The 56,980-nt window shown below is 62.5% G+C and carries 53 protein-coding genes (1 of these 53 cut by a window edge); 15 read left to right on the forward strand and 38 right to left on the reverse strand.

Annotated features, from left to right (window positions below; genetic code table 11):
* The 6 genes from H0241_RS22270 to H0241_RS22295 all read left to right on the forward strand — a co-directional run.
* Positions 1-2,797: beta strand repeat-containing protein (locus tag H0241_RS22270; RefSeq protein ID WP_181060001.1), on the forward strand; the 2,797-nt coding region annotated here is incomplete at its 5' end.
* A gap of 72 nt (positions 2,798-2,869) precedes the next feature.
* Complete coding sequence (locus H0241_RS22275) at positions 2,870-3,238, forward strand: hypothetical protein (protein ID WP_142868946.1); 369 nt, start codon at positions 2,870-2,872, stop codon at positions 3,236-3,238.
* Positions 3,239-3,275: 37 nt separating this feature from the next.
* A complete protein-coding gene (locus tag H0241_RS22280) occupies positions 3,276-4,031 on the forward strand; it encodes a lytic transglycosylase domain-containing protein (protein WP_181060002.1) in 756 nt (251 codons plus the stop codon).
* Between the two features lie 98 nt (positions 4,032-4,129).
* Positions 4,130-5,329 (forward strand): type 1 periplasmic-binding domain-containing protein, encoded by a 1,200-nt coding sequence (locus tag H0241_RS22285; RefSeq protein ID WP_181060003.1) that lies wholly within the window; start codon positions 4,130-4,132, stop codon positions 5,327-5,329.
* Positions 5,330-5,361: 32 nt separating this feature from the next.
* The gene (locus tag H0241_RS22290) at positions 5,362-6,066 is read left to right on the forward strand and encodes a thermonuclease family protein (RefSeq protein WP_181060004.1); all 705 of its coding nucleotides are present in this window, start codon (positions 5,362-5,364) and stop codon (positions 6,064-6,066) included.
* Positions 6,067-6,232: 166 nt separating this feature from the next.
* A complete protein-coding gene (locus H0241_RS22295; RefSeq protein ID WP_235984413.1) occupies positions 6,233-6,985 on the forward strand; it encodes a GGDEF domain-containing protein in 753 nt (250 codons plus the stop codon).
* Here the strand turns inward: H0241_RS22295 and H0241_RS22300 are convergent.
* Positions 6,982-7,164, reverse strand: a complete 183-nt coding sequence (locus H0241_RS22300; RefSeq protein ID WP_181060005.1) for a hypothetical protein — start codon at positions 7,162-7,164, stop codon at positions 6,982-6,984. The two genes, H0241_RS22295 and H0241_RS22300, sit on opposite strands and share 4 nt — an antisense overlap.
* Positions 7,165-7,340: 176 nt before the next feature.
* Between H0241_RS22300 and H0241_RS22305 the strand changes: the two genes are divergently transcribed.
* Positions 7,341-7,814, forward strand: coding sequence for a hypothetical protein (locus H0241_RS22305; RefSeq protein WP_181060006.1), 474 nt, complete (start codon positions 7,341-7,343; stop codon positions 7,812-7,814).
* A gap of 86 nt (positions 7,815-7,900) precedes the next feature.
* Entirely contained in the window at positions 7,901-9,979 is a 2,079-nt protein-coding gene (locus tag H0241_RS22310; RefSeq protein WP_181060007.1) for a sigma-54-dependent Fis family transcriptional regulator, read from the forward strand.
* 97 nt (positions 9,980-10,076) lie between these two features.
* Here the strand turns inward: H0241_RS22310 and H0241_RS22315 are convergent, their stop codons facing one another.
* The 9 genes from H0241_RS22315 to H0241_RS22355 form a co-directional block, all read right to left on the reverse strand.
* Positions 10,077-10,574 (reverse strand): DUF1097 domain-containing protein, encoded by a 498-nt coding sequence (locus H0241_RS22315; RefSeq protein WP_181060008.1) that lies wholly within the window; start codon positions 10,572-10,574, stop codon positions 10,077-10,079.
* Between the two features lie 142 nt (positions 10,575-10,716).
* Positions 10,717-11,760 carry an NAD(P)-dependent alcohol dehydrogenase gene (locus H0241_RS22320; protein WP_181060009.1) on the reverse strand — a complete coding sequence of 348 codons (1,044 nt, stop codon included), beginning with the start codon at positions 11,758-11,760 and terminating at the stop codon, positions 10,717-10,719.
* Positions 11,761-11,813: 53 nt separating this feature from the next.
* Positions 11,814-13,445 carry a molecular chaperone GroEL gene (gene groEL / locus H0241_RS22325; RefSeq protein ID WP_181060010.1) on the reverse strand — a complete coding sequence of 544 codons (1,632 nt, stop codon included), beginning with the start codon at positions 13,443-13,445 and terminating at the stop codon, positions 11,814-11,816.
* A gap of 77 nt (positions 13,446-13,522) precedes the next feature.
* Positions 13,523-14,320, reverse strand: coding sequence for an iron-sulfur cluster assembly protein (locus tag H0241_RS22330; RefSeq protein WP_181060011.1), 798 nt, complete (start codon positions 14,318-14,320; stop codon positions 13,523-13,525).
* A 5-nt stretch (positions 14,321-14,325) separates the two neighbouring features.
* Positions 14,326-15,348 (reverse strand): amidohydrolase family protein, encoded by a 1,023-nt coding sequence (locus tag H0241_RS22335; RefSeq protein WP_181060012.1) that lies wholly within the window; start codon positions 15,346-15,348, stop codon positions 14,326-14,328.
* A 71-nt stretch (positions 15,349-15,419) separates the two neighbouring features.
* Positions 15,420-15,791, reverse strand: coding sequence for an MmoB/DmpM family protein (locus tag H0241_RS22340; protein ID WP_096455128.1), 372 nt, complete (start codon positions 15,789-15,791; stop codon positions 15,420-15,422).
* Between the two features lie 17 nt (positions 15,792-15,808).
* Entirely contained in the window at positions 15,809-16,867 is a 1,059-nt protein-coding gene (locus H0241_RS22345) for an aromatic/alkene monooxygenase hydroxylase subunit beta (RefSeq protein ID WP_181060013.1), read from the reverse strand.
* A gap of 48 nt (positions 16,868-16,915) precedes the next feature.
* Positions 16,916-17,977, reverse strand: coding sequence for an NADH:ubiquinone reductase (Na(+)-transporting) subunit F (locus tag H0241_RS22350; RefSeq protein WP_181060014.1), 1,062 nt, complete (start codon positions 17,975-17,977; stop codon positions 16,916-16,918).
* Positions 17,978-18,033: 56 nt separating this feature from the next.
* The gene (locus H0241_RS22355) at positions 18,034-19,707 is read right to left on the reverse strand and encodes an aromatic/alkene/methane monooxygenase hydroxylase/oxygenase subunit alpha (protein WP_210285037.1); all 1,674 of its coding nucleotides are present in this window, start codon (positions 19,705-19,707) and stop codon (positions 18,034-18,036) included.
* Positions 19,708-20,262: 555 nt separating this feature from the next.
* Here H0241_RS22355 and H0241_RS22360 point away from each other — a divergent pair.
* From H0241_RS22360 to H0241_RS22375, 4 genes are read left to right on the forward strand one after another with little or no spacing between them, the layout of a single operon-like run.
* Positions 20,263-20,736 carry a hypothetical protein gene (locus tag H0241_RS22360; protein WP_181060016.1) on the forward strand — a complete coding sequence of 158 codons (474 nt, stop codon included), beginning with the start codon at positions 20,263-20,265 and terminating at the stop codon, positions 20,734-20,736.
* The gene (locus tag H0241_RS22365) at positions 20,733-21,056 is read left to right on the forward strand and encodes a hypothetical protein (RefSeq protein WP_181060017.1); all 324 of its coding nucleotides are present in this window, start codon (positions 20,733-20,735) and stop codon (positions 21,054-21,056) included. The genes H0241_RS22360 and H0241_RS22365 overlap by 4 nt, the downstream gene beginning before the upstream one ends.
* Positions 21,057-21,069: 13 nt before the next feature.
* Entirely contained in the window at positions 21,070-22,197 is a 1,128-nt protein-coding gene (locus H0241_RS22370; protein ID WP_181060018.1) for a WD40 repeat domain-containing protein, read from the forward strand.
* A gap of 32 nt (positions 22,198-22,229) precedes the next feature.
* The gene (locus tag H0241_RS22375; RefSeq protein ID WP_167434275.1) at positions 22,230-22,403 is read left to right on the forward strand and encodes a hypothetical protein; all 174 of its coding nucleotides are present in this window, start codon (positions 22,230-22,232) and stop codon (positions 22,401-22,403) included.
* A 36-nt stretch (positions 22,404-22,439) separates the two neighbouring features.
* Here the strand turns inward: H0241_RS22375 and H0241_RS22380 are convergent, their stop codons facing one another.
* The 17 genes from H0241_RS22380 to H0241_RS22460 form a co-directional block, all read right to left on the reverse strand.
* The gene (locus tag H0241_RS22380) at positions 22,440-25,133 is read right to left on the reverse strand and encodes a nitrate reductase (protein ID WP_181060019.1); all 2,694 of its coding nucleotides are present in this window, start codon (positions 25,131-25,133) and stop codon (positions 22,440-22,442) included.
* Positions 25,134-25,136: 3 nt separating this feature from the next.
* Positions 25,137-25,466 carry a nitrite reductase small subunit NirD gene (gene nirD / locus H0241_RS22385; protein WP_181060020.1) on the reverse strand — a complete coding sequence of 110 codons (330 nt, stop codon included), beginning with the start codon at positions 25,464-25,466 and terminating at the stop codon, positions 25,137-25,139.
* A gap of 5 nt (positions 25,467-25,471) precedes the next feature.
* Complete coding sequence (gene nirB, locus H0241_RS22390; protein ID WP_181060021.1) at positions 25,472-27,922, reverse strand: nitrite reductase large subunit NirB; 2,451 nt, start codon at positions 27,920-27,922, stop codon at positions 25,472-25,474.
* Positions 27,923-27,926: 4 nt separating this feature from the next.
* Positions 27,927-28,724 carry an ABC transporter ATP-binding protein gene (locus H0241_RS22395; RefSeq protein ID WP_181060022.1) on the reverse strand — a complete coding sequence of 266 codons (798 nt, stop codon included), beginning with the start codon at positions 28,722-28,724 and terminating at the stop codon, positions 27,927-27,929.
* Positions 28,725-28,734: 10 nt separating this feature from the next.
* The gene (gene ntrB, locus H0241_RS22400; protein WP_181060023.1) at positions 28,735-29,631 is read right to left on the reverse strand and encodes a nitrate ABC transporter permease; all 897 of its coding nucleotides are present in this window, start codon (positions 29,629-29,631) and stop codon (positions 28,735-28,737) included.
* A 138-nt stretch (positions 29,632-29,769) separates the two neighbouring features.
* A complete protein-coding gene (locus H0241_RS22405) occupies positions 29,770-31,098 on the reverse strand; it encodes a CmpA/NrtA family ABC transporter substrate-binding protein (protein ID WP_181060024.1) in 1,329 nt (442 codons plus the stop codon).
* A gap of 343 nt (positions 31,099-31,441) precedes the next feature.
* The gene (locus H0241_RS22410) at positions 31,442-32,680 is read right to left on the reverse strand and encodes a CmpA/NrtA family ABC transporter substrate-binding protein (RefSeq protein WP_181060145.1); all 1,239 of its coding nucleotides are present in this window, start codon (positions 32,678-32,680) and stop codon (positions 31,442-31,444) included.
* Between the two features lie 2 nt (positions 32,681-32,682).
* Entirely contained in the window at positions 32,683-33,285 is a 603-nt protein-coding gene (locus tag H0241_RS22415) for an ANTAR domain-containing response regulator (RefSeq protein WP_181060025.1), read from the reverse strand.
* A gap of 125 nt (positions 33,286-33,410) precedes the next feature.
* Positions 33,411-34,154, reverse strand: a complete 744-nt coding sequence (locus H0241_RS22420; RefSeq protein WP_181060026.1) for an amino acid ABC transporter ATP-binding protein — start codon at positions 34,152-34,154, stop codon at positions 33,411-33,413.
* The gene (locus tag H0241_RS22425; RefSeq protein WP_181060027.1) at positions 34,151-35,125 is read right to left on the reverse strand and encodes an amino acid ABC transporter permease; all 975 of its coding nucleotides are present in this window, start codon (positions 35,123-35,125) and stop codon (positions 34,151-34,153) included. The genes H0241_RS22420 and H0241_RS22425 overlap by 4 nt, the downstream gene beginning before the upstream one ends.
* A 61-nt stretch (positions 35,126-35,186) precedes the next feature.
* A complete protein-coding gene (locus H0241_RS22430; protein WP_181060028.1) occupies positions 35,187-36,020 on the reverse strand; it encodes a transporter substrate-binding domain-containing protein in 834 nt (277 codons plus the stop codon).
* 135 nt (positions 36,021-36,155) lie between these two features.
* On the reverse strand, positions 36,156-36,542 hold the full coding sequence (locus H0241_RS22435) for a carboxymuconolactone decarboxylase family protein (RefSeq protein WP_181060029.1): 387 nt from the start codon (positions 36,540-36,542) through the stop codon (positions 36,156-36,158).
* On the reverse strand, positions 36,535-37,365 hold the full coding sequence (locus H0241_RS22440; RefSeq protein ID WP_181060030.1) for an alpha/beta fold hydrolase: 831 nt from the start codon (positions 37,363-37,365) through the stop codon (positions 36,535-36,537). Before H0241_RS22440 ends, H0241_RS22435 begins: the two co-directional genes overlap by 8 nt.
* The gene (locus H0241_RS22445; RefSeq protein ID WP_181060031.1) at positions 37,365-38,438 is read right to left on the reverse strand and encodes an LLM class flavin-dependent oxidoreductase; all 1,074 of its coding nucleotides are present in this window, start codon (positions 38,436-38,438) and stop codon (positions 37,365-37,367) included. The genes H0241_RS22440 and H0241_RS22445 overlap by 1 nt, the downstream gene beginning before the upstream one ends.
* A 41-nt stretch (positions 38,439-38,479) precedes the next feature.
* Complete coding sequence (locus H0241_RS22450) at positions 38,480-39,991, reverse strand: aldehyde dehydrogenase (protein WP_181060032.1); 1,512 nt, start codon at positions 39,989-39,991, stop codon at positions 38,480-38,482.
* Positions 39,988-40,980 carry a flavin reductase gene (locus H0241_RS22455; RefSeq protein WP_181060033.1) on the reverse strand — a complete coding sequence of 331 codons (993 nt, stop codon included), beginning with the start codon at positions 40,978-40,980 and terminating at the stop codon, positions 39,988-39,990. Before H0241_RS22455 ends, H0241_RS22450 begins: the two co-directional genes overlap by 4 nt.
* Before the next feature lie 192 nt (positions 40,981-41,172).
* Positions 41,173-42,978 (reverse strand): helix-turn-helix domain-containing protein, encoded by a 1,806-nt coding sequence (locus H0241_RS22460; protein ID WP_181060034.1) that lies wholly within the window; start codon positions 42,976-42,978, stop codon positions 41,173-41,175.
* Between the two features lie 199 nt (positions 42,979-43,177).
* Here H0241_RS22460 and H0241_RS22465 point away from each other — a divergent pair, with 199 nt between their 5' ends.
* Both H0241_RS22465 and H0241_RS22470 read left to right on the forward strand, forming a co-directional pair.
* A complete protein-coding gene (locus tag H0241_RS22465; protein ID WP_181060035.1) occupies positions 43,178-43,765 on the forward strand; it encodes an amino acid synthesis family protein in 588 nt (195 codons plus the stop codon).
* Positions 43,766-44,017: 252 nt separating this feature from the next.
* On the forward strand, positions 44,018-45,979 hold the full coding sequence (locus tag H0241_RS22470) for a 3-hydroxyacyl-CoA dehydrogenase NAD-binding domain-containing protein (RefSeq protein WP_181060036.1): 1,962 nt from the start codon (positions 44,018-44,020) through the stop codon (positions 45,977-45,979).
* Positions 45,980-45,987: 8 nt separating this feature from the next.
* Here H0241_RS22470 and H0241_RS22475 read toward each other — a convergent pair whose 3' ends face one another.
* From H0241_RS22475 to H0241_RS22495, 5 genes are all read right to left on the reverse strand, one after another.
* Complete coding sequence (locus H0241_RS22475) at positions 45,988-47,277, reverse strand: cysteine desulfurase-like protein (protein WP_181060037.1); 1,290 nt, start codon at positions 47,275-47,277, stop codon at positions 45,988-45,990.
* Positions 47,278-47,325: 48 nt separating this feature from the next.
* Entirely contained in the window at positions 47,326-48,000 is a 675-nt protein-coding gene (locus H0241_RS22480; protein ID WP_115144620.1) for an amino acid ABC transporter permease, read from the reverse strand.
* A 151-nt stretch (positions 48,001-48,151) separates the two neighbouring features.
* On the reverse strand, positions 48,152-48,949 hold the full coding sequence (locus H0241_RS22485) for an ABC transporter substrate-binding protein (RefSeq protein ID WP_181060038.1): 798 nt from the start codon (positions 48,947-48,949) through the stop codon (positions 48,152-48,154).
* Positions 48,950-49,025: 76 nt separating this feature from the next.
* The gene (locus H0241_RS22490; protein WP_181060039.1) at positions 49,026-50,225 is read right to left on the reverse strand and encodes a pyridoxal phosphate-dependent aminotransferase; all 1,200 of its coding nucleotides are present in this window, start codon (positions 50,223-50,225) and stop codon (positions 49,026-49,028) included.
* A 136-nt stretch (positions 50,226-50,361) separates the two neighbouring features.
* The gene (locus H0241_RS22495) at positions 50,362-51,138 is read right to left on the reverse strand and encodes an HpcH/HpaI aldolase family protein (RefSeq protein WP_181060040.1); all 777 of its coding nucleotides are present in this window, start codon (positions 51,136-51,138) and stop codon (positions 50,362-50,364) included.
* 124 nt (positions 51,139-51,262) lie between these two features.
* On the opposite strand from H0241_RS22495, the gene H0241_RS22500 reads away from it, so the two are divergent.
* Positions 51,263-52,354, forward strand: a complete 1,092-nt coding sequence (locus tag H0241_RS22500) for an LLM class flavin-dependent oxidoreductase (protein ID WP_181060041.1) — start codon at positions 51,263-51,265, stop codon at positions 52,352-52,354.
* 23 nt (positions 52,355-52,377) lie between these two features.
* On the opposite strand, the gene H0241_RS22505 is transcribed toward H0241_RS22500, so the two are convergent.
* The 6 genes from H0241_RS22505 to H0241_RS22530 all read right to left on the reverse strand — a co-directional run.
* On the reverse strand, positions 52,378-52,773 hold the full coding sequence (locus H0241_RS22505; protein WP_181060042.1) for a RidA family protein: 396 nt from the start codon (positions 52,771-52,773) through the stop codon (positions 52,378-52,380).
* Between the two features lie 64 nt (positions 52,774-52,837).
* Positions 52,838-53,986: an acyl-CoA dehydrogenase family protein gene (locus H0241_RS22510; protein WP_181060043.1), complete on the reverse strand. Its 1,149-nt coding sequence runs from the start codon at positions 53,984-53,986 to the stop codon at positions 52,838-52,840.
* On the reverse strand, positions 53,986-54,798 hold the full coding sequence (locus H0241_RS22515) for an enoyl-CoA hydratase family protein (RefSeq protein WP_181060044.1): 813 nt from the start codon (positions 54,796-54,798) through the stop codon (positions 53,986-53,988). The genes H0241_RS22510 and H0241_RS22515 overlap by 1 nt, the downstream gene beginning before the upstream one ends.
* A complete protein-coding gene (locus tag H0241_RS22520; RefSeq protein ID WP_181060045.1) occupies positions 54,795-55,265 on the reverse strand; it encodes a MarR family winged helix-turn-helix transcriptional regulator in 471 nt (156 codons plus the stop codon). The genes H0241_RS22515 and H0241_RS22520 overlap by 4 nt, the downstream gene beginning before the upstream one ends.
* The gene (locus H0241_RS22525) at positions 55,259-56,032 is read right to left on the reverse strand and encodes an SDR family NAD(P)-dependent oxidoreductase (protein WP_181060046.1); all 774 of its coding nucleotides are present in this window, start codon (positions 56,030-56,032) and stop codon (positions 55,259-55,261) included. The genes H0241_RS22520 and H0241_RS22525 overlap by 7 nt, the downstream gene beginning before the upstream one ends.
* Positions 56,029-56,980: the 3' portion of a bifunctional salicylyl-CoA 5-hydroxylase/oxidoreductase gene (locus tag H0241_RS22530; RefSeq protein ID WP_181060047.1), read on the reverse strand. It continues 1,343 nt past the right edge of the window; only the last 952 of its 2,295 coding nucleotides appear in the window; its start codon lies off the right edge, out of view; its stop codon occupies positions 56,029-56,031. Before H0241_RS22530 ends, H0241_RS22525 begins: the two co-directional genes overlap by 4 nt.

The following is a 56,980-nucleotide window of genomic DNA, read 5'->3' on the forward strand; positions in this document are numbered from 1 at the left end:
CAACGTGCTGCATGCGGGTGGCCCCAACAACGAGGCGACCGACGCGACCGTCAATCTGGGCTATGTCATCACCGACGCCGACGGCTCGACGGCACCGGGCACGCTGACCGTCACCTTCGACGACGACAGCCCGTCAGTTCTCGACAATACTGATCTCTATTTTGCCAACAGCGGGACCGTCAGCGGAACCGGCGTCTTCGATTACTCGATCGGGGCTGACGAACATACCACGTATAGCGCCGTCAATTCTGACTTTGCCGCCATCACATTGGCCGGCACCGTGGCTGGAAACGCGATCACGACGCCGACCGTAGCCTGGGCTTCTGAAACTTCGACAGAGGCCGTCTTCAACGTCAGCTTCAGCTATCTCACGGGTGGGGCGACCACTCAGGAAACGGGCACCATCACTTTCGACAAGGTGGCGGGAACCTACACCGTGGATCTGGTCGACCCGATTTCTGCGGTAACGATCAGCACGGTGAGCAATTCGTCTTCTATCGTCGGCTATCAGCCGGGATCCTCGACGATTGACAACAGCCAGCCGGATGTGGCGGTAGCTCAGGTCAATGCAAACCTGTTCATCCAGTTCACCGGCTATGCGGAACCGGGCTCCGGCAACGGAGTCGACAACTTGCAATCGGGTTCGATTGACGGCAATCCGCTTACCTATGTGAACGGAGAATTGATCACCCAGAGTTCGGCATTCGTGTCCATCTCGGGCACGGCAAACGGCGTTGCCGGCGATACAATGGGCAAGGGAGAAGTCATGGACATGGACTTCTTCACCACGAACCCGACGGGATTTACGGCTTTGACGCCTGACGCACAGGTGAGTTCGATGTTCCTGAAGTTCGATGGCATCGGGAACTCCGAAGACTTCATCGTCATCCTGAAACTCTACGATACAGTTGCCGGCACCTATACGACCAAGGCAGTGTTTGTTGAGAACGGCGACATCTTCAAGGGCCCGGGCACTGGTCCGGGTGTCTACTCGGGCGTAACGCTCGACAACAATGACGGCCTGTTGATCATCGAATCGAATGACTACAATGCTGCAGGTCAGCACTACGTGCTAGTGGGCGCCCAAGTCACACCGACCGATGAAGGCATCACCGGCACGGCCATCAATCTCAACGGTGCCATCGGCGCCGGCGGAGCGAGCACCACGACGCAAAATTTGAGTTCCGATGTCAACGATCTGGGCTTCAAGATTTCCGATATCGGGCTCGTCAGTACAACGACGACAGCCCAGAATGCCGATCTGACCTTCAACGTCACCGTAAAAGACGCAGACGGCGATACGTCAACGGCACAGCAACTGGACGTTCACGTTGTCAACGGTGTTACCTATACCGGCACGGCGGATGCCGAAACCATGCAGGGTACGGCCAATGGCGACACGCTGAATGGCAACGGAGGCAACGATATCCTGCAAGGGTTTGCGGGCGCGGACACGATGACAGGCGGCGCAGGCGCCGACACCTTCGTGATCGGGGCCGGCGATTCGACGCCCGTCATCGGTGGATCCGGCAACGCTGGCACGATCTCAGGCTACGACATCATCACCGACTTCGTCGCCGGGACCGACAAGTTGAGCCTGCCTGGCACGCTCGTGGCCGCGACCGGCGGCAACGTCAATGGTGGGGACTCCACCCTGACGATCGGCGGGGACACGATTCAGTCCCATTCGGTCACGAACGGCATCGCCACGTTCTTCGGGACCGACTCCTTCACCCAGCCATTGGCGGTCACATCCACCGCAAGCTTGGCGGCGGCTGTCCAGTATCTGACGCTAACGGATATCGGAAACGCCGGGGCGACGCTCGCCTTCACCGCAACGATAGCGGCGGTAAGCCATACATTTATCTACACCCAGACTGGTGCAGGTGCCGGCGTGGGAACTCTCGTTGATCTCCAGGGGGTCACGATCGCGAACCTGAACACCCTGATCACAGGGTCGATCGATCCCATCATCCTCGACCTGAACCATAACGGCTTTGCCTTCTCCGATGTCGATCACGGCGTCCAGTTCGACCTCAACGGCGACGGGACGAAGGACCAGGTCGCCTGGAACACATCCCATGATGGCATGTTGGCGGTCGACCTCAACCATGACGGCAAGATCGACGATGGCACCGAACTGTTCACGCCGAACTTCGGCGGTGGCAACTTCGCCAGCGGCGCGGCAGCACTTGCATCGCTCGACAGCAACCATGACGGCCTCATCGACCACAACGACGCGGCCTTCGACAGCCTGCTGATCTGGAAGGACGCCAACGCCAACGGCATCAGCGACGCCGGCGAATTGTCTAACCTTGCTCATAACGATATTACTTCGATCAGCACGACAACGGCCTCCGCTATCGGCGAAATCGATGGGCAAGCCGTGACCGGCAATGGAACCTTCCAGATGGCCGACGGGACGACCGGCAACTATGTCGAGGTCGAGCTCGACACTTCGCTCGCCGCCCCTGCGCAGACGGCCATCGCCGGCACTTCGGGAGCCGACACGTTCAAGATCGACAATCTGGACATCAAGGATCTGATCGCCGACTACCATGGCGGTGAAGGGGACAAGATCGACTTGAGCGCTTTGTTCGACAAGGCGCCGGCCGGCAACATAGCCGACTATGTGCACTACGACACCGCGACCAGCACCGTGAGCGTCGATACCAGCGGCTCGGGCAATGCGGCCAACTTCGTGGATGTCGCCGTTCTGCAGAATGCGCCTGCCGCCGGCACGATCAATGTCCTCTACGACGACACAGAACATCAACAGCACACGGCCACGATTTAGCACTTATGCGTGGCCGTGCTCTCATGCTACATATTAGCGAAACATAAAACCGCAGTTTGGAGAGGGACTTAAATGAAGCGTTGTGCAAGATTGCTGGCTTCGGCCGCGGCGCTGCTGTTGGCTGGATCGACGGGCTTCGCCGCCGACATCATCGAGGGGCCAGTGGCCGACTATTGCCGAACGGTCGGCACGTCGAACCTGGTGCTGAACGACAACATCGTCGATCTCAAGTCCGAGGTGGTGAAGCTGATGGACGAGTCGGTGGCCGTCGCCAACAGCTCGGAATGGATCAACTCTTCGCGCCCTGCCTTCGTCTGGGCATCGGAAGCCAAGGTCGCCTGCGGCATGGCCTATGGCTATCTCAAGACGAACTACAAGGACGAAGACACTCTCAACAAGTGCGAGTGCTTCCACGACCGCATGGTCGAGTACATGAACTGACCGGTAGAGATCGAGCCGCGCCGTTTGGCTGACCGCGATGGTCGGCGGACGATTGACCAAGGCGATCGCTGCGGCGATCGCATCGATCGGTTTTGGCCAGTTTGCCACGCAAGCCCACGCCAACTGGCTGGAACGACCTGGCCTGGAGAGACCACCACCGTCCGCCTTGACGCGGCCAGTCCGCTGTGACGCCGCCCCGGAATGGACGCGCGAGACATTCAAGGCATTCGCAACATGCCAGGCATCGCTTTACGGCCTGGAGCCAGTGCTGGCGCACGCGGTGATCGAGATCGAAAGCGGTTTCGATCCCGATGTGCACGGCGCCGATGGCGAAGTCGGCTTGATGCAGGTGATGCCGGGAACGGCGCGAATGCTTGGCTTTCGCGGTTCGCTCGAGGAACTTGGCGCGCCGGCCACCAACATCGCGCTCGGCGTCAGATATCTGGCGCAGGCAAACAGTCTTGCCGCAGGCGATCTTTGCACCACCGTCATGAAGTATCGCGCCGGGCACGGTGAAACCCGGTTCTCCGAACTTTCGGTCCGCTACTGCCGGCGTGCGCGCGCAATATTGGCAAGGGAAGGCGTCACTGTTGCCGGTCCGCTGCCGGTGGCGACGTTCGGGTTCTCCGCATTCCCGACAGCGGGAGATTACGGCGCCCCTGCCCAGGGGAAGCGGATTTGCGTGCGGCGGCTCTTCGTGCCCGGGCCGCGATACATGAAATGCGCCGACTATCGAAGCGCCGGGCAAGCCAAGGTGATCAAGGCGCTCCGGGCAAGACTCTTCAACAGCTAAACCAAGGTCCAGCAATTACAAAGACGGCGAGGCAAGTCTGCCGTAAGATGAATGGGATGAGACCGGAACAAACACCCGGCGGGATATGGGGAGGCATCATGGAATCTGGCCGGCAGCGCCACCGTTCGTGGACGTGGGCGATCGTCTTTGCGCTCGCCGGCATAGTGTCGGGCTGCCAGTCGAAAGGCAGCGTCTCGGACGCGCTCGATCCGGCGGCGATCGCCGCACCTGGAGCGCCGGCCGCCGGCGCCGCTGCCAGCCCGGCCCAAGCCACGCAATCGCTCGGCACCGGGCCGACGAAGGTTACCATGCTGCTGCCTTTGTCGGCTCCCGGCAACGTCGGCGAAAGCGGCAGAAAGATGCTCGACGCGACCAAGCTGGCGATGGCTGATCTTGGCAATGCACTGCTCACGGTCACGGTCGAGGACACCAAGGGTGACAGCGCGCACGCCAGCGAATTGGCGGTGAAGGCGATCACCACTGGAACCAAGATCGTCATCGGTCCGGTCGAGCTCGCGGCCGCTCAGCACATAGCCAAGCTGTCGGGATCGCAGCGCCCGCCGGTGCTGGCGCTGGCTGACAATTTCGCCGGCGGCCCAGGCGTCTATGCGGTGCGTCTCAACGAGGCCGACAGCGCGGCCGCGGGCGCAGCCGGCCTGGCGGCCAAAGGCAGAAAGAAGTTCGTGCTGCTCGTCGCGGCCGGCGCGAATGCCGGCGCGGTTGAAAAGCGGGTCGCCAACAGCCTCAGCATCTATGGCGCGACGCTCGCCGTCACCATTCCGTATGCGGCCGGTGACGGCGGCACAAAAGCGGTCAACGACATGGGCTCACTGGTCGAGGCTCCCGATGCCATCGTCATCGCCAGCGGCGACGATAGTCCGTCGCAGATTCTTGCGGCGCTCAAATCGAAAGGCATCCCCGGAAAAACAGTCGCCGTCGTTGGAACCAACCGCTGGCTGGAACATCCGATGGAACCACTGTTTGAAGGATCCTACATCGCCACGCTCGACCCAAGCGAAACCGGTCCAATCGCCGATCGCTTCAAGACGACCTACAATTATCCGGCCGACGCCAATGTCGCCTACGCCTATGATATGGTCGCCCTGACAGCGGGGATTGCAAGTTCGGTCGGCCCCGACGGCTTCAACAAGCAGGTGCTCGAAAATCGGAGCGGATTTCGCGGATCGACCGGCTTGTTCCGGTTTCGGGCGGATGGCTCCAGTGAACGATCCATGCCCTTTTATCAGGTTCAAAAAGGTGCGCTCAAACTGGTCGCCAAATCGACGTCGGGGTACTGAGGGGCAAGAAGCCTTGGGATCTGCTTGAGCTGATGGGCTGGCTGAGGCGCGATCGCTTGGTGGTGTTGCTCGGAAGCCTGCTGCTCCTGGCCGGGGTCTTGTTGATCATCCGAGCCGCCGATCTGCTTTCCATCGACCGACCGATATCAGCGCCACGTCAATCCATCGACGATAGCCAGCCAACGCGACCGGCTGCGACCGGCGCCAGTACGCCATGGCGAGGACGGGCACGCAAGATTGCTCAGGACCTTATCGCGCCGCCACCGCTTGATCTGGCGCAAATCGAGCGGGTAGAGCCGCGCCCGCCACTCAGCGAGCTTGGCCTGGCTTCGCCTGCAGGGATGCGGATGCCAAAGGATTGGCCAGCGGTCCTGCTGTACCAACCGCTTGCCACCTCGTCGGCGACCTTCGAATCCATGGGACGCACGGTAGCCATCAGCGGGGTCCAGGGCATCGACCTGGACAAGACCTGTTTGTTTCGCGACGTCGCCTGGCCTTGCGGCCAGCGTGCACGGGCAGCTTTCAATTCCTGGCTGCGCGGTCGGGCGCTTAAATGCGTCGTGCCGCCGGAGATCGATCGTTTCGCCATTGCCGCACCGTGCAATTTGGGCAAACAGGATGTCGGTGCCTGGCTTGTTTCCAACGGCTGGGCGACGGCCTTGGCGAGTGACATCTACGGCAAGGCGGAGGCAGTGGCCAAGGATGCTGAGATGGGCATATTCGGCCCGCCGCAATAGCCGACAATTCGGTTTCGCTACCGTTGCCAGTGCGGCCCTTGCTTTGAAGGCCAGGTTTCGGGCCAATGGTAAGCGATTGCGCCATTACTCAAATTGTATGATTCCTCGAAACTGAATGTGCAGCACCCCTGGTCTATGACAGTTCGATCAGGCGGGAGATTGACGAATGATGACACCGATGGCGAATAGCTCGCCCCAGCAATGGAAAAACGTCGCATGGCTGACCGCCTTGGGATCGGCGGGAATTTTGCTACTCTCCGTTGGCCTAAACTATCTGCTTCTGTTCTCGGAAGCATTGACGCCGTTCGGCCGCAGCATGGTCACAGCGACCCTGTTGCCAGTCATCATAGGTGGCCCGCTTCTCCTGTTCATTGGCCTGCAGCGGATCGAGCTCGGCCATTATCGAAAAGAACTCAACAAGTCTGCGACCTTTGACAGCCTGACAGGCTGCCTGAACCGGACAGTCTTCACGTCGATGGTCGACAGGAGAACAACCAGGCAGGGATCGTCCGGTCCAAGATCTGGCGCCTTCCTGGTCATTCATCCCGAACACATCAGGTCCATCAATCTGCGCTTCGGGCTCGGCTGGGGTGACGAGGCCTTGCGGCTCATAGCGTCGACCATCCAGTCATCGGTGCGCAAGGAAGATCTGGTGGGCCGCATCGGAACCTCCATGTTCGGGGTCTTTCTGCCCGGTGCGACAGAAGACGACGCCAAGGAAATCGGCGAGCGTATCCGGACCCGCGTGGCGCAAGCCTATTTCGCGCCGAAAGGAACCGAGGATACCCTGGCCATCAGCGTCGGCGGCGTGGTGTTTGAAAACGAACTGGAATTCGAAGAGATGTTCCGGTCGGCGGAATCGCTGTTATCCGGCGTCGAACACAAGCCTGGATTTCAATTGTCGCACCTGCACCACTAACTCTCAAGCGCCGCCCATATCCGATCGATAATGTGCAGGGCGGTCCAATTGCCCAGAGCCTTGGCCAGCACGTTTGCCTCATCCGTACTGCTGCTCAATTCGCGATAGCGCCGGTCCGAGAAGAACCCGTTCTCGCCGTCTGCACGGCGATCGGCCGTATGGTTGGAAAGTACCGCCACCAGCTCCAACGATGGAGCGCCGGAAATCCCGTGTAGCAGCCACCTGCTACCACCGAGATGAATTTCAGCGCTACCTATTGTGAATGGCGAAGCTGGCGATGGCAGTGTAGGGTTCGCTGCAAATAAGAATGACCCGTATCCCGGGCACTGCCAAGCCAACGAATCTGGGAGGATTCATGGTCGAGATCATCTCCAAGCGGGACGGCCCGCGGCGCGAGGATGTTCAGGTCAAGCGGCTGATCGAACAGAACCGCTCGACCATCGTTCGCCTTGCCGACCAGATCAGCGGCGGTGGCTATTCCGCCTCCAGGAAGCCACGCCAGCAACCGAAGGCTGAAGGGCTGATCATCCATGTTGGCGGCAGCGCGGCGACCGCCGCCGAAGCGAGCCCGTCCATTCGCGTCACCATGAACGGCCGTGTGATCTCCAAGGATCAGAACACCGGCCGCCAGCTTCATCATATCGGCGATGTCCGCAACCGGAATGGCGAGCAGATCTTCGTCCTGGCAACAAAGCAGAACGGCTTTTTCTCGCCGGTTGACGAAATCATCGCCGAGGCGCTGGCCGGGCTGGACGGATCCAGGCTGACCGCGACTTATACCGAAGAGCAGCTTGCAGCCGACATCGGCGCGAAGCTCGGCATCGACTGACGGCAGGCTGTTGGGCGTTGCTCTGCACGTCCAATTCGCGACGGCATACAGAAATGGCATACCTCAAAAGGTACTGTGATGACTGAATGAGAAACGCGAGCGGCCCCAATCCGATGAAAACCGATGCCCTTGCGACGCATGCGTCGATGGCCACCGGACAACTGGTTCTGGACAGGATCGACTATGATGAGCGCGCCACCATGCGCGCCTGGGAGAGTTTTCTTTCCGACGAGCCGACATCCGCCCGCGATCCGGTCCACGTTCGCTCGCTGATCCACGATTCCTGGTATCGCAGCGCCACCGGCGGCATCAATGCGCAAGGCATCGAAGCGCCGCTGAGCAGTGATCGCGACGAGATCGAATATCTGACCCGCGCCAATGCGGAGCTGCTTTCGGCGGCACGCCGGTCGTTCGCCTCCCTTGGTCAGTTGCTGGACGGGACAGGCGCGATGCTGGTGCTGGCCGACGGCGACGGCGTGTTGATCGATGCCATCGGTGACAAGAAGACCCTGCATGACGGCATGGACATTCATCTGGGCATCGGCGGCAAGTGGAACGAGGACGCCGTCGGAACCAACGGCATCGGTACGGCACTATGGACTGGTGAGCCGATCTTCGTCCACGCGGCTGAACATTTCTGCGCCGGCATCAAATCCTGGACCTGCGCCGGCGCGCCGATCCGCGATCCCTTGGATGGCAAGATCATCGGCGTTGTCGACCTGTCCGGCTATTCGCCGATCTTCCGGCCGCACAACACAGCGCTCGTCGCCGCCACCGCCAGACAGATCGAGAAGGCGCTGGCCGAGCAGCAGCAGGAGCAACGCACGCGCCTGCTAGAGGCCTTTATTTCCTCAGCTCCCAACTACCGCCGAAAGGACGGGTTGGTGATCGTCGATCATCGTGGCCGTGCGATCTTCTGCAACAACGTCCCCAATGGCGACACGACAGAGATGATGGACGGCCCGATGGAACCAGGGCGTGGTCGTTGGCTCATGAACCTGCCGGCCTCCGGCTCCGACACCGACCTCGCCAACGCGCTGCCGGTACATCTGCGGTCCTGCCATGTCACGCCACTGAAGCTTGATGGCGATCTTCGTGGCGCGGCTTTGGTGTTCCCGTCGGTGCCGGCCGTCTCGATCACGACGGCGATACGCCGCCAGGAGAACAAACACCTGCGGGCAGCCGCGGCAATGATCGTCGGCGAGAGTGAGAAATTGCTGGCTGCCGTCGATGTCGCCTCCCGGGTGGCCGGTTCGAACGGTGTCACCTCGCTGCTGATAGAGGGCGAAACCGGCGTTGGAAAAGAGCTGTTTGCGCGGCTGGTCCATGCCGGCAGCCGGCGCACCGAAACCGACCCGTTCATCGCCATGAACTGTGGCGCAATCACCAAGGAACTGTTCGGCAGCGAGTTGTTCGGCCATGTGGGCGGCGCCTTTACCGGAGCTTCGCGTGACGGCAAGCCGGGCATCTTCGAACTTGCCAATGGCGGCGTGCTCAGTCTTGACGAGATCGGCGAGTTGCCGCTCGAAATCCAGCCCTTCCTGTTGCGTGTCCTGGAGGAGCGAGTGGTCCACCGCATCGGCGACTCCAGGGGTCGGTCGGTGGATGTGCGACTGGTCGCCTCGACCAATCGCGACCTCAAGCAGGAGGTCGCCGCCGGGCGTTTCCGCAGCGATCTCTACTACCGCATCGGTGCGGTCTCGATCCATGTTCCGCCCCTGCGAGAACGCGGCGACGACGTGCTGTTGCTGATCGAGCATTTCAACCGGCAGATCGCGAAGCTGGGAGGCAACGATCCGCTGGAGTTCTCAAACGAAGCGCTCGACGCGCTGCTGACGTATCGCTGGCCGGGCAACGTGCGCGAACTGAAGAACCTGGTCGAGCGCCTGCACATCATGGCGCGCGGCGGCACGATCGAACTGCAGGACCTTCCCGGAGAAATCAGTGCGGGCAATCGCAACAGCATGGCCATGCACAACGACCATCCCACAGCCATACTCGAAGCGCCGGTGTGTTCGTTCGAGGATGCGGAACGCCAGGCGATCAAGAATGCGCTTGCTGCTGAGGGCGGCAATCTCAGCAAGGTTGCGCTGAGGCTCGGCATTTCGCGGCCGACGCTGTATCGCAAGCTCGGCCAATACGGCATCCGGCGCGGCTTCCTCTAGGCTCAATCATCGGCACAAAAAACCTGCGGCATTCGCGCCGCCGGTTGGGGGAAAATCGTCGACCGAAATTGCCTTCAGGCAACCGTCAGGGGCATGATCAGGTCTTCACGACAGCACCGGTCACTTTCTCCGAGGCGTAGCCGAGGGCGTTGCCGATGATCAGCGAAATCACCACGGCCGTCGCGACCTTGACGATGCCTGCAGCACCTTCGCCATAGGCGGCGGCACCGAGCAGAAATAGCGCTGCGGTCGTTGCGTAGCCGTAGACCGCCGACGGAATGGCGCTCAACAATGGCAGCTTGGCCGCGAGGATCAGGACAATAATTGAAATGCCGACGCAAATGCCGGCCATGATCGCGGTAACGCCGATAGATGTCAGCGCAATCAAGGCACCGGCCGCACAGATCGCACCCCACAGGTTTGCCACCGCCGAGTTCTTGAACCCGGCCTCCTTGCCGCCGCAGTGATAGAAACTTCCCCAGCCGACGAACACTGCCCAGATCAGCAGATAAGGGTTGCCGATCGCGATCGCAGCCCATGTCGCAATGCCACCCATAATGCCGATGACGACGGCCAGTCCCGTAACAAGATCCATGTTGTCCTCCCGTTTTTAAACACCACGAAGCAAGGAAACTCGTATGGGGATCGCGCTTCGCCGACGTTCCCGATCTGCAAACGACATGGCATCGGCCATGACGCGGCACGCCCGTTTGTGCCGCGTTCAGTCCAGAAGCTTTTCAGGGCACGATGACGCCGCGGCCGGTGAAACGTCGGTTCTTGAAATCGTCGAGCGCGGTGTTGATGCTGGCCAGATTGTACTCGGTGTAGTGCATCTTGACCTTGCCGTCGGCGTTGAGCTCCATCAGTTCGACAAGCTCGGTGAAATTGCCAACCAGGCTACCGCCGATGTTGATCTCCTCGATGACGAGATGCGCGGTCGGCACGTTGATATTGCCGCCATAGCCGACGACGAACAGTTGCCCGCCCTTGCGCACCATCTTCCAGCAGATGTTCTCGACACCGAGTTCGCCGACGAAGTCGATCACCACATGGGCGCCACCGCCGGTGATCTGGCTGACTTCCTCGACGACGTTTGGCCCGCCATCGAGGATAAAGTCGGCGCCAAGGTCCTTGGCCAACACCCGCGCCGCCGGCTCGCGGTCGACAGCGATGATGCGGCAGCCCGAAATCGCGTGCAGCGATTGCAGCGCGATGTGGCCGAGCCCGCCAATGCCGAGCAGCACGCAGTAGCTGCCTGGCCGCAGCAGTTTGGCGGCGCGCTTGGCGGCGCGGTAGGCGGTGATGCCGGCATCGGCCAGCGGCGCCACCTCGATCGGCGTGATGTTGGCATTCAGCTTGATCAGCGAACGCTCGCTGGTGATGAAATACTCGGCGAAGCCACCATTCATGCCGAGGCCGGGGAACTGACCGTTGTCGCAATACATGTCCTCGCCATGACGGCAGTTGAGGCAGATGCCGCATGAACGGAACGGATGGCAGATCACCGCATCGCCGCGCTTGACCGACCTGACGCCGCTGCCGACCTCCTCGACCCAACCGGCATTTTCGTGACCCATGATGTAGGGCAACAGCGTGCCCTCGGGATCCATGGTCGGCTTCCACACGCCTTCGATGATGTGCAGGTCGGTGCGGCAGAGGCCGGCGGCTCCGACCCGCACGATCACCTCGTCGGGCGCGGTGATCGTCGGCGCCTTGACCTCCTCGATCTTGAGCCGGACGTTCATCTTGGGATCGTATTCGTAGAGTCTGGCAGCTTTCATCGTCGTATCCCTTTAATGTAGAGATTGTCTGGGTCGAGATTGTCTGGATTGCTTCAGGCGCGGCCGAGCTTTTCGGAACCGCCACCACGCGCCGGCCCGGCCGTCGGATCCTCATCCTCGGCAAGGTCGCCAATCAGCGTTTCGGTGGTCAGGATCAGCGTCGCCACCGAAGCGGCGTTGGCGAGCGCGGTGTAGGTGACGCGGACGGGATCGATGATCCCAGCCTCGAACATGTTCTGGTACGCGCCGGTCGACGCGTTGTAGCCGTAGCCGCCGTTGATGCGGGTGACCTCGGTCACCACCGCTTCGGGATCGGCGCCGGCATTGGCGGCGATGCGCCACAGCGGCCGCGACAGAACCGAGCGCACCAGGCGCACACCTTCGGCGACATCGCCGTCGACGCCGGCCGCCACCTTGTCGAGCAGCGGCGCGATCTGGGCCAGCGCCGAACCACCGCCGGCGACGACACCCTCCTCGGATGCGGCACGCACCGCATTCAGGGAATCCTCGATCAGCTGGATGGTCCGCTTCTGCTCGACAGGCGTGACACCGCCGGCATAGAGGATCGCGGTGCCGCCGGAGAGCTTGGCCAGGCGTTCGCGCAGCTTGTCCTGATCAATGTTCGGCTGCGAGGCTTCGTACTGCCGCTGCACCTGGGCGCGGCGCGAGGCGATTGCGGCATGGTCGCCGCCACCGCGAATGATCGACGTGTAAGACGAGCTGGTCTTCACCCGGTCGGCGGTCCCGAGATCATCGGCGGTGATATCCTCGAGCCGACCGCCAAGATCGCGGGCAATCACCTTGCCGCCGGTGATGATGGCGAGATCTTCCATCATCGCCTTGCGCCAATGGCCATATTCCGGCGGATGGACAACGAGGTATCGTCCCGGTCCCTGCTTGCCGAGCAACCTCACCACCACTTCCGGCGACATCTCCTCGGACACGATCAGCAGCGGCCGGCCATCCTCGTCGGCGATGCGGCGAACCGCATCGAGCTGCCCGGGCTCCTTGATCTTGAGATCGGTCATCAGGATGTAGGGCCGTTCGAGCACAGCCTCCATCTTCTCCTGGTCGGTCACCATGTGATGCGAGAGATAGCCGCGTTCGAACGACATGCCTTCGACGACATCGAGCGTGGTCTCGGTGGTGACGCTGAAATCCGTGGTGATCACGCCCTCGATCCCAACGCGTTGATGGGCCTCAGCCACGAGGGCGCCAAGTGTGGTGTTGGTCGCCGCGATGTTGGCGACCGACGCCAGGATGCCGTTGCCCTTTGCCGGTTTGGCCGATGCCTTGAGCGCGGCCACCACCGCCGCCACGGCAAGGTCGATGCCCTTGCACAGATCAACGGATTTCACCCCGCGCTCATTCGCCTCGACACCACCCTGGATGAGCGCATTGGCGAGCACGATGGCCGTCGTGGTGCCGTCACCGGCCACCTCGTTGGTCTGCATCGACACTTCGCGGACGACCTGCGCACCCATGTTTTCGAAACGGTCGTGCAGCTCGATCTCGGAAGCGATGCTGACACCGTCGCGGGTCACCATCGGCGTGCCGATCGGCCGATCGATCATGGCGTTCATGCCTTTGGGGCCGAGCGTCGGCTCGACGGCGGCGGCGAGCCGGAAAACGCCGCGGGCGAGAGCACGACGGGCCTGCGAATTGTGAAGCATTATCTTGGGCATGATTCCTCCTTCCGCCTTACGGGCGGGTTGTTGGTTGGGGGCCTCGTGCGAGGGAGGCCGTTGCTGTCAGCTCTGCTTCAGGCGGTCGGCGCGGTTCGTGCCGGCACGCGATCCAGAATGAAATCGACCAGCGTCGGCTCGCCGTCGACCACATCCAGTTCCTTGTATCTCGTCTGCTTGAGCCCACGGCACAGTGCGCCGTTGAACTCCATGTTGATGCGCACACCGCGCAGTTCGGCGAGATGGGCGCTGAGCGCGCCGTGCGGGATGTGCTGCCCGTCCCAGGTCACGAACACAGGATCATCGGCCCGGCGGTCCGGAAAACGCTCGAGCAGAGCCGCCCGGTATCGCGGCTTCTGCTTGGCCGCCTCGCCCGGCTCGAACCGCGCGACGTCATAGGCCGGCAAATCCATGCCGAGGATTTCGCGATCGGTCAGGCCATGCGCCTTGAGGCCGCGCAGAACCGCTTCCTGGCGCCGCTTGAATGCCTTCATTGCGAAGGTTTCACGCAAGGCACCGAGATCCTGATCCTCGGCAAGCACGGCGAAGATGTCGCCGAAGGTCTTGCCCTCCGCCATGCCGCGATTGACCTCCTCCGCGAACATGTGGTCGTGCAGTTTGACGCGATAGGCCGGCGCCCAGGAGAGCTGGTCGAGCGCCTTGCGGACGCCGTCCAGCATCAGGAACGCGAAGTTGGGCGAGCACCAGTAGGTCGGCAGGCGGAAATCTATCTCCACGCTGCCATCGACCGTCACATCAGCCCGCTCGACGAAGCCCATCTCGGTGATGGGTTCGTCGAGTTCCGGGTCGTTGACCTCACCAAGGCGCTGCCAGAGTTCCTTCTGGCAGTCGCCGGAAACGCTGGCGGTTGCCATGGCTCCTACTCCGCCGCGATGCTGAAGGGCGAACTGGCGAGCGCCTTCTTCTTGGCTTCGACGTCGATATTGTAGAGACGCGCGGCATTGAGGCCGAGGATCTTCTCCTTGATCTCGTCGGTAAGCTGCACGCCGCGTTCGGCGGCGATATCCTGCGGGATCTGGTAGGCCCAGAATTTCTCGACCAGCCAGCGCGGCGTCCAGATCGCGTAGTCGGAGCCGAACAGGATCTTCTCCGGCCCGAGCCAGAACAAAAGTTCCGCGATGACCTCACCGAAATAGCGCGGGCGGGCGTGGATGAAGGGCAGCGCCACCGCCAGGCCGCCATAGACATTGGTTTCCTGCGTCGCGATCCAGCAGAAATCGTCGAGACGCGGCAGGCCGCAATGCTCGACAATCCAATTGAGGTTTTGAAAATCCGTCGCGGCGTGGTCGACGTCATGAACGTCGAAGGCATCCTTACTAAGCGGAATGATCGTCGGCCCCTTGTGGACGTGGATGTTCCTGATGCCGAGCTTGTCGCAGAGTTCAAAGCATTTGTAGGCATCGGGATCGGTGAGCTTCCAGCCCTTGGAGGCGCCGTTCCACTCGGCCGTGTACATCTTCACGCCCTTGACGTTGTAGGTCTCCTTGAGGAAGTGGATGTATTCCAGCGCCTTCTCGCCGTCGCGCGGGTCGAAGGCGCCGTTGACGATGAAACGCTCGGGATAGCGCTTGGCGACCTCGGCGTTGCGCTCGATCGTATTGAAGCCGTTCTTGTAGAAATCCCTGAGGTAGGTCGACTGGACGATTGCCACATCGTCAGGCCCGTCGATGAACAGGTCGCGATAGAGATCGTCGGCGCTGTATTTCTCGAACTTGCTCTTTTCCCACAGCTGTTCCTTCGGGCTCAAGCCCGTGTGATAGGCATAGAAGCATTCGATGAACTGCTTGCCGTGGATGTTCTTCTGGTTTTCCGGGCTGCCGTCCCAGAAATGGGTGTGGCCGTCGACCACGAAAATGTCCTTGCCTTCCGGTGTTCTGTACATGGTTGCCTCCGCAGCAATCGCATTGATCGGTTCGGCGCGCCGCACCTGCGGCGCGCCAGTTTCCTTGACGGTTATTCGATGTATTCGAACATCTCGTCCATGTTGCCGAACAGGATCACGGTGTTGTCGTCGACGCGGACCATGCGGCCGTAATGGGTGGAGGTGTTGACCTCGAAGGTCTCGGCCGAAATCTCGCGGCCGAGATATTCGCCGATCGCGTCCATCTTGAAGATCAGCTTGCCGTCGCCGTCGATGCGGATCAGCGCCGGCTGGTAGGTGATGGTGACACCGGGCTTCTGGCCCATGAATTCGGCAATGGCGCGAGCTTCGACCGAGTCGTTCATGGTGACGCCGCACTGATGCGAGATCGTCTGCTCGAAGGTGATGTCCTTCATCGCCTTGAAGATGTTGGAATGCGTTGCGTCGCGTGCTGCTAATGACATGACGATTTCTCCCTGTTTCAGCGCTTGAGGCCGAGTTCGCCGAGGATCTGGCCAATCCGCTCCTCGGATTTGGCGCGGACGTCAGTGAATGCGACCGGCTTGGAATGCGGCATCGACCAGATCGGCTGCAGGCCGATGGCTGCCTTGTCGGCGAGCGCGCCGTGTTTCTTGACCCAGCCCTGGAAGAGCTTCCTGTTCGCCGCGCCGTGCTTCTCGTCATTGGCGAGCATGTGGATGAGGTCGATCGTGTTGGCGAGGTTGCGCTCGTAGTCGGCCTCGGCGGCCGAGATCACCGCCGGCGTGATGAAGTCATGGTTGGCGGCGGCGATCTGCATCAGGAAGCCTGAGCGGAACACCTCGCCGACCAGCGGCTCGAAGACAATGTTGATGGCAAAATACTGCTCGAGATAGTCGGTCGCGCCCATGATGGTTTCGACCGCTTCGCGCGTGCCTTGCCAGTTCTTGTCGTCGAGCCAGGCCCTCTTGCCGAGCTCGTCGTCCCAGCCGGGCAGATCCATGCCTATCTCGGCAAGGTAGAGCGTGATATCCTGGGCAAGCCTGAGTTTGTAGGAAGAGTTGGTCAGCGTCGCGTTGTTGATCATCTGGGTGTAGCCGTAACGCTGCGCCTGCATCAGCGAAGTGCCGAGGCCGAATTCGGCATGCTTCCAGGCGCCGAGCTGGGTTTGCAGGATCTTGACCCAGGCTTTGTCGAAGGTCTTCGGCGCGCCCGACTTGCGGGCATTGTTGATGACGCTCTGCACCATCGTCTCGATCTTCGACTGGCGCTGGTAGTGCGTGCGCTCCCATTCCTGGTCGGGGGCGCGGAAGGCATGCCAGTTGGAACTCTGGGCGGCAGTGTTCTGCTTGACATAGGCGCCCTTGCCGTCGGCGAAGGAGATGATCCAGTTCTGGATCAAATAGCGTTCCGGATCGGGCTGCACGTCGACCGTCATGTCCTCATAGTGGGTTGCACGCTGGCCTTTCGGCTCGAAATACCGGTATTTCCGGCTGTCGGAGTCGGCGAAGATCGCAGCACCGGCGGCTCCGGATCCGACTGAACTCGAGGTTGCAGGCATAGTCTCTCTCCCTTGTTGCAGTTGTGGTTGGCTTGCGCGTTGCCGCCCTCAAAGGGCCGGCGTCGCACCCGCCGATGTGGTGAACTTGTCGAAGAATATCCGCTCCGTTTCGAAGCCGTTCATGAACAGCACCGGCTGCAGCGCATCGATCATCGGCGGTGGGCCACAGGCATGGACATCGCCCTGCCCGTCGACCGCGAGTTGCTTGAGCATGGCGTCGACGCTCTGGTGAACGAAGCCGCGTTCGCCTTGCCATTCGGCGTCGTCATTGGCGTGCGACAGCACGGGAATGAAGGTGACGTCGGAATGATTGCCGACCAGCTCGGCGATCCTGTCGAGGTAGAACAGGTCGTTGCGGGTGCGGGCGCCGTAGAAGAAATACACCGGACGCTTCTCACCGCTCTTCAGATGGTCGTTGAGGATCGACCAGATCGGCGACATGCCCGATCCGGCGCCGACCAGGATCAGGGGTCCTTGCCGTTCGTCGCGGCGGAAACAGGTTCCGTAGGGTCCGACGACGGTGACTTCGGCTCCGGCCCTGATGCCTCCGGAATCGAGTTCACCTGAGAACTTTCCTTCAGGGTATTTTTTGATGATGAAGGAGAGTTTTTGGGTTTGGTCCGGCGTATTTGCCATGGAGAACGAGCGCGTAATCGTCTCCCCTTTTTGCGTGGTAACCGTGATGTCGACATATTGCCCCGCCCAGAACTTCATTGGGGAGCCGAGTTCGATCTCGATGCCGCGAATGTCGTGGGTCAGCTGCTCGATGCGAGCAATCCGGCCCTTGTACGTTTTCACGGCGATCGCTTTCGCCAAAATCTCCTCGTCGTAGTTGAGAAGCTCGACTTCCAGGTCGGAGTAGGCGATGCAACGGCACAACAGGACGTGGCCGCTTTCCTTCTCCATGTCGTTCAGTGCGAAGGTCGAGTATTTCAGCATGTCGACTTCGCCTTCGAGCAACACGCTTTTGCAGGCCGAGCATTGCCCCTCCTTGCAACCGTGCGGCAGGGCGATGCCCTGGCGAAATGCGGCGTTGAGCACCGTTTCGCCGTTCTCGACCTCGAATTCGACGCCGACCGGACTGAGCCTGACCGTGTGGGTTTCCGACATACGGACCTCCAGTGAAAGGAAGGGGCGGGACGAACCCGCCCCCCTTTTTTTCCTGATCAGTTGCAGGGATTGATGGTGAAGCCGGCCCGGTACTCCGCCAGGTGCTTCTCGCGGTCCGCGGGCGACATGCCACGCAGCGCATTGAGCGGCGATCCGAGCGTGTTGCCGCGCACATCGTCGAGCGTCCACATCTCCTTGTCGTCGAAGCGTAGATGTGGCTGCGGAACCAGTGTCTTGCCGTCGGAGCGGACGAAGTTCAGGTCCTTGATGGCATCGGCCAGATCCCAGCCGTCATAGAGCGTCTCCCACTCGCGCTTGCCGCTGAAGCGGCCCATGGCGGGCGTCGGACGGCCCTCATACTCGTCGTTGAAGGCGACCATCGTGGTCCAGCGGTCGAGTTCGTGGGCGAAGGTGTAGAGTTCGCCGTTGATCTCGCCGACCACCATGTCCTCGCGGATCAGGCAGGGAACGAGGCACGACCAGCAGCGGTGCGGGTAGACGTAGCCGACGTCGCTGTTGAACAGCAGCACCTTCTCGCCCTTGTGGCTGAGCTTGGCGTACCATTTCCAGAACTCGCCGAACTCGGCGTACCAGCCTGGATACTTATGCTCGAACCACTCGAAGTCCTTGTCGGTCTGGGCTTCGATGCGCCAGAAATTGACCGGCCAGCCGACCGCGAAGAACTGCCCGACCTTGTGGACGTAATTCTTCTTGGTGATGCGCTCCCAGGCTGCCTGGACATCGTCGTGATGGACCTTGATGCCATATTTCTCGAGCGGCAGCATGTAAGTGCGGTAGTAGTCCTCATAGATCCAGCGGTGCCACATTTCCGCGTAGGACTCCTTGTTCTTGTCGCGGTTGGTGGTGCCGTATTCGATGAAGGTGCCGATGGCCGCATCGACGATGGCGTGGTTCTGCCAGAAGGCGTAGCGCAGGTCGCGCTCGAGCAGCAGATGGTTCTCCGGCTCCTTGAGCGCCGCCATCAGCAGCGAGTGGCCGTTGCCGATATGCCGGCTCTCGTCGGATTGCACCGACAGGAAGACGGTCGGCAGCGCATAGTCGCCGTTGCGGGCGGCCTCCGAAGGCATGGCGACGAACAGTGTGTTGGTGAAGGCGGTCTCGGCGACCACGGTCAGGTACATGCAGGCGGCGGTCATCGTATCGCCGGTGATGAAACCTTCCGCGAACTGCCGACCGATGGTGGTGGCGTAGCATTTTCCGAAGGCTTCCTCGGTGATGTCGAAGCCGGCCGGATCGATATAGTTCTCCATGTACCACTTCTTCAGATTCATCTGGATCGTCGAGTGACGGAACTCGTCGATCATCTGCATGGTGAAGCCGGTCCGGAGTTCTTCGCCGGGTGCAATGCGGGCGACCATCGCCATCGAGCGGGCGGCGGAGATTTCCGGGAACGGAATGATGGCCAGGAAGAGCTTCATCCACTCGACCCAACGCGGCTCGACGTTGCGGAACATGTCACCGCGCAATGCCGCATCGAGTGCGCCGTAGACACGGTTGTCCTTCTCTTCCTGCATCGGGAAATAGGACCGCAGCACCTGCTTCATCGGGTCGCGCGGCGTCTTGTTGATCTTGTAGTCGGTCGGGAATGTCATCGCTTCCTGCACGTAGGAAGGATTCCAGCCGAGATCGGCGATCTTCTTGGTTGCCTCGCCCACGGAAATTCCGCGTTGCGAGGTAATCTTATTGAGCGTCAGAGACGTCATGGTCATAAGCCTCCACCAGGTTTGAGCCGCAGGTCCCTTGACCCCGGCATGAAGCGGCAAAGCACCGCCAGTGAGAATGCGATCGGCATGACAGAGCGTTGCGCGTCGAGGCGCGACCCGAGGTCCGGCCGTTCAAGTGGATCGGGGCAAAGGTTTCGAGGCGTCTGGCAGGGATCCGCGACGCCTACCGCATGTGCGATGGGCGTATCGAAGCGGTTCTGCTTCCTCCGTTCCTTCGTTCTTTTGGCACCGCGACAAGCGCGATGGGCTTCTTATGAAAATGAACAAAGCAAGCGTCGTGCCAGTTTTAAAATAGCGCTCATGACCGGCATTCAAAACAAGACCGCCGCCCTTTCGGCAGGCGATCCTACGTCCAACTGTAACGTTCTTTTACAATTGTAACTTACGCCTGTAATATTTATCATATATTCGCATCTGCAATATATCTAGTTAGCAATCGCAGCAAAATGTCAAAAACCATATTATCTGTTTAACTCTTTGTCTTTCTCTACTATTTGAAGGCGACGGCCCTTGGGGTCAGCCTGGCACTGGAGAAAAACAATGCCGAACGACAAGGACGCAAGCGAGCCGACCGGACCAATGTCCAGCCATGCCGATGGCGTCACCGGCGATCTTGTCAAGCTGATGCCCCGCGATCTGGTCTTCGTCATGCGCTTCATGGGCGAGAGCCAGCACCGCCTGCAGAGCCATTTCCAGGATTTCATCCGGGCCGAGCTTGCCGCCGGCGGCGTCACCACGGAGACGCATCCTATGATCCATCTGTTCATCGAAAGCCACGCGATCCTGTTGCGCGACTTCGTGTTTTCGGGCGTTTCACTGACGCGTCAGTTCCGTGTCGACGAGATCGAGCGGCTGACCGGCGACACGACATCGATGATCCGTGTCGACATCTGGGACCAGCTCAAGAGCCACATCGAAACAGCCGAAAAACAGTTCCAGTCGCAGGCCGGCGCATTGCCCAAACTGCTGTCCGCTTTTGAAAAACCGCCCGGGCCTTTGGGAAGCGAAAAATGACCGAAGGATCCGAAACGGCCAGGCGCGACGCGCTGCTCGCTCGCCGGCTCCATCTCGTCGCCAGCGTCTCGGCGCTTACCGCGGAAGCACTGCGGCTCAACCAGAAACGCGCCGGTATCGAAATGGACGTGCTGCGCCTGGAGCTGGAAATCGGCAGGAGCGGCGCCAATGCGCAACTGGTGCGGGACTTGCATGAGGCTGAGCAGAGCATGACGGCAATCGTGCAGGCATGCGCGGCTTGTGAGGATCGCATCATAGCTGTCGAAGCCGACATCGAGGAGCTTGATCGCCGGCTTGTCGCAACAGCGAACAAGAACTGACGGGAGAGGCAGCATGAACCAGCAGACGATGCAGAACCTGACCTTGTTCGACCTCCTGGCCCGCAGCTGGCAACGACCGTCGGCGATCGCCGATCTGCGCTTCAGCACCGACGGTACGGCTGTCGCCTTCACCTCGGTGGATGGAACCGTCGCCATAGCCACGATCGCGGATCACGAGCCGCCGGAATCGCGGCTCAGGGTGAGCCATGATCTCGGGCAGACGACAATCCGCCCCAGGGAGAAGCCACCAGTGCCGCTGATCGCCACAGCGGCATTCGGAGATGGGGATGTTCCGATCGCCGCCCACACACATTCCGGCTTTCTGGTCGGCGCGGCCAGCGGCGACGTGCAGCATCTGACCGCTGGCGGTGAAATCGAGGCCTCCCTGGTCAAGATCGATGGACCGATCGTAGCCATCGACCACAGCACAAGGACGGACACGACAGCCGTCAGCAATGGGAATGATGTCTTTCTCTCGCGTGGCCAAGGCGATGCCGTGCAACTGGGACGCGGTGTGGCATTGTCAACAGATGCACTCGCCTTCTCGCCAGGCGGGCGGCGCCTCGCCTGCGGCGTTGGTGAAAGGCTGTCGATCTGGGCGGTCGAAGGCGAAGCTGCCTTGATACGCGATATCTCCCTCCCAGCACGCCCGGTATCGATCCGCTGGAGCAGCGATGGCACATGGTTGGCCTGCGGGCTCGAAACAGGAGGGTTTGCGCTGGTCAGCCTGGCCGATGGCCGAACGGACGTCGTCGCGGGATTTCCATCACCGGTTCGGACAATGTGCTGGAGCCAACCCGCGAATGCGCTGTTTGCCTCGGGCGCCTTCCGGATCGCCGGCTGGTCGATGACGGCGCCGCCGGTTGGCGGCGAAACCTCCGGCGCGCTGGAGACAGGCCGCGCCGGGCTGGTTCTTGTCGAGGCGGTGGCGGCACACCCGGAAAAGAAGCTGATTGCGGCGGGTTATGCCAACGGCCGCATCATAGTCGCCCAGATCGGCGCGCGGGACGAGCTCCTCGTCAGGCCGCTGGGCAGCGCGGTCACCGCGCTTGCCTGGTCCGGCGACGGACGACACCTGGCGGTGGGCACCGTCGACGGCATCGCGGCGATCGTCACCTTCCCCGCGCAGATGTTCAAATAGCGGACGCTGTCCGCACGATACAGGAGGATGAAATGCAGACCGAACTCACCGCCGAGGACAAGAGCAAGGACGAATTTTTCGAACGGCTGGCCGAGCTTTCGGAAGAAATGGTGGCCAAGCATGGCAAGGATTTCAGTATGGGCGCGCTGGTACTTGCCGCTCGCTGGATCGCTGAAAATCGCGTTGGCAAGCTGAAGACCAACTAGATCGACGAGACGGTCCGTTCCTCGGGCGACCTGCAGCTATTCTGCAGCCTGAACCCGATTGACCTGGATGATAGCCCTGATCTCAGCCCGGCAGGAACCGCAATTGGTGCCCGCTTTCAGGGCGCCGCCGATGGCATCTATGGTCGTGCAGCCGGCCGCCGCGGCCGTCGCGATCTGGTTGGCCCCGATGCCGTAACAGGTGCAGACGATCGCGCCGGCATCTGGCCGTTCGGCTCCAGCGCGGCCGGCGACGATGCGGAATCGTTCGCGCTGGCCATGGTGGTTCTCCTCAAGCTGTTCCGCCGCCCATCCGCGCGACACGGCGACCGGGCCGGGCGCGACGAACAGCGCTCCCGATAAGCGATCAGCGTCGAAGGCAGCGATGCGATGCTGGCCGGCGTCGCGATCGTGGTAGGCAAGAATATCGGCCCCGGGTGGCGTGCCGAACAACGAACCGGCGAATGCGGCCCAGTCGATGTCGTCATCGGCAAAGGCCAGCTCTACCCGCCAACCGCTCCGGCATTTGGCCACGGCCCAGTAGCTTGCGGCAATCGCCACTGGCAGTTGTTGCATTACCGCGAAACCGAACGCCTTTGCGGAGAATTTCTCGATGCGGGCGGCCACATGTTTCAGCGCCGGCTGGCCAGAAATCGTGTCGGTCAGCGGGGCGGTCAGCACATCAAGCCGGCCTCTTGCAGCGAACTGATCGGTCCAGTGCATCGGCGCAAACAGGCTGCCCTGGCGCTGGCGTGCTGTCACCAGCGCGCGCACCAGCACATCGCCGCGCGGGCTGGAAATGCGCACGATGTCGGCGTCGCTGATGCCATGATGCCCGGCATCCGCCGGGTGGATTTCGACGAAAGGCTCGGCGATGTGCTGGGACAGCCGCGGGCTTTTGCCTGTGCGCGTCATGGTGTGCCAATGGTCACGGACGCGGCCGGTGTTGAGGATCAGCGGATAGTCCGGGCTGGTGCGTGTCTCGACGGTTGGGCGGATAGCGATGAAGCGCGCCTTGCGGTCGGGTGTGTAGAAATTACCGTCGGCGAAGAAGCGGATGCTGGAAGGGTTACATCCAGCCAGAGTGTCACTTTCTTGTCGACTCGGCGCCGGCCACTGGAACGGGGCCAATTCTCTATACCCCGCCGCATCGATCCCGGCATAAGCTCCTATATCGAAATCGCGCGCGCCATCATTCTCGAAACCCGATAGCTCGGCATGTTCTGCGAAGATTTCCGCCAGCGACGAATAAGAAAACGCTTCGCCAAAACCCATCCGTTTGCCGACCTCGGCGACAATCCACCAGTCGGGTCGCGCGTCTCCGGGCAGGTTCAGGAACGCTCGCTGGCGCGAGATGCGGCGCTCGGAATTGGTGACGGTGCCGTCCTTTTCGCCCCAGGCGGCGGCGGGCAGCCGGACATGGGCGTGGCGGACCGTGTCCGTGTTTGTCAGCACGTCCGAGACCACGACGAAGGGGCAGGCCTTGATCGCCGCTTCCACAGCATCGGCGTCTGGCATCGAATCGACCGGGTTGGTGGCCATGATCCACAGCGCCTTGATGCGTCCGTCAGCGAGCGCCTGGAACATCTCGACCGCCTTCAAGCCGGGCTTTTGCGCGACGGCCGGCGCATTCCAGAAACGCTGGACGCGGTCACGGTGCTCAGGGTTTTCGATCTCCATATGGGCGGCCAGCATATTGGCCATGCCACCGACCTCGCGACCGCCCATGGCGTTTGGCTGGCCGGTCACCGAAAACGGCCCTGCCCCAGGCTTGCCGATGCGGCCGGTCGCGAGATGGCAGTTGATGATGGCGTTGACCTTGTCGGTGCCTTGCGACGACTGGTTGACGCCCTGGCTGTAGACCGTCACCGTCTTCGCAGTGGCCGCGAACAGGCTGTAGAAGCGGGTGAGCTCATCCTCGCTGAGGCCAGTGGCGGCGGCAACTCCGGCAAGGTCGAGCTTCGAAGCGGCAAAAAGGGCCTGGCCGAAACCGGCAGTGTGCGCAGAGATGTAGCCGCAGTCTAGCGCGTTGTGTTGGCCGAGATAGGCGAGCAGCCCGGTGAACAAGGCGACGTCGCCATCCGGTGCGATCGCCAGATGCAGGTCGGCGATGTCAGCGGTCATGGTACGGCGCGGGTCGATGAGCACGATCTTCATGCCGGGCCGCTTTTCCCGCGCTGCGGCGATTCGCTGGTAGAGCACGGGATGGCACCAGGCGAGGTTGGAGCCGACGAGCACGATCAGGTCGGCGAGCTCGAAATCCTCGTAGGTTCCCGGTACGGTGTCGGAGCCGAAGGCGCGGCGGTGGCCGGCCACCGATGAGGCCATACACAGCCGCGAATTGGTGTCGATGTTGGCCGAGCCGATAAAGCCCTTCATCAGCTTGTTGGCGACATAGTAGTCTTCGGTCAGCAACTGGCCGGAGACATAGAAGGCGACGGAGTCCGGACCGTGCTCGGCGATGGTTTGCGAGAAGGTCGAAGCGACGAGATCGAGCGCCTCGTTCCAGCCGGCGCGGCGACCGCTGATCTCCGGATGGAGCAGCCGGCCGTCGAGGTCGATGGTTTCGGCCAGGGCCGAGCCCTTGGAGCAGAGCCGGCCGAAATTCGCCGGGTGGTCAGGATCGCCGCGGACCGACACTTGCCCGTCCGCGGCGACCTTCGCCAGCACGCCGCAACCCACCCCGCAATAGGGGCAGGTGGTCCTCACCTCGCGCGCTGCGTCGATCTCCATGATTCAGGCCGCGCGGCTGGCCAGCGCTTCCAGCGCAATGAACAGCTGCTCGCCCTCAATCCGCACAGGAATGGTGCGCACCGCACCCTCATCAGCGCCGAGCGCCTTGCCTGTCTCCAGCGAGATCACCCAATTGTGCAAGGGACAGGTCACCGCCGTTCCGTGGACGATGCCCTGGCTGAGCGGCCCGCCCTTGTGCGGGCAATGGTCGTCGATGGCATAGACCTGATCGTCCTGAGTGCGGAACACGGCAACCTTGCCTTCCGGCGTGGCGACGCAGCGCGCGCCGCGGCGCGGAATATCCGAGATGGAGCCGATCGATATCCAGTTCATCTCCATCACTCCGCCGCCTGCGCAAACCCGACCGAAGCCATCGGCCTGAACTCGTGCTTGTCCTTGCCGGACACGCGTTCCGACCATGGGTCGACCTGGGCGAATTTCTGGGAAAAAACGAAGCGCTCGTAATAGGCTTGGCGCTTCTCGGCATCGTCCATGATCTGGCGCTTGATCTCGGGGATGCCGATGCGCTTGGCCCATTTGTAGATGCGCTCGAGATAGCGGCCCTGCTCGCGGTACATCTGCGTCAGTGCCACGATATGCTCCAGCGCCTCGTCCTCGGTCTTGACCATGCCGAGTACTTCGGTACCCTTGATGTCGAGCCCGGCGGCGCCGGCGAAGTGGATCTCGTAGCCACTATCGACGCAGATGACGCCGACATCCTTGCAGGTCGCCTCGGCGCAATTCCTAGGGCAGCCCGACACCGCCATCTTGACCTTGGCCGGGGTCCACGAGCCCCACATGAATTTCTCGATACGGATGCCCAAGCCAGTCGAATCCTGCGTGCCGAAACGGCACCAGTCCGAACCGACGCAAGTCTTCACCGTGCGCAGGCCCTTGGCGTAGGCATGACCGGAGACGAAGCCGGCCTGGCCGAGATCGGCCCACACCGCCGGCAGGTCTTCCTTGCGGATGCCCAGCATGTCGATGCGCTGTCCGCCGGTGACCTTGACCATCGGTACTTCGAACTTGTCGACGACGTCGGCGATGGCGCGCAGTTCCGCGGCGTTGGTGACGCCACCCCACATGCGCGGCACCACCGAATAGGTGCCGTCCTTCTGGATGTTGGCGTGGACGCGCTCGTTGATGAAGCGTGACTGGTAGTCGTCGGCATAGTCATCCGGCCAGTCACAGACGAGGTAGTAGTTGAGCGCCGGCCGGCATTTGGCGCAGCCGCAGGAGGTCGTCCATTCCAGCTCCTGCATGACGGCCGGAATGGTCTTCAGGCTCTTGGCGATGATCAGCCGGCGCACCTCGTCATGGCCAAGCGTGGTGCAGCCGCACATCGGCTGTACGGCGGCCGGATTGTATTTGTCGCCGATGGTCAGCACCATCAGCTTCTCGACCAGCCCGGTGCAGGAACCACAGGAGGCGGACGCCTTGGTGTGAGCGCGCACATCGTCGAGTGAGGCCAGTCCCTTGGCCGTGATCGCACCTGTGATCTTGCCCTTGCAGACGCCGTTGCAGCCGCAGATTTCCGCATCATCCGGCAAGGCTGCAACGGCCGCCATAGGGTCCAGCGGGGCACCCCCCTGGTAGGACTGGCCGAAGATAAGCGTGTCGCGCATTTCGGATATGTCGGTCTGCTTTTTCTTGAGGTCGTTGAACCAGGCCCCATCCGCTGTCTCGCCGTAGAGCACGGTGCCGATGATGCGGTCGTCCTTGAGCACAAGCCGCTTGTAGACGCCGGCGGCGGCGTCGCGCAGCACGATCTCCTGACGATCCTCGCCCTCGGCGAAGTCGCCGAGCGAGAACAAATCGATGCCGGTGACCTTGAGCTTGGTCGGCGTGTCCATATGGACGAACGCCGCCGCCTCGTTTCCGGCCAGTTGGCTCGCGGCAACGCGCGCCATCTCGTAGAGCGGCGCGACCAGGCCATAGACCTGTCCGTTGACCTCGGCGCATTCGCCGAGGGCGTAAATATCGGGATCGTTGCTGCGCATGCCGGCGTCAACCACGATGCCACGATTGACCGCGATGCCTGCCTCCTTCGCCAATGCCGAATTCGGCCTGATGCCCACCGCCATGACCACCAGCGTAGCCGGGATGACGGTGCCGTCGGCGAGCTCTACCTGCCCGACCTTGCCGTTGCCGGTGATCGCCTTTGTGTTGGCCTTGGTGATGACCTTGATGCCGCGCTGTTCCACCGCGCGCTGCAGGAGATAGCCGGCGGCCGGATCGAGCTGACGCTCCATCAATGTCGGCATGACATGCAGCACCGTGACGTCCATGCCTTGCGCATTCAGCCCGGCCGCTGCCTCCAGCCCGAGCAGGCCGCCGCCGATGACCACGGCCTTGGCCCGCGACTGGGCGGCAAGCATCATCGCCTGCACATCGTCGAGATCGCGATAGGTGAGCACGCCCGGCAGGTCATGGCCAGGCACCGGAATGATGAACGGCACCGAGCCGGTGGCGATGACAAGCTTGTCGTAAGGCTCGATGACGCCGTGATCGGACGTAACGGTCTTGGCCGTCCGATCGATGGCAACGATCTTGTGACCCTTGTAGAGGGTGATGTTGTTGGCGATGTACCAGCCGTCGCCGTGGATGATGATTTCCTCATAGGCCTTTTCGCCGGACAGCACCGGCGACAGCATGATGCGGTCGTAGTTCACCCTAGGCTCGGCGTTGAAGATGGTGACCTGGTAGCGCCCGGGCGCCTGCTCGAAGAGGTGCTCCAGCATGCGCCCGGGGGCCATGCCGTTGCCGATGATGACGAGTTTTTCGCTCATGATGCTACTCCGCGGCTTCGACGAAGCGGTGGCGTTCGTAGAGGAACTTCAGCACCGCCTCGCGGCAGCGCAGGAAGGTGCGGTCGGACGAGAGTTCGACGCGACGGCGTGGCCGCGCCAGCGGTACCGCAAGCACCTCGCCGATGGTCGCCGCCGGACCGTTGGTCATCATGACGATGCGGTCGGACAACAGCACCGCCTCGTCGACATCATGGGTGATCATGATCGTCGTCGAGCCAAGCCTGGAATGGATGTCCATCACCGCGTCCTGCAGATGGGCGCGGGTCAGCGCGTCGAGCGCGCCGAACGGTTCGTCGAGCAGCAGGATCTTCGGTTGCATGGCGAGCGCGCGGGCAATGCCGACGCGCTGCTTCATGCCGCCCGATATTTCGGCCGGCCGCTTGTCCCTGGCATGCGCCATCTGCACGAGGTCGAGATTGCGCATGATCCAGTCATGCCGTTCGGCTCTGCTCTTCGTACGGCCAAAGACTTTCGACACCGCCAGGCTGATGTTCTCGTAGACGGTCAGCCATGGCAGCAGCGAATGGTTCTGGAACACCACGGCGCGTTCGGGTCCAGGGCTGTCGACCTCCTTGTTTTCGAGCAGCACGGCACCGGCGGAGACCCTGGTCAGCCCGGCGATCAGGTTGAGCAAGGTCGACTTGCCGCAGCCGGAATGACCGATGATCGAGACGAATTCACCCTTGTCGATGGTCAGCCTGATGTCCTTCAGCACTTCGCTGACCTGACTGCCGCGGGTAAAGGATTTGTCGATATGGTCGAGTTTCAGATAGGCGGTCATCACCCTCTCCTCACTTTGCCGTTGTGCCGCGGGTGACGAAGGCGCCGACCGCCGCCACCAGGCGGTCGAGGCAGAAGCCGGTGACCCCGATATAGGCGAGCGCGACGATGATGTCGGGCAGCCGCGACGAGTTCCAGGCGTCCCAGATGAAGAAGCCGATGCCGACACCGCCGGTCAGCATTTCGGCAGCGACGATGGCGAGCCAGGACAGGCCGATGCCGATTCTGAGGCCGGTGAAAATGTAGGGCGCGGCGGCCGGCACCATGATCTTGACGAAGAATTCGAACTGGTTGAGCCGCAGGATGCGGGCGACGTTGCGATAATCCTGCGGGATGTTGCGCACACCGACGGCGGTGTTGATGATGATCGGCCAGATCGAAGTGATGAAGATAACGAACAGTGCTGATGGGCTGGAATCGCGGAAAGCCGCCAGCGACAGCGGCAGCCAGGCCAGCGGCGGCACGGTGCGCAGGATCTGGAACACCGGATCGAGGCCACGCATCGCCCAGATCGACTGTCCGACCAGCGCGCCGAGTGCAACACCGACGATCGCCGCCAGGCCAAAGCCGATGGCGACGCGCTGCAGCGAAATCAGCACCCGCCAGGCAAGGCCGATATCCTGCGGGCCATTGTTGAAGAACGGATGGGCGATCAGATCATAGGCCTCGTTCCAGACCTGGCTCGGCGGCGGCAGGCTGGCGGTCGGCGACGAGCAGGCGATCTGCCAGACGACCAGCATGAAGGCGATGACGATGACCGGCGGCACCAGGGCGGTGGCCAGACTGCCGGCGATCGCGATCGGGTCGAAGCGGCGCCGCGCCTTGGCGGTGAAAGCAATCACCGCGGCCGGCTTGGCGGGCGTTGGAAATGCCTTCACCTTGGTGTCCTCGATAGTCTGGATCGACATGTCTGGGGAAGCTCCTTGGGTATCTCTGGTGACAAGCGGCCGACGCCGCTTGCGTCGGAGTCGGAGTTGAGAGCGACAACGGCGCGAAGGCGCCGTTGTGCGGGCGACAAACGGCGTCTTGGCACCGTTTGCGCCGGCCTAGGCCGACGCCTTGATTTTCAGGCTGTCGAGATAGGCGGACGGATTGGCTGGATCGAAGACCTTGCCGTCGAAGAAGGTCTCGACGCCGCGCGACGACGATGCCGGGATATCGGTCGCTGCGACGCCGAGGTCCTTGGCGGCCTCGCGCCAAATGTCCTCGCGGTTGACCTGATCGACCAGCGCCTTGATGTCGGTGGTCGGCGCGAATTTTCCCCAACGGACGTTTTCAGCGAGGAACCAGCTGTCGTGGCTCTTGTAGGGATAGGAGACGCCACCCTTCCAGAATTTCATGTAGAGGTCGGTGCCGGAGGCGACGCGGCCGTTGCCGTAGTTGATGTCGCCCTTGAGGCGGCCGATGATGTCGGCGACAGGCACGTTCATCCATTGCCGCTTGCCGATGATGGCGGCCATCTCGTCCTTGTTCTCCATGGCTTCGCACCATTGCTGCGCTTCCATGACGGCCATCACGATCGCCTTGGTGGCGTTCGGGTATTTGTCGATGAATTCGGCGCGCAGGCCGAGCGCCTTTTCGGGATGGCCCTTCCACAGTTCGCCGGTGGTGGCGGCAGTGAAACCAACGCCCTGATGGACGAGCTGCTCGTTCCATGGCTCGCCGACACAGAAGACATCCATGTTGCCGACCTTCATGTTGGCCACCATCTGCGGCGGCGGCACGACGATGGTCGAGACGTCCTTGTCGGGATCGATGCCGCCGGCGGCGAGCCAGTAGCGTAACCACAAATCGTGGGTGCCGCCCGGAAAAGTCATGGCGGCCTTGATCTCCTTGCCGGCCGCTTTCTTGGCGGCGAAGGCGTCCTTCAGCTTGGAGGCATCGAGGCCGACACCGGTGCCGGCATATTCCTGCGCCACCGAAATGCCCTGGCAGTCGTAGTTCAACCGCGCCACGATCGCCATTGGCATCGGCTGGTTGTTTTGCGTCACCTTGCCGGAGTGCATCAGGTAAGGCAGCGGCGTCAGGATGTGGGCACCGTCAATGCCGTTGGCCGCGCCGCCGAGCATCAGATTGTCACGCGTCGCGCCCCAGGAAGCCTGCTTGAGCACCTCGACATCGGGCATGCCGTATTTGGCGAACAGCCCCTTCTCCTTGGCGATCATCAGCGGTGCGGCATCGGTCAGGGCGATGAAGCCGAGCTTGGCGCCGGTGACTTCCGGAGCGGCCGTGGCGGCATAGGCGCCCGAGGGGAAGAGCTTGCGAGCCGCTATGAACAGGCCTGCGGTCATGGCACTGCTGACAAGAAAATCGCGACGCGTCACATCCTTGAGCGATGTTCCCGTCCCGATCCATTTCCCTATCATTTCTTTCATCGTGATCTCCGGTTGAACGTGAGGGCGCCATCGATTGGCCCAAAACAAAAAAGCCGCCGTTCAGGTCTCGCGCGTCCGTACATCCGGGATCGCGTTTTGACCTGAGCGGCAGCTTTGCCTGTGGCGCCCGCCATTGGACGCCTGTTCCATGACCCGCGAAGGGCCTGATTATTTCAAAGCAGGAACCGTGCCAGTTTAGGGTAAAACGCAAAGAGTCAGTAGAATCAGCAATATGCGCCAATGGCCGACACGCCAGACAATATGGCGAGCAGGTCAAAGATTGTTCATTAGAGCAATCGCACGCACATTTTTTGTGCAATGCACAAGAATGGCGCGAAAATGATCAGGCTCGGATCAGGCCTGATTTCTGACTGGCGATATAGGCATCGATCTCATCGGGGTCGAAGATCTGGCCGTCGAAGAAGCCGTCCGGCCCGAGCACCAGGCCTGCCCCGGTCGCACCGACAGCTGTGGCGATCTTCAGCGCGCCCTCGACCTTCGCATTGGCACCGGGAAGTGCGACGCCAAGCGGCTTCAGCGCCGAGCGGTAGAGGTCGGGACGGTAGCAGTCGCGGGCAATAGCGAGGTTTTCCGGCGTGTGCGCCACATGCCCCCAGCGCACCATTTGCGTGTAGAACCATAGCGCGTGGCTCTTCCACGGAAAATTTGCCGCCTTGTCGAAGGGCAGGAAGAAGTCGTCGACATCCAGCTCGGCGCCGCCGCCCAATTGGAGATGGCCGGTCAGGATCGGCATCTGGACAGCGGGCGGCAGACCGAGGAAGCCAGCTTGAGCCATCACACCAGCCAATTCGGCGTGGTTTGCCGGATCCTGGCACCAGCGCGCCGAGTGATGCAGCGCGCGCAAGAGGGCCGCCAGCGCCTCGGGGGACTGCTCGGCCCAGGCTTTGCGTACACCGATCACCTTCTCCGGGCTATTGCGCCACAGCAGCGCCTTGACGGTGACGATATGGCCGGTGCCGGCAGCGACAGAGGCGCTGTTCCAGGGCTCGCCGACGCAGTAGCCGTCGATCCGCCCTGCGGCCAGCGCGTCGGCCATGAAGGGCGGCGGCACGATGACGATCTCGATCTCGCGCTCCGGATCGATGCCGCACCCGGCGAGCCAGTAGCGCAGTTCGTAGTTATGCCCCGAATGCGGGTGCACCACGGCAAAGCGCAGCGGATCGTGGCCAGCCCCAGCGCGCTCGCGAATGAACGCGCGAAGGGCGGTACCAGCGCGCGCCGGATCGAGATCAGGCGCTGCGCCATGCGCCACCATTCCGGCCCAGACCGCGTTGGAGATGGTGACGCAATTGCCGCCGAGCCCGAGCGAGAACGGCACGATGGTTTCCGAGGCGAGCGGCGTCAGCCCGAGATTGCAGGCGAGCGGCATCGGTCCCAGCATATGCGCGAGATGGAAGTGGCCGATGGCGATGCGGTCGCGGATGTTGGCCCAGGAGGTCTCGCGGTGCAGCGTGAGATCTATGCCTTCGCGTGTAGCGAAGCCAAGCTCGCCGGCCGCAACCAGCACGGCACTGTCGAACAGCGGCATAAAGCCGGCGGTGATCTGGTGCTCGGCGTCCATGCTCATTCGTCCTCCGACGGCCCGAGCAACCCGGCGGCGGTCACCAGGCTGTGGGCAATGTCGCTGATCTTGCGGTTCTGGTTCATCGCCGTCTTGCGCAGCAGCGTGTAGGCGGCCTCTTCCGTCAGGCCGCGCGACTTCATCAATATGCCCTTGGCGCGGTCGATCACCTTGCGGTTCTCGAGCTCGCCTCGAACCTCTTCCAGCTCGCGCGCCATGCGCGAGAAAGCGTTGAAGCGGCTGACCGCCATGTCGAGGATCGGCTTGACGCGCTCCTGTCTGAGACCGTCGACGACATAGGCCGAAACGCCGGCATCGACCGCCGCCTCGATCGAGGCCTGGTCCGAACGGTCGACGAACATGGCGATCGGCCGCTTCACCGCACGCGACAGCTGGAACATGTTTTCCAGCATGTCTCGGTTCGGGTTTTCGAGATCGATGACGATGACGTCGGGCTCGATCTCGGCGATGCGCCGCGCAATGCCAGTCACGTCGTGGACGACGGTGACCCGCTCATGGCCGGCCTCGCGCAAACCGGCCTCGATGATCGCGGCGCGGATACGGTTTTCGTCGATCACCAGGACGGCTAGGGAAGATCGGACCATGCCCGGCATTCTGCTCAAGTGGAAAAATTGTGCAATGCGGCATGGCGGGTCAGTTGGATCAAACCACCCTATTCGCGCTCCGTCGCTCGGTTACATCGCTGGCAACACCAAGCGATGTAGCTTGGTCAGTGTTTCAAAATCTGGCTGAGAAACAGCTTGGTCCGTGCATGTTGGGGATTGCCGAAGAAGCTGTCTGGTTTACCCTCTTCGACAATCTGCCCGGCGTCCATGAAGATCATACGGTCGGCGACCGCGCGGGCAAAGCCCATCTCATGAGTGACGCAGACCATCGTCATGCCGTCGCGCGCAAGCCCGGTCATGGTGTCGAGAACTTCCGACACCATTTCGGGATCGAGCGCCGAGGTCGGCTCGTCGAACAGCATCACCGCTGGCTGCATGCACAGGCTGCGTGCGATCGCGACGCGCTGCTGCTGGCCGCCCGACAGCTGGACCGGGAATTTGTTTGCCTGTTCAGGGATGCGCACGCGCTCCAGGAACCGAAGCGCGGTCTTGCGCGCTTCGGCCGCGGAAACGCCTTTGACCCACATCGGTCCGGCCATGCAGTTCATCAGCACGGTCATGTGCGGAAACAGGTTGAAGTGCTGAAAGACCATGCCGACATTGCTGCGCACGTCGGCGACGTTCTTCATCTTCGGATGAAGCTCGATGCCGTTCACGGTGATGTCGCCTTCCTGGTGCGCTTCGAGGCGGTTGAAGCAGCGGATCAGCGTTGACTTGCCCGAACCGGACGGCCCGCAGATGACGATGCGCTCGCCCTTGTGGACCGTCAGATTGATGTCCTTCAGTGCGTGGAACTGGCCGTACCATTTGGAAACAGCCTTGGCTTCAATGATGGCTTCAGCGCTCATCGCACCTTGCTCCTGGCGTAGTGTCGTTCGATGCGGGACTGGATCAGTTCGAGGCAGATCGACAGCATCCAGTAGATGGCGGAGGCCGAGATCAGCATCTCCATATGCTGGAAGGTCTTCTGGCCGAGAGTGCGGGCAAGGAACATCAGCTCCCAGACGCCGATGACCGACACCAGCGAACTGTCCTTGAGCATGGAGATGAACTGATTGCCAGTCGGCGGAATGATGACGGGCAGCGCCTGCGGCAGGATGATGCGGCGCATGGTCAACGAGAAGCCGAAGCCCATCGAGCGCGACGCCTCCCACTGGCCACGGTCGATGCTTTGGATGCCGGACCGGAAAATCTCGGTCATGTAGGCGCCATAGCACAGCGACAGCGCCAGGATGCCGGCCGGAACGGCGCCAACGACGAAACCCAGCTGCGGCAGGCCGAGATAGATCAGATAGACCTGCATCAACAGCGGCAAGCCGCGAAAGAACGAGGTGTAGAAGCTGGCGATCGCATAGGCGAAGCCATTGGTGGAGAGCTTGGCGACGGCGCCCAGTATGGCGATGAGAGACGCAATGACGATGGAGATTGCCGAGACGTAGAGCGTGGTCACCACGCCCTGGGAAATCAGGAATGGCAGCTTTTCCCAGATGAAGGGCAGGCTTAGGTGAAAGGTCGCGAAGAAGGCCAGGAAGAGCAGCAGCAGCTCGAACCAGACGATGGCGATCTGGACACGCAGCGAGGCGAAGCCGATCAGGACGACATTGAGGACGAACAGAAGCGCGATCACGAAGGCGATGGCAAACCGGCCATAGAGGCCGCTCTGCGACGGTTCGCCGATGACCGGGCGCATCAATTCGCCGAAGCTCGTCGACGTCAGGTTGAAGGCGAGGAAGATCGCAAAGACAGCGCCGAACATCGTCGCCACAAACCATGGTTTGTGCACAAGAATCTCGGCTTCGACGGTATCCGGATAGAGCATAGCCTGTCCCCCTCGAATGGTCGGCAGCCCGCCTAGAGCGGGCCACCAGCGAAAGTCGAGACTATCTCACGATGGAATAGTCGACCCCGTACCATTTCTTGGAGAGCGTGCCGAGCGTGCCATCGGCCTTCATCGCTTTGACCGCATCGGCGATCTTGGCCGAGAATTCCGGGTCGCCATGTTCGATGGCGACAGCTAGCGGCTCGTAGAACACCGGTTCGCCGATCTGCTTGATCGGATAGCCGGCCTTCACCGCATCGACGATGCTGGGCTGCGACGACACGACGGCGTCAAGCCGCACGCCGTCCCCGATCCGCAGGTCGTCAAAGGCGGTGGTGGAGCTCTCGTAGGAGTGCACTTCCTTGGGGTTGAGCTTGTATTCGAAGGGCGGCGCGCCGGCGGCGTCGAGCGTCAGATCCTTCTTGGCATAGGCTTCGAAGGTCGATGTCGTCGTCGCGCCGACGACCTTGCCGTCCAGATCGCTGAGCGACGTAGCCTTGCTGTCTTTGTGAACGGCAACGGCGGCGGGGGTGTAGTAATAGACCGCCGGGAAATCGAAAATCTCGGCCCGCTTCTTGGTCGGCGTCATCGAGCCGACATGCATGTCCCAGCGGCCGACCCAGTTGCCGGCGGTGATGATGTCCCAGCCCGGCGTCACGAACTCGACCTTGACGCCGATGCGCTTGCCGATCTCCTTGGCGACGTCGACATCGAAGCCGTCCAGCTCGTTGTTGGAATTGACGAAGGATTGCGGCGCCCAGTTGGCATCGGTCGCCACCTTGAGCGTGCCGGCCGCCAGCACACGGTCGAGCACCGCGCCGGCTTGTGCCGGCAGGGCAGCAAGCGTCAAGGCCAGCGAGGCCGCCAGCGTCGTCAGCTTCAGATATGTTTTCATGTGTTCCGTTCCCCTTGTTGTTGTTGCTAATTTAGAGATGAGACCGCTGTCGCCGTCTTCCGGCGAGGCAGAGGAGGTTTGTCGCGCCGATTGCTCGGAACGATGGTAAGCCGACACCGGCTTTCGAAACCGGTATCATCGCGTGTCGGCCTTTGTTTCGTCGCGCACCGCACGTGCGACCCGGAAGGCTTCGACACCAACGGGAATGCCGCAATAGACCGCGATCTGGATCAGCGCCGCCCGCAATTCGTCGTCGGTGAGACCGTTGCGCATCGCACCATGGAAATGCACGCCGAATTCATGCATCCGCCCCAAGGCGGCAAGCATGCCGAGATTGAGCAGGCTGCGCTGCTTGAGGTCGAGAGCTCCGTCGGTCCAGCATGTGCCCCAGCAATACTCGTTGAGGATGTCCTGGAACGGCCGCGAGAAATCGTCGGCATTGCCGATGGCCCGATCGACATAGTCGTCGCCAAGAACTTTACGACGGACCGCCTCGCCGGCCTTTTGCAGCTCGCTATCCATGATCGGGTGTCTCCGCCCGCTGTGAGTGGTTGGCCAGAAAATCCGCCATCAGGCCGGCGACCAGTTCGGGCGCCTCGACCAGGATCGAATGGCGCAAGCCCGGCAGGATTTCCAGCCGCGAGCCGCGTATCTGCTCATGCATATGGCGCGCCATGCGCGGATTGGATCCCTGATCATCCTCCCCGGTGACGATCAGCGTCGGCGCCCTGATCTGGTCGAGAATGCCGCCAAAATCGGTCTCGGCCAGCACCCGATAGGCGGCGGCATAGCATGCCGGATCGTTTTCGGCGTCGCGCCGGCGCAGCTCGGCAATCACATCCGGATTGCGGTCCTGAAAATCCTCGGTGACCCAGCGCGACAGCGAGGCGGCATGATGCGTGCTCGGCTGGCTGGCGGTCAAAGCGGCGAGACGCCCCAGAACCGCCTGTCGTTCTTCCGGCAAGCGGCCAGCGACTGTCGACAAAAGCACCAGCCGGTCGATCCGGTCCGGATGCGTCAGCGCCAGGCGCTGCGCGATCAGGCCACCGAGCGAAAAGCCGGCGAGATGAAAGCGCGCAAAGCCAGCATGATTGGCGAGCGCCAGAATATCGCCGACGAAATCGTCGATCTCGTAGCGGCCCTTGATGCGGGCCGAGCGGCCGTGGCCACGCAGATCGGACGTCAGCACCGTGAACTCATCCGGCAGGCGGGCGACGACGCCGCCCCAGGCTTCCAGATAGGAGCCGACGCCATGGATGCAGACAAGCTTCCGCGGCCCGTTGCCGTCGACACGGTAGTTGAGCGCGACATCGCCATGGACAAAGGTGCCGGCCGTCATTGCCATCAGTGTCCCACCGCGATGGCTTTGGCGCGATTGCGTGCCGCGAAGTGCGGCATGACCTCGTCGACGAACAGCCTGATGGTCTTCTTCTGCAGCTCGAATGGCAGGTTGAAGGTCAGCCCCAGGCAGTACTGGTCGACGCCGGCGGCCTCGTAGTCCTCAAGCTTCTCGATGATCTCGTCGGGCGTGCCGAACATCAGGTTCTTGCGGATGCTTTCGGGATTGTAATTGTCCTTGCCCTTGACGCTTTCGTAGGGAACGGTTTCGGGGAAGCCGTTCTTCACCGTGCCGATATTCTGGAACAGGTTTTCGAAGGCGCGCCCATAGTCGATGGCGTGACGCACCGCGACTTCCCAGTCCTCCGGCCTGTCGTAGATGCAGGTGCGGCGCTGCATCATCAGGCGCGGGCGCGGCACTTCCGGATGGTCGGCAACCGCCTTGCGGAATTTTTCGCCAAGCACCGCAATCTCGGCGGCGGGCGCCGACAGCGGCGTCGATAGGATGTTGGCGCCGGTGCCGACGGCCCATTCAAAAGTGCCGGGGTCGCGCGCCGCGACCCAGATCGGCGGATGCGGCGTCTGCAGCGGCTTGGGCACGCCGGCAGCAAGCGGAAATTTCCAGAACTGGCCGTCATGCGCATAGTCTTCGGCCCACAGCCTCTTCACCGCCGGCACAAGTTCCTTCAGATAGGCGACGCCCTCCTGCTGCGGCATGCCGCCGGCCATACGGTCGAACTCATACTGGTAGGAGCCGCGGGCAATGCCGAACTCCAGCCGGCCGCCGGTCAGGTGATCGCAGAGCGCCGCTTCGCCGGCCAGCCGGATCGGGCTCCAATAGGGCGCCACCAGCGTCGAGGTGCCAAGCCGGATCTGCTGCGTGTGCTGCGCGAGCCAGGTCAGCGTCATCAACGGATTGGGCGAGATGGTGCATTCGATCGTATGGTGCTCTGCCGTCCACAGCGTCTCGAAACCGCCCTCGTCGGCCATCTGCGCCAGCTCGAGCAGATTGCTCTTCACCTTCGACATCGGCATGTCGGGCGAGAAGCGCTCCATGGTCAGCGAAACTGCAAATTTCATTCTCTACTCCCGCAGGATTTGGGGTCGGTTTTGGACAGCGCTCAGTGCAGACGAATGACGAACGGATCCTGCATGGCCCCGGAATAGTCGATCATGATGTTCTTCAACCGCGAGAACTCCTCCATCACGTCGAGCCCGCCGCGGCGTCCATAGCCGCTCTCCTTGAAGCCGCCATTGGCCGACATGAAGGACGAGGCGCGATAGGTGTTGATCCAGACGGTTCCGGCATCGACGTTGCGGGCAAAGCGCAGCGCGCGGTCGATGTCCTTGGTCCAGATGCCGGACGACAAACCGTAGCGCGTGTCATTGGCGAGCGCGGTCATCTCCTCTTCCGACGAGAAAGGGATGACGCCGACGACCGGCCCGAAAATCTCTTCCTGCATGAAGTCCATGTCGTTGCCGGCATCGACCATGACGGTCGGCTCGAAATACCAGCCTTCCGCGAGTTCGGCGGATTGAGGCCTGCGGCCACCGGCCGCGATCCTCGCCCCCTGATAAACGCCCGAAGCGACATAGCTCTCGACCTTGGCAAGCTGTGCCGAAAGCGCCAGCGGTCCCATGTCGGTATCGTCATTCAGGGGGTGGCCGACCCTCACGCGTTTGGCGCGCTCGACCAGTGCATCGACGAACCGGTCATAGACACTGGCCTCGACGAAGCAGCGCGATCCGGCAACGCAGCTCTGGCCGGCGGCGGCGAATATGCCTGAGACGACGCCGTTGACGGCATGGTCCATGTCGACATCGGCAAAGACGACATGGGGCGATTTCCCGCCAAGCTCCATCTGGCACGAAACCAGATTGGCGGCCGCGTTGGTGGCGATGCGCCGGCCGGTGGCCGTGCTGCCGGTGAAGACGATCTTGGCGATGCCGGGATGACGCGTCAGCGCGTCGCCGGCACTGGCGCCGGTGCCGGTCACGACGTTGACGACGCCTGAGGGAAAGCCGGCTTCCATGATCAGTTCGGCGAGCGCCAGCGTCGAGGCGGTGGCGTGCTCGGACGGCTTGATGACGACGGTGTTGCCGATTGCAAGGCAAGGCGCCAGCGTGCCGGTGAGCAGCATCAGCGGCGAATTCCATGGCGTGATCATGCCGACGACGCCGAGCGGTTCGCGCATATTGAAATTGAGCATGTCGAGCTTGTTGACGGGTATCGTGTCGCCCAGCAGCTTGTCGGCCATCCCCGCGAAATAGCTGTAGGAGTCCGGCATGGCGCGCATCTGCGCCCGCATCTCCTTGAGGAGCTTGCCATTGTCGCGCGTCTCGATCAGCGCCAGTTCGTCGGCATGTTCGAGCACAAGCTGCGCCAGGCGGTAAACAAGCTTGCCGCGGTCGGTCTGGGTCATCCTGCGCCATGCCGGATTGGCAAAGGCAGCGCGCGCGGAGGCCACAGCGGTATCGACATCGGAGGCGTCGGCCTCGGCCAGTTCATACCACGGCTTGGCGGTCGTCGGATCGTAGCTCGGAATGTATTGGCCGGCTTTCGGGGCGACGAAACCACCGCCGATGAAAAGCTGCTGGCGTGAATTCTCAAGCGATTTGACGGATGTCTTCATGGCTTTTCCTGCTCAGTGTCCTGCGGGCTTTGCGTCCATGGCTGCGAGCCGCCATCAATGCGGGCGAGACGGCCGCCATCGCCCGAATCCATGTAGATGCTGAAGCGGTCGTCGTGCCGCTCGCGGCTGTAGCGGCGCAGCAGCGCCTGGATCTCGCGGGCTGGAATGTCGTCGTAGGGAAGGTCGGCCAGCGGGAAGAACTTGAACCCCGCTGGCACGGTGAAGGCAGCGGATGCACCCGACAGGCGGGCGCGATAGATGAGGTAGCCCGGGTCGCTGTCGGCAACGTCGAACACCGAATAGAGGAATGTCTCGTCCGGCAGCAGCGTCAGCGCATCGCCGCCCTCAAGCTTGAGCTCGTTTTCCGCCTTGCGGCTCTTGGCGCTCGGCAGCACCCAGCCGCCCTTGCCATCAGAACGCAACAGGATGTTTCCATCCGCTTCGATGAGATAGCCAACGATCATGGAGTGGGACGCAAGCCAGCCCGGCGGCAGCGGATCCTTCACCGAGGCATAGCGGCCCCGGCAAAAGCCGAGCGGCGCCGACGGGCTGGTGCCGAAGGCCTGCACAGCACCTATGAGCACGACATGATCGCCGGCATCCACGCGATTGTGCACGGTGCAGTCGAACCAGGTCAGGCATCCGTTGAGGATGGGCGCACCGGTGTGGACGCGGTCATGGCTGACGGCACTGAACTTGTCATGCGCCTTCGAGGCGAAAACCGCCGAGACGTCGGTTTGTCCCTCATGCAAGAGGTTGACCGCGAAAGAGTCGGACGCGTTGAACGCTGCATAGCTGGCGGCTACCTTGCCTACACAGACGAGAAGCAGCGGAGGATCGAGCGACACGGACGTGAAGGAGTTCGCCGTCATGCCGCGCGGCGTGCCGTCGCTGTCGCGGGTGGTGATCACCGTGACGCCGGTCACGAAGGTTCCGAAGGCCCTTCTGAGGGCGATCGGATCAATCGTCGGCTGCGGGGTCGTGAGCATCTCGCCTCGTGTTTCCTCTTCGGATCGCATGAGACGTTAGCCGCTGGTTTCGAGCCGTTCTTCCTCCTGTTGATAGGAACGGACGGCGATGCCGCTGCTGTGTTTGCTAGCAAAGATGGAGGCCAGCAACGCAAACGACAGGGCCGTTTTTCCAGTCCGGAAGCGGCTGCGCGGCAGGTGCCAAAAATGATGCTATTTTTCTGATGAGGCGCTGTTGTCGATGACCTCGCGCAAACGGATGGCGAGCTCGAAGGCAAAGCGCCGCTCCGGCGTATCGAGATCGACGCCGAACAGTTCCTGGATGCGCGCCAGGCGGTAGCGCAAGGTGGTCACATGAAGGCCCATGGCGTCGGCGCAAGCCTGGCTGCGGCACCCTTCGCGCAGGTATGAAAACAGCGTTTCCATATAGGGTGTGCCGTGCTGGCGATCATGGTCGGCGATGGCGCCGATACTGTCCTGCACGAAACCGCGCACGTCCTCGACATCGGCGGCCGCGACCAGCATTGGCAGCGGACCGAAATCCTGGCTGGCAAACACGCCGGTGCGGCCGAACGAACGGCCGATGCGGATCATGCGCAGGCAGCGCTCCCAGGCAGCGGGATAGTCCGCAAGTTTCGAGCAGAGACCGGAGAGAACGACGAACGGCTCCTGGCCGAAATAGCGCCCCAGTTCCTCGGCGATCTTGCGCAGCAGCTTGGCGACACGCTCCTTGTCCTCGCCCAGTTCCGCCGGGATCAGGCAGACGAGGCCGTTGTCGACCACGATGATGCCGGCTGCGACCGAATTCTGCTGCAGCAGCCGGATCACTGTATGATGAGGATCTACGGAACGTCCCGCGCTGCCTTTTGCTGCCTCAGGCAGGTCGATGACGATCATCTGCTGAGGCGACGCCAGGCCGATGGCAAGCCGTTGCGCCCGCTGCATCACATCGGCGGCGTCGTGCCAACGGTGCTCGACAACCTCCATGAACAGTTCGGTCAGTGTTCGCGTTTCGAATCGGAAACGGATGAAGCTGCGCATCATCTGGACGCTGAGCGCGAATTTGGCGCTGTCGAGCAAGAGCAGGTCCAACTGGCTGAACGGCTCCTGCATGGTGAAAATGACCAGCGCACCGACTGCTTCCGCATCGACGCTCAGCGGCTCGATCCTGGCGGTGAGACGCAGACGCCGCGTGCCGTCGTCGAGGAAGAAGGTGTGGGCCTCGTTCTGCGGCCGATCCACCGCCGACCGCGCCGCCTTCATGATCTGCCGGTGCAGGCTGGTGTTGGCGGCAAGTTGCCAGGCCTCATCGTCGAAATGCTTCTCGCTCGGCGTGCGGCTGGCAACGATCAGGTTGGCGGTGAAATCGACCACGACGACAGGGTTGGGGACAAGCGCTGCGATCTTGCCGGCAAGCGATGGCACCGAGCTTTCCGCCAACGCCTGCTGCAGCAGCGACGTATGGGCCTGCAAGGCTTTCTGCAGCCGTTCGGCCGCTCGCTTTTCCTCACGCAGCTTATGCTGTTTTTCGACCGCGATTTCGCCGAGATGGACAATCATGCCGATAAAGGCGAGGTCATCGGGGGTGACTTCCATGATCTCGCGGGAGACGACGCTGAGCACCATCGGCCGCCCCGCCTCGTCGACGCAACTCATCGGCATCACCAGGACGCTGCGGTAGTCGCGTTCGAACGCTTCCTTGCGATAACCGGAAAACTCCTCCGAAACCCGGGCATCCCTGATGTAGACCGGCTCGTTGCGCTGCAGCGCAATGATCGACGGGCTGGTGGCGAGTTCCCAGCGGTCGGGCAGTGGGCGCTGGATCAAGGTCGGGTCATGGCGCACGATGACATAGGCATGGCCATGCGGCGCATCGATGCTCATGATTGAGCCCATGGTCCATTTGGCGTGCCGGCAGGCGGCCAAGACCAGATCGCGCAGCACGGTGCTCAGGTCGCCACCCGAGTTGATCAGGCTGGCGGCGTCCCGCAACGACAGGATTTGCGACTGGTGATTCACGCTGCGATCTTTTTCCGGCTGGGCAATCTGTTTCCTGTCGGCGCTCCGCGCGCCGATATAAGCAATTCGCGACCGTGAGAAGCTACACGTCTTCCGAGAGCGAGACATCCCGTTTTTCCTCCGAAGCAGAGGAAGACGCCTGGCCGGCCACTCCCCTAGCCTGCCCTGAATTCTGCTTGAGGAAAGGCCGCTGGAGCGAATGGAAATCAGGAAAATCTGCACCTTCATCGACGAGGTTCTGATCGAAGGCGGCAAGGCGGCCGGCAAGCCGGTCACATCGATCGTCGTCGCAGCCGTGTTGAAGAACCCGTGGGCGGGCCGCGGCTTCGTCGAGAACCTTCGCTCCGAGATCATCGACGTCGCGCCCAAGCTCGGCGCCGAACTGACCCGACGGCTGATCGCCCTGATGCCGCCGGCCGAGATCGAATCCTACGGCAAGGCTGCCGCGGTCGGCCTCAATGGCGAGATCGAACACGCCTCGGCCCTGATCCACACGCTGCGCTTCGGCAATCTGTTTCGCGACGCGGTTGGCGGCACCACCTATCTCGAATTCTGCAACACCAGAAACGCGGGCGGTGCGCTGATGTCGCTGCCGATGATGCACAAGAGCGAGAACGGCCGGCGCTCGCATTTCATCACCGCGAACTTCCAGATCGCCGATGCGCCGGGCCCCGATGAAGTGCTGGTTGCCATCGGCGCCGCCAATGGCGGACGGGTGCACGCCCGCATCGCCGACCGGTTTCAGGATGTTGCCGAAATGGAAGCGGAGAGCAGGTCCTCACGGTAAGCAGTCGCTCGGCGATCAAGCTTCAGAATGCCCGGCAGGTGACACTGGCGACGGTCTTTGCTCGAACGAGGTGGTCGCGACGCCTTTGCAGTCGACTTGGTATAGGCTTGAAGTTCTTTGAATTCTGATTATTTTAAGCTTGAAGTTTTTATGAAGAATCCATGGCGCTTCATTCGTCAGAGCCGAGACACCACGGCATTTGGCGGGAGAGCAGGAGGAGGAAGATTTGCCGTCGTTCCGGAATAAAACTCCATGAACACAGCACGATTTTCCGAAAGTGTCACAGGCACGATCGTCGATGGCGTTCTCATCGTCACGATCGAGAATCCACCCGTCAGCGCGCTCTCCTTCCATGTCAGGGCCGGGCTGATGGCTGCGCTCGGGCGTGCGGCGTCGGATGAAGTGTCTGCCGTGGTGCTGACCGCCATTGGGCGCACTTTCATCGGCGGCGCCGATATCAAGGAATTCGGCAAGCCCGCTATCGAGCCCACACTGCCTGACGTGATCAAAGCAATCGAAAGCTTCGCGAAACCAGTCGTTGCGGCAGTCGGCGGTGCGGCGCTCGGCGGCGGCTGCGAGATTGCGCTGGCCTGCCACTGCCGCATAGCGAGCAAGGCGGCCAGCTTCGGCCTGCCCGAGGTCAAGCTCGGAATCGTGCCCGGGGCCGGCGGAACCCAACGCCTGCCCCGCCTCATCGGCACGGTCGCCGCAATTGACCTGATCGGCACGGGTCGCGTCGTGACATCCGACGAAGCCCTCACTCTCGGTCTGATCGATGCCATTGCAGACGATCTTGCCGAAGGCGCGCTCGACGCCGCCCGTCATCTCGTTGACCAACCGTTGCGGCGCACGGGCGCGCTTTCCGTCCCGCACTCGCAAGCTGAGGCCGACGCGGCAGCCGCAAAGAAGGTGCTTTCTCGCAGCCGTGGACAGATCGCGCCTGCAGAAGCTGTGAGACTGGTCAGGGCTGCGTCCATGGCCAGACTGGAGGACGGCCTCGCGGACGAACGCGCTACCTTCCTGCGGCTCCGGGATTCCCACGAGGCGGCAGCGTTGCGCCACGTCTTCTTTGCCGAGAGGCAAGCCAGCAAAGTCGACAGGCTGGAGGGTGTCACGCCTCGCAAGGTCGAGAGTGTTGGTATCGTCGGAACCGGCCTGATGGGTGCAGGCATCGCGGTCTCGGCCTTGAATGCGGGCTATCGCGTGATCGGCATCGAGCAGACCGACGAGGCGGCGGCAAGAGGACACGACCGTATCGCCGGCCTTCTCGACAAGTCGGTCCAATCAGGCCGTCTCACCGATCATGCGCGCAGCGAGGCGCTGAGCCGGTTTGAAGCGGCCAGTGACGCCGGCAGGCTGGCGCAGGCCGATCTGGTCATCGAGGCGGTGTTCGACGACCTCACAGTAAAAACCGAACTCTTCAGGAAGCTTGATCGTGTCGTTCGCCCGGACGCCATACTTGCGACCAACACCAGCTACCTGAACCCCAACGAGATCGCCTCGGCAACCGCCCGGCCCGAGCGGATCGTCGGCCTGCATTTTTTCTCCCCGGCCAACATCATGCGGCTCACCGAAGTGGTGGATTGCGCGGCGACGGCGCCCGACGTGCTCGCCTCGGCGATCGCCTTCGTCCGAAAGCTCGGCAAGCTGCCTGTCGTGTGCGGCGTTACCGAGGGTTTCATCGGCAACCGCATCTATTCGGCCTACCGCCGCGAAGCGGAATTCATGGTGGAGGATGGCGCAGCACCCGATGAGGTGGATGCCGCGCTGGAGGCCTGGGGCTTCCCGATGGGGATCTTCGCCGTCAACGATATGGCCGGACTGGAGATAGCCTGGGCGCGGCGCAAGCGGCAGTCGGCCACGCGTGATCCGGAAGCGCGTTATGTTGAGATCGCCGACCGGCTGTGCGAGGCCGGCCGCTTCGGCCGCAAGACCGGGCGCGGCTGGTACGATTATTCGGACGGGGAGCGCAGGAGCGACCCGCAGGTAACGGCGCTGATCGAGGCCGTGCGGGCGGCCAAGGGCATCGTGCCTCGCCGCTTTTCGGCCGACGAGATCGTCGCGCGGCTGCTGGCGGCAATGGCCAACGAGGGCAAGGCGTTGCTCGCCGAAGGCATCGCGGCGCGTGCCTCCGATATCGATCTGGTGATGATCAATGGCTACGGCTTCCCGGCCCACAAGGGCGGGCCGATGTTCCACGCCGGAGACATCTGAAGATCCAGCTACGACAGCTTGGTAATGATGGCGCGCAGCGCCTCGCCGAAACGCCTGACCTCCCCGACCGTGTTGTAATGGACCAGCGAGGCGCGGATGGCGCCGCTGTCCATCGACAGGTTGAGCCGCTTCATCAGGCGCGGGGCGTACATGTGGCCGTCGCGGATGCCGATCTGCATGTCGGCCATTTCCTCGACGATCCGCTGCGGCGACAGCTTGCCGATGTTGAAGCAGAAGGTCGGTACGCGCTCGTTGATGCGGGCTTCCTGGGCGACGCCGTAGATCGTAGCATTGCAGCCCTTGAGCACGGCGAGCATCTCGCGCGCCAAGAGCATTTCGTAGTCGCGGATGGCACCCATGCCGGCAACGATATTGTCTCGCCGCGAACGATTGTTGGAGGGCGCCAGATTGCGGCCGATCAGTTCCAGGTACTGCACGGCGGCATCCATGCCCGAGACGTTCTCGTAAATGAAGGTGCCGGCCTCGACCTTGTAAGGCGGCTCGTCGGGGATGAAATCCTCGCGGAAGGTCGGCAGCCGCTTCAGCGTTTCGAAGCGGCCCCACAGAAAGCCCATATGCGGCGAGAAATTCTTGTAGCCGGAGCAGACGAGATAATCGCAGTCCCAAGCCTGCACGTCGATCAGCCCGTGCGGTCCGTAATGCACGCAATCGAGGAACACTTCGGCGCCGCCAGCGTGGGCGATCTTGGCCACCGAGGCGACATCGACGATCGAACCGATCGAGTGCGCGGTCACCGTGCAGGCGACGAGGCGGGTGCGCTCCGAAACCAGCGGCTTGAGATCGTCGACATGCAGATTGCCGTCCTCACGCATGCGCCACCACTTGAACTTGGCTCCGGCGGACTCCAGCGCCAGCCAGGTGGCGATGTTGGCGTCATGGTCCATGTCGGTGATGACGATCTCGTCGCGTGCCCCATCTGTGTCCTTGGCAAGCATCTGGCCGATGCCGAGACTGACCAGACGGATGAACGAAGTGGCGTTCATGCCGAAGCAGATTTCCGACGGACTGTAGGCGTTGATCAGCAGCGCCACGCTCGTCCGGGCATCCGCAACCGATTGGTCGACTGTGACGGAGCGTCCATAGCGGCCACCGCGCTGCACATTGTGCGAGACCAGATGGTTGGTCACCGCGTCGAGCACGCTCTGCGGAATCTGCGCGCCGGCGGCGTTGTCCATGAAGATGAAATCGCCGGCCTGCTGCAAGGCGGGAAACATGGCGCGGATGGTGTCGACGGGGAACGCGGCGGCGTTCGCATTGTCGGTTTGGTGCTTGTTCACGGGTACGCTCCTGCGAAGAATTTGGCGGGTGGAGATCGGTTGGCGAGGTCAGCGCGTCTTCTCGGTTTTGAAGCGGTCTTCGAGCAGGCTGACGAGGCGGACCATCGGCCAGAGGAAGATGAGATAGACAAGGGCGGCGCCGATCAGCGGCGAGGGATTGGCGTAGAGCGACTGCGCGTTGGTCGCTTCCTTCAAGAGTTCGGGCAGCGCCACGGTTGAGGCGAGCGACGTGTCCTTGAACATCGAGACGCAATTGCTGGTCATCGGCGGGATGACCACACGGATCGCCTGCGGCAGCACTACCTTGCGCAAGGTTAAGAGGAACGGCAGGCCAAGCGCCTGCGACGCCTCGAATTGGCCTTTCGGAATGCTCTCTATGCCGGAACGGAACACTTCGGCCGAGTAGGCCGACATGATGAAGGCAAACGCCGTCACGGCGGAGGCCCAGGAGGACAGACGTATGCCGAGGAAGGGCAGCGCGTAGTAGATCAGGATCAGCACGACCAGCACCGGCAGCGCGCGGAAGATGTCGGTGTAGCCGACGGCGAGCCAGCGTACCGGCTTCGGCGCATAGAGCCGCAACAGGCTGATGACCAGGCCGATGGGGATGCCGATGCCGATGCTCAAAATGCCGAGCAGCAGCGTGTTCAGGAAGCCGCGCAGCAGCGCCGGCAGGCTGGACATGATCACGTCAGGATTGAAGAAGGTGTCGATCAGCGACATGGGAGCGTTCCCGAACCCCAGAGCAAAGGATGCTCAAGTTAAAACCAATCGACCTTGCCTACGATGAGGCTGTCCGTGCGGCAGCAGGCGCTGGAGCGTGAAATGAATCGTGCCGGCCTGGAAAGCCGGCACGATTTAAGTGCATTGCCGCTCAGGCCTTGGGCAGCGGCATTTCCTTCACGGTCGAGGAATCGGCTGGCGCGTCGCTGCCGAACCACTTCTTGTGGATCGCGGCGATCGTGCCGTCCTTCTTCATCGCGGTCAGCGCGTCGTTCAGCTTGCCGAGCAGCGGGTGGTCCTTGGTCATCATCAGGCCGTACTGTTCGCCGGTCTTGATGCGCTCCTTCACGGTGAGGTCCTTCATCTTGGTGAAGGAATACTCCATGCCCGGAATGTCGCTGACGGCGGCGTCGACGCGGCCGGCGCTGAGGTCGAGCAGCAGGTTCTGCTGCGTGTCATAGCCCTTCACATCGCTGAAGCCGTCGGCCGCCTGGTGCTCTTTGACCCAGTTTTCGCCGGTCGAGCCCGACAGCACGCCGACGATCTTGCCCTTGAGATCGGCCTCGGTGTTGATCGCGCTGTCTGTCTTTGTGGCGATGCCCATATCGGAATCGTAATAGGGCTGCGTGAAGGACTGCGACTTCAGTCGTTCGGCCGTGATGGTGATCGAGGATATGGCAACGTCGATGCGCTTCGAGGTGGTGGCGGCAAACAGCGCCTGGAAGCCGAGGTCGGCGATGTCGGTGGTCATGCCGATGCGCTTGGCCGCCTCGTTGACGATGTCGACCTCAAAGCCTTCGAAGGTGCCGCTCTCGTTCTTGTATTCGAAGGGTGGATTGGTCGGATAGGCGCCGACATTGAGCACGTCGGCGGCAAAGGCGGTGGCCGGGCCGGCAGCGATGCCGATCGTGGCGGCGAGAAGAAGCAGGTTGCGACGAGTGAAGCTCATTTTTGTTCCCTCTGGTTGTTGATCGGGCGGGTTTGCTCCCGCACGGTTTGTTGCCGTCCCACCTCCCAGCGGGGCGTCAATTCATGGCGGCGACCATGCGCTCGAGCGCGGTCGCTATCTGGTCGCGTTCACGGCACACGCACATCCGCAGGAAGGCCGCTGCCGAATTTCCAAAGAGGTGGCCGGGCGCCAGTCCGACGCGCGCCGTCTCCAATATCCTGGCGCAGGCCTGCCGGGCGTCGCTTTCGCCGTCCATGGCAAAGAAGGCATACATGCCGCCGCGCGGTTTCGTCGGCAGGATGATGCCGGGAATCTGGGCCAGCCTGTCATAGGCAAGGTCGAGGCCGGTTTTGATCCGCTGCCTGATCTCCTCGACCAGCGGCTCGCCCTGGCGGATGGCGGCGACAGCGCCGGCCTGGATCGGCGCGGCGGTGCCGCTGTTGATATACTGCGTCATGGCGCCAAGCTGGTCGGCCACCCCCGACGGATGCGTCAGCCAGCCGATGCGCCAGCCGGTCATCGCCCACGCTTTCGAGAAGCTGTTGACCGACAACACCCGGTCGCCATCCTCGGCGATCTGCAGGATGGAAGGGGCAACGTCGCCGTCGAAATAGAGCCGGCCATAGACCTCGTCGGAAATGATCCAGATGCCGGTGCGCCGGCTGAAATCGAGCAGCGCCTGCATCTCCTCGCGCGACGCGGTCCAGCCGGTCGGGTTGGACGGCGTCGACAGGAAAATCGCGCGGGTACGCGCGTCGCAAGTGGCAAACAGCCGGTCGAGATCGAGCTTCCAGTCGCCCTTGAAGTCGAGCGAAAACGGCCGTGGCTCGCCGCCGATCAAATGGATGGCGTTATGAATGTTGGGCCATTGCGGCGCGACATAGACGACGTTGCTGCCGGTATCGACCAGCAGCTCCAGCGCCAGGTACAGCGCCTGCATGCCGCCCGGCGTGACGGTGGTGCGCGCAATCGGGATCGACCGGCCGTGAATGCGCGTCTGGTATTCCGACAGCGCCTCGTTCAGCAGGCCGTGCCCGCGCATGTTGGGAACGTAGAACGTCTGGCCTTCATCGAAGGCAGCCTTCGCCGCGTCGCGGATGAAGGCGGGCGTCACCATGTCGCCTTCACCATACCAGAGCGCGATCACGTCGCCCAGTTCACGGGCACGCACGGCAAGGTTGGCGATGTTTTCGGTGTGCAGGTCACGGATCTGGGCGCGCACGCCGTCGAACGCATAGCGCGCGCTGGACGATGACTGGGGCAGTATGAACGACAAGGACTGAAACCCCTCCCACCCGGAGCACTACGACTGCCCGGCAAGCCCCTCCGGCACCGCAGTCGCTACCGACTTGGATGCTATCCAAAGCGCGGCGCTTTTCAAGGAAAAAGTTTTAAGCTTAAAAAGTTTTTGCCTAGTCCCGCCCGCCTCGCCCCAGCTCGGCGCGCGCGGCGGTGCAGTTGGCCGCTGTGCCGGCGCCAAGAAACATCGTGTCGCTGGCCAGCATGAAGAAGCTCGCGCCGATCGCGGCCCACTGGCTTATCGTCTGTGAGCTGGCGCAAAATATGCCCGATGTCCTGCCGTGCGCGACAGTCGCGCGGATGATCCTTGTGATCGCCTCATTGAGCTTGTCCACGCCTTTCGGTCCGACCGCATCGATCGACACGGAGAGATCGCCGGGGCCGACGAAGATCACATCGACGCCATCTATGGCCGCGATCGCCTCGATGTTGGCCAGCCCCTCCGATGTCTCGACCTGGACCGCGACGACGATCCTGTCATTGGCGGCGGCCAGATATTCGGGAATGCGGTAGCCATAGCCTGCAGCCCGTCCGGGGCCGACGCCGCGCTCACCCAGCGGCGGATAGCGCGAGGCCCTCACCGCCATTGCAGCCTGGGCGGCAGTCGACACGCGCGGCACGAGCACGCCTTGCGCGCCGCTGTCGAGCGCGGCCTGGATGGCTTCCGGCGCATGGCCTGGAACACGCACAATCGCCGGCACGCGGTGGACGTCGGCCGCGCGCACCATGGTCTCGATCGTGTCGCGCGAAATCTGGGCATGTTCCCAGTCGATGCAGAGGAAGTCGAGGCCCGCGAGCGCCATCACCTCGACCGCGACGGGATGCGGAATGGCAGCGAAAGAGCCGACGAGGTTGGTCTTGCCGATGCACTTCTGACGGAACTCGCTCATCTCCAACCCCTTTCCATGCTCTGGCAAATCCATATCCGCAAACGACGGCGAGGCGAAGCTATTTCAGGCTTGAAATATTTTTGCGCGGACCTACCGTGTGGGTCTCCCGCCGCGAGTTCCCACGATGATCAAAACGCATCCCTTGCACGGCCCGAACAAACTGAAGCTCGGCGTCTTCTCGACCAATGCCGATGGCGGTCTGGCCATCACCGACGTGCCGGAACGCTGGACGGCAAGCTGGCAGGACAATTTGACGGCAGCGCAGATCGCCGACCGGGCCGGGCTGGAATTTATCCTGCCGATCGCGCGCTGGCGCGGCTTTGGCGGCCGCAACAAGGTGCGCGAATGGTCGTTCGAGACCTTCACCTGGGCAGCAGCTCTGGCGGTGGCCACCGAGCAGATCGGCCTGTTCATGACCGTGCATGTGCCGCTGGTGCATCCGCTCTATGCTGCCAAGGCCCTAGCAACTGTCGACCATATCAGCCAGGGCCGCGCCGGCTTAAACATCGTCTGCGGCTGGAACCCGAAGGAATTCGGCATGTTCGGCACGCCGCTGGTCGAAAAAGGCTATGAGCAGGCTGCGGAATGGATCGAAGTTCTGGAGCAGCTTTACGCATCGAGCGAGCCGCTCGATTACGAAGGCATCTATTATCGCCTGAAGGAAGCGGTCAGCCGGCCGGCCGGCCTGCAGGTTCCGCGCCCGGTGACGATGAACGCCGCATTCGGCGGCCCGGGCCGGGATTTCGCCGCCGCCCGATGCGACTACCTGTTCACTACCTTTTCCGAGATGAGCGATGCCGGCAAGCATGTCGCAGACATCAGCGAGCGGGCCGACAAGGTCGGCCGCGATGTTGGCGTCTACACGGTGGCGCATGTCGTCTGCCGTCCGACCATGGAGGAGGCGCAGGCCTATTACACGCGCTATGCCGTCGATCTGGCCGACCACGACGCGGTCGATGCCCATATGGCAGGCAAGAAGGAGTTCTCGCAGTCGCATGACCCGCATGCCTATGACCGCTACCGGCAGCGTTTCGCCGGCGGCGCCGGTACCTACCCGCTGGTTGGAACGCCGGAGACGATTGCCGCCGAAATGGCCACCATTGCCGGGCATGGCTATCAAGGCATCGCCCTGTCCTTCGTCAACTACACGCAGGAGCTGCCCTATTTCTGCGACCATGTGTTGCCGTTGCTGAAGCAGGCGGGGCTGCGCAGCTGATTAATCCGGGAATAACGAATTCGTTATTCCGGAATAACAGCCGTTGCCTGAATCTCGATCTTGGCGCGATCTTCCACCAGCGCTACCACCTGCATGGCGGCCATTGCCGGGAAATGCCGGCCGATCACCTCGCGATAGGCTTCGCCGATACCCTTGAGGTTGCCGAGATATTCGGCCTTGTCGGTGAAATACCAGGTCATCGCGGTGATGTGGCGTGGCTCCGCGCCTGCCTCTGCCAGCACGGCGACGATGTTTTGCAGCGTCTGCCGCACCTGGCCGGCGAAATCGTCGGTCTCGAACTGGCACTGCCCGTTCCAGCCGACCTGCCCACCGACGAAGACGAGCCTGCCGCGCGCCGCAACGCCGTTGGCGTAGCCAACCGGTTTCGCCCAGTCTTCCGGCTGCAGAATCTGGTGCATTTCAAGCCTCCCCGGTAGTCCTAAAAACCAAGTCTCAAATCGAATGCCCGTCGATATCTCGCCGTCAGGCCGCGCCCATCACCTGCCGCGCGATCACTACCTTCTGCACGTCGGAAGCGCCCTCGTAGATGCGCAGCGCGCGAATTTCGCGATACAGGCTCTCGACGATATGACCCTTGCGGACACCGTCGCCGCCATGCAGCTGCACAGCCTTGTCGATCACCTCTTGCGCCTTGTCGGTGGCGAACAGCTTGGCCATCGCCGCCTCGCGGGTGACACGCGCGGCGCCCATGTCCTTGGTCCAGGCGGCGCGATAGACCAGCAGGGCTGCCGCATCCACGTCCAGCGCCATGTCGGCGACATGGCCTTGCACCATCTGCAGTTCCGCCATCGGCGCGCCAAACAGTTTGCGCTCGGCCACCCTGCTGATGCTTTCGTCGAGCGCCCGGCGGGCAAAGCCGAGTGCCGCCGCGCCGACCGTCGAGCGGAACACGTCAAGCACCGACATGGCGATGCGGAAGCCGTCGCCCGGTTTGCCGATCAACGCCGAAGCCGGCACTCGGACCTGGTCGAAGGAAAGCCGCGCCAGCGGATGCGGCGCGATCACTTCGAGGCGCTCGGCAATGCCAAGCCCCTTGGTGTCAGCCGGTACGAGAAAGGCGGAAAGCCCCTTGGCGCCTAGCGCCTCGCCGGTGCGGGCAAAGACGACGTAGAGATCGGCGATGCCGCCATTGGAAATCCAGGTCTTCTCGCCGTTGAGGATATAGAAGTCGCCATCGCGGCTCGCCGTCATTTCGGTGTTGGCGACATCCGACCCGGAGCGTGGCTCCGACAGCGCGAAGGCCGAGATCGTCTTGCCGGTCCTTGTCTTTGCCAGCCATTGCTGCTGGTCGGGCGTGCCGAACAGGCTGAGCGCGCCGGTGCCGAGCCCCTGCATGGCGAAGGCGAAGTCGGCCAACCCGTCATGGCGCGCCAGTGTCTCGCGCGTAATGCACAGATTGCGGACATCGAGCGGTCCCGGATTGTCGGTATCGAGCGCCGTCGGCTTCAGCCAGCCGTCTCGGCCAAGCTTGGCCACCAGCTCACGGCACGCGGCATCGACGTCATGGTGATCGACGGGAAGGTTTTTGGCACACCATGCTTCCAGCCCTTCGGCCAATTCGCGATGACGGTCTTCGAAAAACGGCCAGTTGAGGAAACTCTTGTCAGCCATCAATTGCCCTCGAACACCGGTTTTTCCTTGGCCACGAAGGCCTTGTAGGCGCGCTCGAAGTCACGCGTCTGCATGCAGATCGCCTGCGCCTGCGCTTCCGCTTCGATCGCCTGGTCGAGGCCCATCGACCATTCCTGGTTGAGCTGCGTCTTGGTGATGCCGTGCGCGAAGGTCGGGCCAGAGACGATGCGCGCCGCCATCTCAAGCGCGTCGGTCTCGAGCGCCGCGGCATCGACCAACCTGTTGTAGAAGCCCCAGCGCTCGCCTTCCGCTGCCGTCATCGTGCGCCCGGTGTAGAGCAATTCGGCGGCACGGCCCTGGCCGATGATGCGCGGCAGGATCGCGCAAGCGCCCATATCGCAGCCCGCAAGGCCGACGCGGGTGAACAGGAAGGCGGTCTTGGCCTCCGGCGTGGCGATGCGGATGTCGGCGCTCATGGCGATGATGGCGCCGGCGCCGACCGCGACACCGTCGATTGCCGCGATGATCGGCTTGCCGCAGTTGAGCATTGCCTTGACGAAATCGCCTGTCATGCGGGTGAAGGCGAGCAACTCCTTCATGTCCATCTTGACCAACGGGCCGATAATGTCGTGGACATCGCCGCCCGAGCAGAAGTTGCCGCCATTGGACAGGAACACCACGGCGTCGATGTCGTCGGCATAGACGAGATCGCGGAACGTGTCGCGCAGTTCCGCATAGCTGTCGAAGGTCAGCGGGTTCTTGCGCTCCGGCCGGTCGAGCCGCACCCTGGCGATCCTGCCTTCGACCTCCCACAGGAAGTGCTTCGGCTTGAGGCCGGCCATCGCAGTCATTCGCGTCCCTCCCAGTTGCTGCGGAACGAGGTCAGCATGCCGGTCAGCCGGCGGGCATCCTCCTCGCTGACCTTCCCTAGCAATTCGCCAATCCAAGCTTCATGCGCCGCGGCCATTGTGGCGAAGGATTTGGAACCCTCATCGGTCAGTCGCACCATGGACGTGCGGCGATCGCCATTGCGGCGCGCGCGCGCGACCAACCCTTCCGAAACCAGCCGGTCGACAATGCCGGTGACATTGCCGTTGGACACCAGCAGGAAGCGCGACAGATCGCTCATCAGCATGCCTTCCGGCGCACGGAAGAGGGCGGCCATGACGTCGAAACGCGGCAGCGTCGTATCGAATTCTTTCTTCAGGCGCTCGCGCAGTTCGGCCTCAATCGTGCGCGAGGCGCGCAGCAGCCTGATCCAAAGACGCAGCCGGTCCTTGCCGGGTCCCGACGGCGCGGGCAATGGACCGGCTACCATGTTTCGCCTCCTGAGATCGAAATTGCTTGTCCGGTGATCGATGCCGCCGCATCACCGCACAGCCAAAGCACCACCGCGGCAACTTCTCGCGGCTGGATGAAGCGGCCTTGCGGGTTGGTCGAGGCAAGGCTCGCCCGCGCCTCGCCAGCCGAACGACCGGTCTTTTCGACAATGCGCTGGACGGATGCTTCCAGCATGTCGGTCTCGACGAAGCCCGGACACACGGCGTTGACGGTGATGCCGGACTTCGCCGTCTCGGCCGCCAGCGCCCGCATCAGCCCGACCACGCCGTGCTTGGCCGCCACATAGGGCGCGACATAGGCGTAGCCTTTCAGTCCCGCGGTCGACGCGACGAAGACGATCCGGCCTGCCTTGCGCGCGGCCATGCCGGCCAGCGCCGGCTTCACCGTCAGGAAGGCACCGGTCAAATTGACATCGAGCGTACGCTGCCAGTCGGCAAGCGAGGTTTTGTGCGCCGGCGTGCTGCCGGCCATGCCGGCATTGGCGACGACGATGTCGAACGGGCCACGCAGGGCTTGCGCTTGCGCGTAGAGCGATGTCATCGCCGCCTCGTTGGTAACATCGGCTGACATGGCGTGGATGCGATCGTTCTCGCCGGCCACCTTGGCAAGCTCGGCGTCGCGCCGTCCGCATATGGTCACCTCGATGCCGGCCTCGGCCAGCACGAGTGCGATGGCCCGACCGACGCCGGAACCGCCGCCGGTGACCAGCGCATGTTTGCCAGAGATCGCCGAGGCCGTCGTCATACTTTCAGCCCCGCCGCTGCATCGCGCTCGGCCAGCCTGTAGATCTGGTCGCGTCCGGGCAGATAGGGATCCGGCCATTTGACGCCACGGTCGCCGAGCGTCACGGCCGCATGCAGCGTCCAGTAGGGATCGGCGAGATGCGGCCGCGCCAGTGCCACCAGGTCGGCACGGCCAGCCATCAGGATCGAATTGACATGGTCAGGCTCGTAGATGTTGCCGACCGCCATCGTCGCCATGCCGACCTCGTTGCGGATGCGGTCAGAGAACGGCGTCTGGAACATGCGGCCATAGACAGGCTTGGCGGCAATCGAGGTCTGGCCTGCCGAGACGTCGCATATGTCGACGCCGGCGTCATGCAGCATCCGCGCGATCTGCACGGCATCGGCCGGCGTCACACCCTCGATGCCGACCCAGTCATTGGCCGAAATACGCACCGAGATCGGCTTTTGCGCCGGCCAGGCGGCGCGCACCGCATGGAAGATTTCCAGGGGATAGCGCATGCGATTTTTGAGGGAACCGCCATAGTCATCCGTGCGCTGGTTGGTGACCGGCGTGATGAAGGACGACAGCAGGTAGCCGTGCGCGGCATGGATCTCCAGCATGTCGAAGCCGCAGCGATCGGCCATCTCGGTGGAGGCCACGAACTCGTCGCGCACTTTGTCCATGTCGGCGCGGTCCATGGCCTTCGGCACCTGATTCTCAGGCGACCATGCAATCGCCGAGGCCGCCATGACCAGCCAATTGCCCGAGGCGAGCGGCACGTCTGTGCCTTCCCAACCGATACGGGTCGAGCCCTTGGCGCCGGAATGGCCGACCTGGGCGCAGATTTTCGCCTCGGTCTCGGTGTGGACAAAATCGACAAGCCGCTTCCACGCGACCTCATGTTCGGGCGCATAGAAGCCGGGACAGCCGGGGGTGATGCGCCCTTCCGGGCTGACGCAGGTCATC

The sequence above is a fragment of the Mesorhizobium neociceri genome, assembly GCF_013520985.1.
In the GTDB taxonomy this organism is placed as follows: domain Bacteria; phylum Pseudomonadota; class Alphaproteobacteria; order Rhizobiales; family Rhizobiaceae; genus Mesorhizobium; species Mesorhizobium neociceri.

What these genes read in the sequence shown, in the direction of transcription:
- H0241_RS22445 (WP_181060031.1), bottom strand. Translation starts at nt 38,438, where the DNA reads ATGAAATTTGCAGTTTCGCTGACCATGGAGCGCTTCTCGCCCGACATG.
- H0241_RS22520 (WP_181060045.1), bottom strand. Translation starts at nt 55,265, where the DNA reads ATGGTAGCCGGTCCATTGCCCGCGCCGTCGGGACCCGGCAAGGACCGG.
- H0241_RS22340 (WP_096455128.1), bottom strand. Translation starts at nt 15,791, where the DNA reads ATGTCATTAGCAGCACGCGACGCAACGCATTCCAACATCTTCAAGGCG.
- H0241_RS22275 (WP_142868946.1), top strand. Translation starts at nt 2,870, where the DNA reads ATGAAGCGTTGTGCAAGATTGCTGGCTTCGGCCGCGGCGCTGCTGTTG.
- H0241_RS22295 (WP_235984413.1), top strand. Translation starts at nt 6,233, where the DNA reads ATGATGACACCGATGGCGAATAGCTCGCCCCAGCAATGGAAAAACGTC.
- ntrB (WP_181060023.1), bottom strand. Translation starts at nt 29,631, where the DNA reads ATGTCGATCCAGACTATCGAGGACACCAAGGTGAAGGCATTTCCAACG.
- H0241_RS22375 (WP_167434275.1), top strand. Translation starts at nt 22,230, where the DNA reads ATGCAGACCGAACTCACCGCCGAGGACAAGAGCAAGGACGAATTTTTC.
- H0241_RS22435 (WP_181060029.1), bottom strand. Translation starts at nt 36,542, where the DNA reads ATGGATAGCGAGCTGCAAAAGGCCGGCGAGGCGGTCCGTCGTAAAGTT.
- H0241_RS22430 (WP_181060028.1), bottom strand. Translation starts at nt 36,020, where the DNA reads ATGAAAACATATCTGAAGCTGACGACGCTGGCGGCCTCGCTGGCCTTG.
- H0241_RS22395 (WP_181060022.1), bottom strand. Translation starts at nt 28,724, where the DNA reads ATGACCGCCTATCTGAAACTCGACCATATCGACAAATCCTTTACCCGC.
- H0241_RS22415 (WP_181060025.1), bottom strand. Translation starts at nt 33,285, where the DNA reads ATGGTCCGATCTTCCCTAGCCGTCCTGGTGATCGACGAAAACCGTATC.
- H0241_RS22405 (WP_181060024.1), bottom strand. Translation starts at nt 31,098, where the DNA reads ATGAAAGAAATGATAGGGAAATGGATCGGGACGGGAACATCGCTCAAG.
- H0241_RS22315 (WP_181060008.1), bottom strand. Translation starts at nt 10,574, where the DNA reads ATGGATCTTGTTACGGGACTGGCCGTCGTCATCGGCATTATGGGTGGC.
- H0241_RS22380 (WP_181060019.1), bottom strand. Translation starts at nt 25,133, where the DNA reads ATGGAGATCGACGCAGCGCGCGAGGTGAGGACCACCTGCCCCTATTGC.
- H0241_RS22470 (WP_181060036.1), top strand. Translation starts at nt 44,018, where the DNA reads ATGAACACAGCACGATTTTCCGAAAGTGTCACAGGCACGATCGTCGAT.
- H0241_RS22480 (WP_115144620.1), bottom strand. Translation starts at nt 48,000, where the DNA reads ATGTCGCTGATCGACACCTTCTTCAATCCTGACGTGATCATGTCCAGC.
- H0241_RS22350 (WP_181060014.1), bottom strand. Translation starts at nt 17,977, where the DNA reads ATGTCGGAAACCCACACGGTCAGGCTCAGTCCGGTCGGCGTCGAATTC.
- nirD (WP_181060020.1), bottom strand. Translation starts at nt 25,466, where the DNA reads ATGAACTGGATATCGATCGGCTCCATCTCGGATATTCCGCGCCGCGGC.
- H0241_RS22280 (WP_181060002.1), top strand. Translation starts at nt 3,276, where the DNA reads ATGGTCGGCGGACGATTGACCAAGGCGATCGCTGCGGCGATCGCATCG.
- H0241_RS22440 (WP_181060030.1), bottom strand. Translation starts at nt 37,365, where the DNA reads ATGGCAATGACGGCCGGCACCTTTGTCCATGGCGATGTCGCGCTCAAC.
- H0241_RS22345 (WP_181060013.1), bottom strand. Translation starts at nt 16,867, where the DNA reads ATGCCTGCAACCTCGAGTTCAGTCGGATCCGGAGCCGCCGGTGCTGCG.
- groEL (WP_181060010.1), bottom strand. Translation starts at nt 13,445, where the DNA reads ATGCCCAAGATAATGCTTCACAATTCGCAGGCCCGTCGTGCTCTCGCC.
- nirB (WP_181060021.1), bottom strand. Translation starts at nt 27,922, where the DNA reads ATGAGCGAAAAACTCGTCATCATCGGCAACGGCATGGCCCCCGGGCGC.
- H0241_RS22320 (WP_181060009.1), bottom strand. Translation starts at nt 11,760, where the DNA reads ATGAAAGCTGCCAGACTCTACGAATACGATCCCAAGATGAACGTCCGG.
- H0241_RS22305 (WP_181060006.1), top strand. Translation starts at nt 7,341, where the DNA reads ATGGTCGAGATCATCTCCAAGCGGGACGGCCCGCGGCGCGAGGATGTT.
- H0241_RS22330 (WP_181060011.1), bottom strand. Translation starts at nt 14,320, where the DNA reads ATGGCAACCGCCAGCGTTTCCGGCGACTGCCAGAAGGAACTCTGGCAG.
- H0241_RS22455 (WP_181060033.1), bottom strand. Translation starts at nt 40,980, where the DNA reads ATGCTCACGACCCCGCAGCCGACGATTGATCCGATCGCCCTCAGAAGG.
- H0241_RS22495 (WP_181060040.1), bottom strand. Translation starts at nt 51,138, where the DNA reads ATGAGCGAGTTCCGTCAGAAGTGCATCGGCAAGACCAACCTCGTCGGC.
- H0241_RS22525 (WP_181060046.1), bottom strand. Translation starts at nt 56,032, where the DNA reads ATGACGACGGCCTCGGCGATCTCTGGCAAACATGCGCTGGTCACCGGC.
- H0241_RS22335 (WP_181060012.1), bottom strand. Translation starts at nt 15,348, where the DNA reads ATGTACAGAACACCGGAAGGCAAGGACATTTTCGTGGTCGACGGCCAC.
- H0241_RS22450 (WP_181060032.1), bottom strand. Translation starts at nt 39,991, where the DNA reads ATGAAGACATCCGTCAAATCGCTTGAGAATTCACGCCAGCAGCTTTTC.
- H0241_RS22360 (WP_181060016.1), top strand. Translation starts at nt 20,263, where the DNA reads ATGCCGAACGACAAGGACGCAAGCGAGCCGACCGGACCAATGTCCAGC.
- H0241_RS22285 (WP_181060003.1), top strand. Translation starts at nt 4,130, where the DNA reads ATGGAATCTGGCCGGCAGCGCCACCGTTCGTGGACGTGGGCGATCGTC.
- H0241_RS22410 (WP_181060145.1), bottom strand. Translation starts at nt 32,680, where the DNA reads ATGGACGCCGAGCACCAGATCACCGCCGGCTTTATGCCGCTGTTCGAC.
- H0241_RS22515 (WP_181060044.1), bottom strand. Translation starts at nt 54,798, where the DNA reads ATGACTGCGATGGCCGGCCTCAAGCCGAAGCACTTCCTGTGGGAGGTC.
- H0241_RS22310 (WP_181060007.1), top strand. Translation starts at nt 7,901, where the DNA reads ATGAGAAACGCGAGCGGCCCCAATCCGATGAAAACCGATGCCCTTGCG.
- H0241_RS22420 (WP_181060026.1), bottom strand. Translation starts at nt 34,154, where the DNA reads ATGAGCGCTGAAGCCATCATTGAAGCCAAGGCTGTTTCCAAATGGTAC.
- H0241_RS22355 (WP_210285037.1), bottom strand. Translation starts at nt 19,707, where the DNA reads ATGACCATGACGTCTCTGACGCTCAATAAGATTACCTCGCAACGCGGA.
- H0241_RS22505 (WP_181060042.1), bottom strand. Translation starts at nt 52,773, where the DNA reads ATGCACCAGATTCTGCAGCCGGAAGACTGGGCGAAACCGGTTGGCTAC.
- H0241_RS22485 (WP_181060038.1), bottom strand. Translation starts at nt 48,949, where the DNA reads ATGAGCTTCACTCGTCGCAACCTGCTTCTTCTCGCCGCCACGATCGGC.
- H0241_RS22370 (WP_181060018.1), top strand. Translation starts at nt 21,070, where the DNA reads ATGAACCAGCAGACGATGCAGAACCTGACCTTGTTCGACCTCCTGGCC.
- H0241_RS22510 (WP_181060043.1), bottom strand. Translation starts at nt 53,986, where the DNA reads ATGGCTGACAAGAGTTTCCTCAACTGGCCGTTTTTCGAAGACCGTCAT.
- H0241_RS22425 (WP_181060027.1), bottom strand. Translation starts at nt 35,125, where the DNA reads ATGCTCTATCCGGATACCGTCGAAGCCGAGATTCTTGTGCACAAACCA.
- H0241_RS22365 (WP_181060017.1), top strand. Translation starts at nt 20,733, where the DNA reads ATGACCGAAGGATCCGAAACGGCCAGGCGCGACGCGCTGCTCGCTCGC.
- H0241_RS22290 (WP_181060004.1), top strand. Translation starts at nt 5,362, where the DNA reads ATGGGCTGGCTGAGGCGCGATCGCTTGGTGGTGTTGCTCGGAAGCCTG.
- H0241_RS22500 (WP_181060041.1), top strand. Translation starts at nt 51,263, where the DNA reads ATGATCAAAACGCATCCCTTGCACGGCCCGAACAAACTGAAGCTCGGC.
- H0241_RS22465 (WP_181060035.1), top strand. Translation starts at nt 43,178, where the DNA reads ATGGAAATCAGGAAAATCTGCACCTTCATCGACGAGGTTCTGATCGAA.